The 57284-nt window shown below is 54.9% G+C and carries 54 protein-coding genes and 1 riboswitch (1 of these 55 running past the window's edge); of the genes, 35 read left to right on the plus strand and 19 right to left on the minus strand.

The window, feature by feature from the left end; translation table 11 throughout:
* The first annotated feature begins 204 nt into the window (after window positions 1-204).
* From JT718_RS17040 to JT718_RS17070, 7 genes are all read left to right on the plus strand, one after another.
* Window positions 205-582 (plus strand): hypothetical protein, encoded by a 378-nt coding sequence (locus JT718_RS17040; protein WP_205503995.1) that lies wholly within the window; start codon window positions 205-207, stop codon window positions 580-582.
* A 225-nt stretch (window positions 583-807) separates the two neighbouring features.
* Window positions 808-2145, plus strand: coding sequence for an alpha/beta fold hydrolase (locus tag JT718_RS17045; RefSeq protein WP_205503996.1), 1338 nt, complete (start codon window positions 808-810; stop codon window positions 2143-2145).
* 127 nt (window positions 2146-2272) lie between these two features.
* Window positions 2273-2644, plus strand: a complete 372-nt coding sequence (crcB, locus tag JT718_RS17050; RefSeq protein ID WP_205503997.1) for a fluoride efflux transporter CrcB — start codon at window positions 2273-2275, stop codon at window positions 2642-2644.
* Between the two features lie 216 nt (window positions 2645-2860).
* The gene (locus JT718_RS17055; protein WP_205503998.1) at window positions 2861-3442 is read left to right on the plus strand and encodes a succinate dehydrogenase/fumarate reductase transmembrane subunit; all 582 of its coding nucleotides are present in this window, start codon (window positions 2861-2863) and stop codon (window positions 3440-3442) included.
* A gap of 20 nt (window positions 3443-3462) precedes the next feature.
* Window positions 3463-3774: a S41 family peptidase gene (locus JT718_RS17060; RefSeq protein WP_205503999.1), complete on the plus strand. Its 312-nt coding sequence runs from the start codon at window positions 3463-3465 to the stop codon at window positions 3772-3774.
* 70 nt (window positions 3775-3844) lie between these two features.
* Window positions 3845-4228: a hypothetical protein gene (locus JT718_RS17065; RefSeq protein WP_205504000.1), complete on the plus strand. Its 384-nt coding sequence runs from the start codon at window positions 3845-3847 to the stop codon at window positions 4226-4228.
* Window positions 4229-4485: 257 nt separating this feature from the next.
* Window positions 4486-5559 (plus strand): TQO small subunit DoxD, encoded by a 1074-nt coding sequence (locus JT718_RS17070; RefSeq protein WP_205504001.1) that lies wholly within the window; start codon window positions 4486-4488, stop codon window positions 5557-5559.
* A gap of 163 nt (window positions 5560-5722) precedes the next feature.
* Here the strand turns inward: JT718_RS17070 and JT718_RS17075 are convergent, their stop codons facing one another.
* Both JT718_RS17075 and JT718_RS17080 read right to left on the minus strand, forming a co-directional pair.
* Window positions 5723-6040 (minus strand): DMT family transporter, encoded by a 318-nt coding sequence (locus JT718_RS17075; RefSeq protein WP_205504002.1) that lies wholly within the window; start codon window positions 6038-6040, stop codon window positions 5723-5725.
* A gap of 75 nt (window positions 6041-6115) precedes the next feature.
* The gene (locus JT718_RS17080; RefSeq protein ID WP_205504003.1) at window positions 6116-6676 is read right to left on the minus strand and encodes a Crp/Fnr family transcriptional regulator; all 561 of its coding nucleotides are present in this window, start codon (window positions 6674-6676) and stop codon (window positions 6116-6118) included.
* Between the two features lie 253 nt (window positions 6677-6929).
* Between JT718_RS17080 and JT718_RS17085 the strand changes: the two genes are divergently transcribed.
* From JT718_RS17085 to JT718_RS17100, 4 genes are all read left to right on the plus strand, one after another.
* Complete coding sequence (locus JT718_RS17085) at window positions 6930-7973, plus strand: alpha/beta fold hydrolase (RefSeq protein WP_205504004.1); 1044 nt, start codon at window positions 6930-6932, stop codon at window positions 7971-7973.
* Window positions 7974-8124: 151 nt separating this feature from the next.
* A complete protein-coding gene (locus JT718_RS17090; RefSeq protein WP_205504005.1) occupies window positions 8125-9426 on the plus strand; it encodes an acetylxylan esterase in 1302 nt (433 codons plus the stop codon).
* A gap of 125 nt (window positions 9427-9551) precedes the next feature.
* Entirely contained in the window at window positions 9552-10556 is a 1005-nt protein-coding gene (locus tag JT718_RS17095; protein WP_205504006.1) for a S41 family peptidase, read from the plus strand.
* A gap of 120 nt (window positions 10557-10676) precedes the next feature.
* A complete protein-coding gene (locus JT718_RS17100) occupies window positions 10677-11054 on the plus strand; it encodes a nuclear transport factor 2 family protein (protein ID WP_205504007.1) in 378 nt (125 codons plus the stop codon).
* Between the two features lie 128 nt (window positions 11055-11182).
* Here JT718_RS17100 and JT718_RS17105 read toward each other — a convergent pair whose 3' ends face one another.
* Complete coding sequence (locus JT718_RS17105) at window positions 11183-11410, minus strand: hypothetical protein (RefSeq protein WP_205504008.1); 228 nt, start codon at window positions 11408-11410, stop codon at window positions 11183-11185.
* A 159-nt stretch (window positions 11411-11569) separates the two neighbouring features.
* Window positions 11570-11666: riboswitch (TPP riboswitch) on the plus strand.
* A 61-nt stretch (window positions 11667-11727) separates the two neighbouring features.
* Between JT718_RS17105 and JT718_RS17110 the strand changes: the two genes are divergently transcribed.
* The 5 genes from JT718_RS17110 to ruvB all read left to right on the plus strand — a co-directional run bounded on the left by JT718_RS17110 (window position 11728) and on the right by ruvB (window position 18390).
* Window positions 11728-14169, plus strand: coding sequence for a TonB-dependent receptor (locus tag JT718_RS17110; protein WP_205504009.1), 2442 nt, complete (start codon window positions 11728-11730; stop codon window positions 14167-14169).
* 184 nt (window positions 14170-14353) lie between these two features.
* Window positions 14354-15217: a transglutaminase-like domain-containing protein gene (locus JT718_RS17115; protein WP_205504010.1), complete on the plus strand. Its 864-nt coding sequence runs from the start codon at window positions 14354-14356 to the stop codon at window positions 15215-15217.
* Window positions 15218-15368: 151 nt separating this feature from the next.
* Window positions 15369-16547, plus strand: a complete 1179-nt coding sequence (locus tag JT718_RS17120) for an acyl-CoA dehydrogenase family protein (protein WP_205504011.1) — start codon at window positions 15369-15371, stop codon at window positions 16545-16547.
* Between the two features lie 25 nt (window positions 16548-16572).
* Window positions 16573-17046 (plus strand): hypothetical protein, encoded by a 474-nt coding sequence (locus tag JT718_RS17125; RefSeq protein ID WP_205504012.1) that lies wholly within the window; start codon window positions 16573-16575, stop codon window positions 17044-17046.
* A gap of 300 nt (window positions 17047-17346) precedes the next feature.
* Window positions 17347-18390, plus strand: coding sequence for a Holliday junction branch migration DNA helicase RuvB (gene ruvB, locus JT718_RS17130; RefSeq protein WP_205504013.1), 1044 nt, complete (start codon window positions 17347-17349; stop codon window positions 18388-18390).
* A 114-nt stretch (window positions 18391-18504) separates the two neighbouring features.
* On the opposite strand, the gene JT718_RS17135 is transcribed toward ruvB, so the two are convergent.
* Window positions 18505-18945, minus strand: coding sequence for a RidA family protein (locus tag JT718_RS17135; protein ID WP_205504014.1), 441 nt, complete (start codon window positions 18943-18945; stop codon window positions 18505-18507).
* 936 nt (window positions 18946-19881) lie between these two features.
* On the opposite strand from JT718_RS17135, the gene queG reads away from it, so the two are divergent.
* Complete coding sequence (gene queG / locus JT718_RS17140; RefSeq protein WP_205504117.1) at window positions 19882-20853, plus strand: tRNA epoxyqueuosine(34) reductase QueG; 972 nt, start codon at window positions 19882-19884, stop codon at window positions 20851-20853.
* On the opposite strand, the gene JT718_RS17145 is transcribed toward queG, so the two are convergent.
* The 3 genes from JT718_RS17145 to JT718_RS17155 form a co-directional block, all read right to left on the minus strand.
* Window positions 20818-21012: a hypothetical protein gene (locus tag JT718_RS17145; RefSeq protein ID WP_205504015.1), complete on the minus strand. Its 195-nt coding sequence runs from the start codon at window positions 21010-21012 to the stop codon at window positions 20818-20820. The two genes, queG and JT718_RS17145, sit on opposite strands and share 36 nt — an antisense overlap.
* Window positions 21013-21169: 157 nt before the next feature.
* Window positions 21170-22012, minus strand: coding sequence for a ferritin-like domain-containing protein (locus JT718_RS17150; protein ID WP_205504016.1), 843 nt, complete (start codon window positions 22010-22012; stop codon window positions 21170-21172).
* Window positions 22013-22024: 12 nt separating this feature from the next.
* Window positions 22025-22783: a ferritin-like domain-containing protein gene (locus tag JT718_RS17155; RefSeq protein ID WP_205504017.1), complete on the minus strand. Its 759-nt coding sequence runs from the start codon at window positions 22781-22783 to the stop codon at window positions 22025-22027.
* Window positions 22784-23053: 270 nt separating this feature from the next.
* Between JT718_RS17155 and JT718_RS17160 the strand changes: the two genes are divergently transcribed.
* Both JT718_RS17160 and aroC read left to right on the plus strand, forming a co-directional pair.
* Entirely contained in the window at window positions 23054-24490 is a 1437-nt protein-coding gene (locus tag JT718_RS17160) for a BatD family protein (protein ID WP_205504018.1), read from the plus strand.
* Window positions 24487-25569: a chorismate synthase gene (gene aroC / locus JT718_RS17165; protein WP_205504019.1), complete on the plus strand. Its 1083-nt coding sequence runs from the start codon at window positions 24487-24489 to the stop codon at window positions 25567-25569. The genes JT718_RS17160 and aroC overlap by 4 nt, the downstream gene beginning before the upstream one ends.
* A gap of 671 nt (window positions 25570-26240) precedes the next feature.
* Here aroC and JT718_RS17170 read toward each other — a convergent pair.
* Window positions 26241-27617: a sodium:proton antiporter gene (locus JT718_RS17170; protein ID WP_205504020.1), complete on the minus strand. Its 1377-nt coding sequence runs from the start codon at window positions 27615-27617 to the stop codon at window positions 26241-26243.
* 211 nt (window positions 27618-27828) lie between these two features.
* Between JT718_RS17170 and JT718_RS17175 the strand changes: the two genes are divergently transcribed.
* Entirely contained in the window at window positions 27829-28446 is a 618-nt protein-coding gene (locus JT718_RS17175; protein WP_205504021.1) for a NifU family protein, read from the plus strand.
* 20 nt (window positions 28447-28466) lie between these two features.
* Here the strand turns inward: JT718_RS17175 and JT718_RS17180 are convergent, their stop codons facing one another.
* Window positions 28467-28760, minus strand: coding sequence for a hypothetical protein (locus tag JT718_RS17180; RefSeq protein ID WP_205504022.1), 294 nt, complete (start codon window positions 28758-28760; stop codon window positions 28467-28469).
* Between the two features lie 20 nt (window positions 28761-28780).
* Here JT718_RS17180 and JT718_RS17185 point away from each other — a divergent pair, with 20 nt between their 5' ends.
* Window positions 28781-30427: a peptide MFS transporter gene (locus JT718_RS17185; protein WP_205504023.1), complete on the plus strand. Its 1647-nt coding sequence runs from the start codon at window positions 28781-28783 to the stop codon at window positions 30425-30427.
* Window positions 30428-30598: 171 nt separating this feature from the next.
* Here the strand turns inward: JT718_RS17185 and JT718_RS17190 are convergent, their stop codons facing one another.
* The 4 genes from JT718_RS17190 to JT718_RS17205 form a co-directional block, all read right to left on the minus strand.
* Window positions 30599-31873, minus strand: a complete 1275-nt coding sequence (locus JT718_RS17190) for a NupC/NupG family nucleoside CNT transporter (RefSeq protein ID WP_205504024.1) — start codon at window positions 31871-31873, stop codon at window positions 30599-30601.
* Between the two features lie 28 nt (window positions 31874-31901).
* Window positions 31902-32300, minus strand: a complete 399-nt coding sequence (locus JT718_RS17195; protein WP_205504025.1) for an ExbD/TolR family protein — start codon at window positions 32298-32300, stop codon at window positions 31902-31904.
* On the minus strand, window positions 32281-32970 hold the full coding sequence (locus tag JT718_RS17200) for a MotA/TolQ/ExbB proton channel family protein (protein ID WP_205504026.1): 690 nt from the start codon (window positions 32968-32970) through the stop codon (window positions 32281-32283). The genes JT718_RS17195 and JT718_RS17200 overlap by 20 nt, the downstream gene beginning before the upstream one ends.
* Window positions 32971-33253: 283 nt before the next feature.
* Window positions 33254-33619, minus strand: coding sequence for a hypothetical protein (locus JT718_RS17205; protein WP_205504027.1), 366 nt, complete (start codon window positions 33617-33619; stop codon window positions 33254-33256).
* Window positions 33620-33998: 379 nt separating this feature from the next.
* On the opposite strand from JT718_RS17205, the gene JT718_RS17210 reads away from it, so the two are divergent.
* On the plus strand, window positions 33999-35426 hold the full coding sequence (locus tag JT718_RS17210) for an APC family permease (RefSeq protein WP_205504028.1): 1428 nt from the start codon (window positions 33999-34001) through the stop codon (window positions 35424-35426).
* Between the two features lie 149 nt (window positions 35427-35575).
* Here the strand turns inward: JT718_RS17210 and JT718_RS17215 are convergent, their stop codons facing one another.
* Complete coding sequence (locus tag JT718_RS17215; protein WP_205504029.1) at window positions 35576-36460, minus strand: YitT family protein; 885 nt, start codon at window positions 36458-36460, stop codon at window positions 35576-35578.
* A gap of 177 nt (window positions 36461-36637) precedes the next feature.
* On the opposite strand from JT718_RS17215, the gene JT718_RS17220 reads away from it, so the two are divergent.
* A complete protein-coding gene (locus JT718_RS17220) occupies window positions 36638-36967 on the plus strand; it encodes a hypothetical protein (protein ID WP_205504030.1) in 330 nt (109 codons plus the stop codon).
* A 387-nt stretch (window positions 36968-37354) separates the two neighbouring features.
* On the plus strand, window positions 37355-39604 hold the full coding sequence (locus tag JT718_RS17225) for a cation:proton antiporter (protein WP_205504031.1): 2250 nt from the start codon (window positions 37355-37357) through the stop codon (window positions 39602-39604).
* A gap of 303 nt (window positions 39605-39907) precedes the next feature.
* Here JT718_RS17225 and secDF read toward each other — a convergent pair whose 3' ends face one another.
* The 4 genes from secDF to JT718_RS17245 all read right to left on the minus strand — a co-directional run bounded on the left by secDF (window position 39908) and on the right by JT718_RS17245 (window position 44831).
* Window positions 39908-42895, minus strand: a complete 2988-nt coding sequence (gene secDF, locus JT718_RS17230; RefSeq protein WP_205504032.1) for a protein translocase subunit SecDF — start codon at window positions 42893-42895, stop codon at window positions 39908-39910.
* A gap of 172 nt (window positions 42896-43067) precedes the next feature.
* Window positions 43068-43358, minus strand: a complete 291-nt coding sequence (locus tag JT718_RS17235) for a hypothetical protein (RefSeq protein ID WP_205504033.1) — start codon at window positions 43356-43358, stop codon at window positions 43068-43070.
* 176 nt (window positions 43359-43534) lie between these two features.
* Complete coding sequence (locus JT718_RS17240; protein ID WP_205504034.1) at window positions 43535-44158, minus strand: uridine kinase family protein; 624 nt, start codon at window positions 44156-44158, stop codon at window positions 43535-43537.
* Window positions 44159-44234: 76 nt separating this feature from the next.
* Window positions 44235-44831, minus strand: coding sequence for a non-canonical purine NTP diphosphatase (locus tag JT718_RS17245; RefSeq protein WP_205504035.1), 597 nt, complete (start codon window positions 44829-44831; stop codon window positions 44235-44237).
* Window positions 44832-45411: 580 nt separating this feature from the next.
* Between JT718_RS17245 and JT718_RS17250 the strand changes: the two genes are divergently transcribed.
* From JT718_RS17250 to JT718_RS17260, 3 genes are read left to right on the plus strand one after another with little or no spacing between them, the layout of a single operon-like run.
* Entirely contained in the window at window positions 45412-46149 is a 738-nt protein-coding gene (locus JT718_RS17250; protein WP_374729173.1) for an MlaE family ABC transporter permease, read from the plus strand.
* Between the two features lie 11 nt (window positions 46150-46160).
* Window positions 46161-46934 (plus strand): ABC transporter ATP-binding protein, encoded by a 774-nt coding sequence (locus tag JT718_RS17255; protein ID WP_205504037.1) that lies wholly within the window; start codon window positions 46161-46163, stop codon window positions 46932-46934.
* Window positions 46935-48035, plus strand: coding sequence for an MlaD family protein (locus JT718_RS17260; protein ID WP_205504038.1), 1101 nt, complete (start codon window positions 46935-46937; stop codon window positions 48033-48035).
* 686 nt (window positions 48036-48721) lie between these two features.
* Here the strand turns inward: JT718_RS17260 and JT718_RS17265 are convergent.
* Window positions 48722-49231 (minus strand): phosphoribosyltransferase family protein, encoded by a 510-nt coding sequence (locus tag JT718_RS17265; RefSeq protein ID WP_205504039.1) that lies wholly within the window; start codon window positions 49229-49231, stop codon window positions 48722-48724.
* A gap of 169 nt (window positions 49232-49400) precedes the next feature.
* Between JT718_RS17265 and JT718_RS17270 the strand changes: the two genes are divergently transcribed.
* The 8 genes from JT718_RS17270 to JT718_RS17305 all read left to right on the plus strand — a co-directional run.
* A complete protein-coding gene (locus JT718_RS17270) occupies window positions 49401-49643 on the plus strand; it encodes a type B 50S ribosomal protein L31 (protein ID WP_205504040.1) in 243 nt (80 codons plus the stop codon).
* A 71-nt stretch (window positions 49644-49714) separates the two neighbouring features.
* The gene (locus JT718_RS17275) at window positions 49715-50944 is read left to right on the plus strand and encodes a GlmU family protein (protein ID WP_205504041.1); all 1230 of its coding nucleotides are present in this window, start codon (window positions 49715-49717) and stop codon (window positions 50942-50944) included.
* Window positions 50945-51093: 149 nt separating this feature from the next.
* The gene (gene holB / locus JT718_RS17280; RefSeq protein WP_205504042.1) at window positions 51094-52215 is read left to right on the plus strand and encodes a DNA polymerase III subunit delta'; all 1122 of its coding nucleotides are present in this window, start codon (window positions 51094-51096) and stop codon (window positions 52213-52215) included.
* Between the two features lie 11 nt (window positions 52216-52226).
* Window positions 52227-53171, plus strand: a complete 945-nt coding sequence (hemC, locus tag JT718_RS17285) for a hydroxymethylbilane synthase (RefSeq protein WP_205504043.1) — start codon at window positions 52227-52229, stop codon at window positions 53169-53171.
* 32 nt (window positions 53172-53203) lie between these two features.
* The gene (locus tag JT718_RS17290) at window positions 53204-53827 is read left to right on the plus strand and encodes a peptidylprolyl isomerase (protein WP_205504044.1); all 624 of its coding nucleotides are present in this window, start codon (window positions 53204-53206) and stop codon (window positions 53825-53827) included.
* Between the two features lie 10 nt (window positions 53828-53837).
* A complete protein-coding gene (locus JT718_RS17295) occupies window positions 53838-54740 on the plus strand; it encodes an SDR family oxidoreductase (protein WP_205504045.1) in 903 nt (300 codons plus the stop codon).
* A 695-nt stretch (window positions 54741-55435) separates the two neighbouring features.
* On the plus strand, window positions 55436-56392 hold the full coding sequence (locus JT718_RS17300; protein ID WP_205504046.1) for a ComEA family DNA-binding protein: 957 nt from the start codon (window positions 55436-55438) through the stop codon (window positions 56390-56392).
* A gap of 289 nt (window positions 56393-56681) precedes the next feature.
* Window positions 56682-57284, plus strand: the 5' end (the start) of a protein-coding gene (locus tag JT718_RS17305) for a PAS domain-containing sensor histidine kinase (RefSeq protein ID WP_205504047.1). The gene runs 2040 nt beyond the window's last position; the window shows 603 of its 2643 coding nt (coding positions 1-603); the start codon lies at window positions 56682-56684; the stop codon falls past the right edge of the window.

The raw sequence follows: 57284 nt of genomic DNA on the forward strand, positions 1-57284 counted from the left end.
ACGTGCGCCGAGAGCGAGAAACGCAGCTCCCGCTCGTCCTCAAAATGCTTCCTGCCCTGCATCACGTTAAGGATTTGGTACTACCTCCTTAAACGGCTATCTTCAGCCAGTTGTGCAACAGGCACAAGGTATAAACATCATGCGTCGGCCGACGGCCTCGCCGCCACTTATACTATTCCGTTGGCAATCATTTAAATTATTAAAATGGTAATTGGGCCTTTCGAAATTAAAAACAATATCGGATTATTGGCATTAACAGAATCATCGATATTTGTTATCACCCTAGATTTCTGGACTTCTTTGAAGTATAACATTAGTCTTCAAATCCCATTTATCTTCGACAACACGATTGATGAACTTAAAAACAAGCCTATAAATTATCTCTTAGAAAAGTTTAAATCAGAAAGAATAGACTATTTAGATGGCCTTCAAGCTGACATTGTTAAGAGTAAGTTGTGGAAGAACCAAATTATTGTTCAACACAGAGGAATTACTACAAAATTAGGAATCTTGGACAGAGGAAGAACTGATGATTATGGAAATATAATAAGTGCAAAGGTTGAAAATTATTCAAAGGTTTAATTATTGCAGTTTAAGAGCCTAAAGAAAAAAGAAAAACGTTTGCTAAGGGACTAGCATAACACATCCTATTGCACTTCCTTTCGCATAGCTGGCACCGCCTCTTCATAAAAATCCCTGTCAGGCAACCAATTTCTTATATATAGCATCTGTAAGATGTAAGCCTGCTGCAGTAGCTTCTGTTCCAGATCCGGTTGGCCTACATCTAATCTGTAGAACCAATACGTCATGATCAAAAGAACCTTGTTGCTGCTGTTTTTCTTCGGGACTATGGCACTTGCCCAGGCACAGCACGCCCAAATGGTGAAGGTGGGAGATCACTCCCTTGAAATGATCCAGGCCGGTACCGGGGAGTACACCGTCCTCTTCGAATCAGGCTTTGGAACGGGTTATAAGGTATGGGGGAATGTCGCATCTGAAGTGATGAAAACAAACCAGGTCATGCTTTACTCCAGGGCCGGAACAGGCAATTCAGAAGCCAACCCTAATCCGCATACCTTGGAGCAGGCGGTGCAGGACCTGGAAACCCTTATGGAAGAGGCCGGTCTGAAGGGCCCTTTCATTTTAGTGGGGCACTCATATGGAGCCTTCCTCATCCGCGCCTATGCAGCAAAGCATCCGGATAACGTGAAGGGGTTCGTGTTTGTGGACCCGGCACATGAGAAAATGTTGCAGGAACTAAAGAAGGTAGACCCTGCCAAAGCGGTGAAAGACATGGAACTCCAGAACCGCAGTGTGCCCGCCAGATTCAAACAGGAGAACGAAGCCATCAACAGGATATTTGAGAAAGCCGAACTGCCCGATTTTGGGAAGCTGCCCCAGGTACCAACGGTGGTACTGACCTCGGTGCAGAAGCGGGCTACCCCAGAGTTGTTTCTGCAGGAACCGAAGGGCGTTGACGTATGGCGAAACCTGCACCATGCGTTCTTCAGTCAGTTTACCAACGGGGCGCATGTTGTAACCGCCCGGAGCGGCCACAACATACACCGCGAAGAGCCCGAATTAGTGGTGAACGCGATCCACCAGGTGGTGCAGGCCGCCACCAAGGAACAGCAACGGAAGGTACACGAAGCGAAACTAGCAGCCCTGGAAGCGAAAATGTTACAGGCGGCAACCTACCTGAAACAACGCAAAGAGCCCAAGGCCGAAGCTGTGGTGTTTGATGCGCTGAAGAGCTCTGGTCTTGACGAACGCACAATCAACACCATTGCCTATCAGCAACTCAATGATCAAGACCATATGGGGCTGGCACTGCTCACTTTCAAATATAACACGCTCCAGTACTCGCAGTCGGCTAATGCGTTTGACAGTTATGGAGAAGCCTTGCTGAAGCAGGGGAAACTCAAGCTGGCAGAGCAACAGTTTCAGCGGGCCGTTGAATTGGCTTCGGCGGCCAACGACACTGCTACGCTTAAGAACAGCAAAACCCATCTGGAGAAAATCAACCAGTTAAAAAAAAGCCAAATAAGAAAGGTGGTAGGTGCCCCTGGGCTGCTGAAGCTTATGGTGAGGGGTAGGTACATGAAAGCGGTTGTAAAAAGGGGTAGCGCCTTCAGCCGTAGATAGAATGAACCATTTTAATGAGAGCAACCAGAAAAGCAAAGTCCGCTCACAACACCAAGGGGCGTGAAAATGCCTTTTGGCCTAACCCGGTAGCTGCCACCTCAAAACAACCTAAAGCCAAAACTGAAGAATGATAAAGCAAATATTACTTGTGGGGCTGGGAGGTGGAGTTGGCAGCATTTTACGCTTTCTAACCTCGGCGCTAACGGCAAAGTATTACGCGGGCGCTTTCCCGCTGTCAACTTTTGGCGTGAATGTCATGGGTTGTTTCTTAATCGGGCTTTTGCTTGGAGTACTCGGGCAGAATATGCAAACCAACCAAGATCTTAGACTTTTATTTGTCACAGGGTTCTGCGGCGGGTATACAACATTTTCAGCATTTGCCGCCGAGAATATTGCGCTATGGCAAAATAACCATTACTGGACGGTTATGGCCTATACCGGGTTGAGTGTTCTTACCGGGCTACTTGCTGTTGGGCTCGGCTTGACTGTAGCCAAATAAAAGAATTACCCGAATGAAGGGCAGCCTCTCGCAAGGAGAATGGCCCACATGATTGAACCGGTAAGAAGTAGGAGTCTGCATTTTTATGTACATTCAGCGCGGTAGACAAAGACCCGGTTGCAAGCCCGCGCCGGGGGAGCCGTGCCTGTTCTATTTCAAGCCACCAAGCCCACCATTAACGTGACTGTTTCAAGACTTCATTACCTATCTGGCCTTATGCTAACGGTTTTTGTAGGGCTCCACCTGTTCAATCACCTCTACAGTGTTGCAGGGGCAGCTCAGCACATAGAAGTGATGAAAGGCCTTCGGCTTTTTTACCGCAACCCGCTTGTGGAGGCTGTGTTACTCCTGGCCGTGCTGGTGCAGATAGGGTCGGGGATCAACCTCTTTCAGAAGAACCGGAAGGCCGCTGTCGGCCGCTTTGATCGGTTGCACCTCTGGACCGGGCTTTACCTGGCAGTGTTCTTTGTCATTCACGTAGGCGCTGTTTTGGTGGGGCGTACGGTGCTACACCTGGACACTAACTTTTATTACGGCGTGGCGGGGCTGAACACCTTCCCGCTGAACCTGTTCTTTATTCCCTACTACGGGTTGGCCACCGTTTCCTTTTTTGGGCATACGGCAGCCATTCACAACAAGAAAATGAAACGGGCTGTCTTGGGCTGCTCGCCCCAAAGCCAGGCCCTGGCCATTCTGGCCCTGGGGGTTATGGTAACGGCCTTTATGTTCTACGGCCTGACCAACCGTTTCAGAGGGGTGGAAATCCCCGCCGAATACAGGGTCCTTATTGGAAAATAGAGTAAAAGCGCTATACTGTATTGGCGCCGGGCAGAGGGGGCACCAGCCAGATCACCGCCAGTGCCGGTGAAATGCTGGCTGTCGCTTTCAAGGGGCGGGATCAGACGCTGATCATGGGCGAAAAAACGGCGGGCTACAGTACCATGGTGAGCGAATTCAGGCTGGGCAATAGCTACCTTGGCCTTTCCTCCAGCTTTATCGCCGACCGGAACGGGACGGTGTACGAGGAGTACGTGCAGCCAGACGTAGAAATAGTAGAGGGAGATAACTTTGAGCAATTGCAGGCAGATGCAAAAGTGCAGGCGGCGCTGCACTGGTTAAAAAAGCAATAACAGACGCTATCACGGTGGCAGGGGGCACCCTTTTGGGCAATAACCCTCATCCTTAAACGTTGGAGAAGGAATGAACAGCAAGCGACAAAACAGACAGAAAAGCAATCTGCCCCTGTTGGTGGTACTGGCCGTACTGGCTGTGCTCTCGTCCTGTTCCGTGCGGAAATCCATGCAGGCCTCCCTGGAGCTCCCGGTTACCAGGCTGCTGGTTCCTGCTAAAACAATCCTCACCGGCGAGCAGCAGTGTGCCTCTCCAGACACGGTGGCTCTCACTGAAGCAAGCAAAAAGACTGGGTTTGAGCTTCCCATCGCCTTTTTACCTTTCTTTTCTTCCCTTTACCCGACGGCTTCAGCAAAAGAAGAGCAGCCCTCCGTGCGCATTGTGGAGGGTCCGCGGGGCACCGGGAAAGTTCCCATCTATATTTTATACAAAAAGATGAAGCTTTGGGCCTAAGGCTTGCGGAGTTCTAAACTTTACACCTGGCAAGGGCGCTTTTTAGGCGGGGTAAGCACTTTACCTGGCGCAGGCAATTGCTGTGCCCCTGTTTCTGGGCTAATTCCTGGAAAACAGGCCTGAAACAGGGTGCCATTCCTGGAGGCGCGCCAGCAGAGACCGCCCCTGAAAGCTGCAGAACTGCAACCGGGCCCTTGCCCTAAGGCTTATCGTTTCACCGCCTGTTCCAGACAGGCTTCCTCTTTTTGTATAAAATAATGAAAAACACTGTAATTCACGCAGACGCGCCGGCCTATTCCCAGGCGGGTCTGTTCACGCTGTCCCTTCGGTTAGTAGTAGGCTGGACCTACTTTTCCGCCTTCTGGCGCAGGCTGGTCCTGGAGAATAAGCTAGACCCCGAAACGGCGGGGTATATAGGCGAGAAGTTCAACCATTTCCTCCCGAACGCCCTGGGCATAAAACCCCTTATTGAATACCTGGTGTCTACCCCCGAAAGCCTCTGGGTGGCCATGGCCAGTTTCACCATCATAGAGGGCGTGGTAGGCCTCCTTTTTATGCTGGGTTTTCTAACCCGGCTCATGAGCCTGGGGGTTTTGGGGCTGGCCATGGGCATTCTGCTGGGCGCAGGATGGCTGGGCACCACTTGCCTGGATGAATGGCAGATTGGCGTGCTGGGCATTGCCGCCGGTTTCACCATTTATCTCACCGGTAGCGGCCCCTACTCGCTGGACCACTGGCTGGCCCGTAGAACTCCTCGCCTCACAGACTGGAAATGGTTCAGAGGCCTGGGGTCTGGGGTGTTGCCGGTGGCCCCGCACCGCCTCCCCAGGGTAGTGCTGGTGGGCTCCCTGGGCGTCTTGTTCATGACCCTGTTCACCAACCAGTACTTCCACGGGGGCGTCTGGGGCGATCTGCACAACAAATCGGTGAAGCCCAAAATAGAGATTGCCGGGACAACGCTCAGCGGCGGACAGCTGTCTTTTGAGGTGTACAGGGTAGAAGGGGCTGATGTGTACGGCTCTTTCCTGATTGGGGTACGGCTGGAGAACGAAGCTGGCGCCGCGGTGCTGGACCTGGCAGGGCAAGACCTGGCAAATTTCCCCACCACCCAGATCAGGAACGCCTACGTGGCAAAGGTGAAGCCCGGAGCCCACAGCCTGGTTATTCCCCTGGGGGCAAAAGCCACCCTTACCGTGCCTGACGCTTCCCTGGGCCTGCTGCCCGCCGGAACCTACAAGCTCACCTTAACTGACATCAGCGGTGCCCAGTGGACCAGTGAGGTGGTGAAGGAAGCCTCGGCACGGCCCCAGGGAGAAGAAAGCAGCCGTTGAAAAGGGGCGCTTATGCTGGCTGTGCCCAGGGCTGTTGGTTGCTGCAACCACAAACAGGGTGAGTGCTAACACAAGCGCCCGCACCCAACTTATAATGGCTGGTAGGGGAGAGGAACCGTGCCGGTAATCTTGCAACTTTTGGGACCCGGGCCGTGCGCCGGTGTCAAAAAACCTTTAACCCAATGATTCCTGCAACAATAAGGCTGGCCAATACCAACCGGAGAAGGCGTGCCGAATCATTGAAAAAGAAGATGCCAACCTGCAGGGTACCAACGGCGCCCAATCCTGTCCAGACCGCATAGGCCGTGCCAAGGGGGATGGATTTCTGCGCGAAAAACAGCAAGCCGCCGCTGATGCCCATAGCTACAATTGCCAGCAACACCCAACCTGTTTTATTGCTGTCGGGTTGTTGGGCCATCTTTAACCCCAGGGGCCAGCCTATCTCAAACAGGCCGCCCAAAATCAAGGCAATCCAATGCATGGTGATGTTTTTTTTAAGTACATCACAAACGTAGAGGCCCTGGCCCTGACCGATTTTGAGGTACCTCAAAATCGGTCAGGGCTTTCTTTTCCGGCCCAAGGTCTCCTGGGGAATGCCCGGGTAAGGGGCGATGTACCCCAGGTTTATTCTACTCAATACATGGGGCTGCCCCTTGAGGAGGGAATGGTACCGCTCCGCCGCCGACTCTGTCTGCAGGGAAAAAATCCGTTCCTCACGCAGAACGCACAGTTCCCCGGCGGTCTTTCGGCCAATGAGGTTCATCTCCGGATAAGTAAGATACAGCTCGTGCAGGTCTTCAGTGGAGATGGTGCACACTTCTGAGCCTTCCAGAAACTGGATGTTTTCCAACGAGGGTTGGTTGGGGTAGATGGGTAGAATAGAGCCGAAAATCTGATGCTCTTCCCCAAACCAGGTGTTCATTTCTTTGCCGTTTCTGTAAAAATAGGCCCTAATCAAGCCTTTGCTCAGCATGAAATAGCTGGAAATAAGCTGCCCCTCTTTCAGAAAATGTTCGTTTTTCCGTTTCTGGAAGTATCTTAGCCTGCGGAGTATCGCATGTTCGGCCTCCTCGCTCAGCGGCCCATACTTCTTGAGTTGTAGGAGGAACGGGTTCATTCTTTTGGGTGCAGCCTTCAGGCAGTTAGTGGATTGACGTGCCGTCTCATGTCCCGGGCGGGCAAGGTCGGCTGCCTGGCACAGCGGCTCACCGCCAGGGCTGCGGTTGGGCAGTCTGCAAAGGTATTGTGCTCAGGAAATACTCTATTGGGGTGGGGCAGATTTCTTCGGGGGCAGCCTCGGCAAGCCTTCACCCGTTCAGTCCGTTTAAGTAACGCATTTTAAACCTAGTTATACCCGTCTGTACCACCGCATGAAGCCTCGCTACTTTTTACTCCTGTTTCTTTTATTGCTCACAGGCCGGTTAGCCGCCCAGACCAAAGCCATTCATGAGGAACGGTTTATTCCCCTGGGCGGGATAGAGCAGTGGGTGACCATTAGCGGGGAAGACAAGTCTAAGCCCGTAATCTTGTTTCTGCACGGCGGGCCGGGCAGTACCATGAGCCAGTACGATGACGCCATTTACGGACCCTGGAAAAAAGACTTTGTTCTGGTGTACTGGGACCAGCGCGGGGCCGGCAGAACCTTCGGCAAGAATGCCCCCCAACCGGTCACCGAAGCGTACTGGACAGAGAACCCCCTCACCCTGGTGCGGATGACCGCCGACGGGGTTGAGCTGGCTGAGTATCTGATCAAGCACTTGTCAACCAAAAAAATCACCCTGGTGGGAACCTCCTGGGGCTCGGTGTTGGGCGCCAGCATGGCCTTGAAGCGGCCAGACCTTTTCGCGGCCTACGTGGGTCACTCGCAGATGGTCAATGAGCAGGAAGGATTCCGGCAGGCGTTCCAGACGGTTTCCAGGCTGGCGCAGGCGGCCCAGGACCAGGAATCCCTGGCGAAACTGCAGACCCTGGGTCCGCCGCCCTATGAAGATGCCCGAAAGGCGGGCCAGCTCATGCGCGTCATCAAAAAGTATGAGCGGCAGAACTCCATTCCCGCCCCGGCCACGTGGTGGAAGGTGGCCCCCGGCTATGACAATGAAAAAGACGCACAGGACAGAGAGAACGGCGATGATTATTCTTTCCTCTACTTTGCCGGCCACAAAGCTATGGGCATCAAATCTATGGGGGCCGGGGTGAACTTCATGAAAGACGGTCTGCGCTACAAGGTTCCGGTGTACTTTATCCAGGGCGAGCAAGACATTTTAACCCCCAAAGAGCTGACCCAGGCCTACTTTGACAAACTGAAAGCCCCCCGCAAAGAGTTTGTGCTGGTGCCGGGCGCCGCCCACGGGCACAACCAGGCAGTGGTAGATGCGCAGTATACAGCGGTGAAAAAGGCCCTGCGCCTCCAGTAGCGAGCCCGCCGCCACCCAGCAACTTGAAAGTGCTTTGTGAAGCGCATCTGCCCGGCCCGCCGCTGAGAAATAAAAATCAATCTGCCCGCTTTCAGCAGAGAATTGGCCAACGCCCTTGCCTTGCTTGTAGCTGCTTATTCCCCCGTTACTGATGAAGAAAGTTTTAGTACTCGTTTTCTGTTTTCTGGCTGTTTTCACCGCATCTGCCCAAAACTACCCCCACCAGAGCGATGTGTTATGGGTAACAACGCCCAGTACTACCAACTGGCTCTACCAACTGAAGGAAGAGGCCCGGGTCACCGTTGCCCTCTATGAGTACGGCATGCTGCAAAACGGCGTGAACATCCACTTCAGCATTGGCCCCGAGTTGATGCCCCCCGAAAAAACCGGAACCGTTACCCTGAAGAACGGCAAAGCCGAGATCTCTCTGGGCACCATGGCTACGCCCGGCTTTAAAGACTGCCAGTTGAGGGTCACACTGCACGGCCAGGAGTACAGGCACCACATTAAAGTAGGGTTTGCGCCGGAGCAGCTAACGCCCTATACCCCGTTTCCTGCCGATTTTGTCTCTTTCTGGCAAAAAGCCAAAGAAGAGGCGGCCCAATGCCCCCAGGAAGTGACCAAGGTGTTCGTGCCCGAGTATTCCACCAGTGAGGTAGACTGTTATCTGGTGAAGCTGCAGGCTTACAAAAAGGGCAACTATGTGTACGGCTACCTGACGGTGCCCAAGAAAGAAGGCAAATACCCCGTGGTGGTAGCACCGCCCGGCGCGGGCATCAAGCCCATGAATCCCCTGAAAGACCGGTTCTACGCCGAGAACGGCTTCATTCGGTTCGACATGGAGATCCACGGCATCAGGCCCGACCTGGACGAGGCCGCGTATGAGGAGATCAGCCGGGCCTTCGGCCGGGGGAACAACAGCTATCTGGTCAATGGCCTGGACCACCGCGACTCCTATTACCTGAAGAAAGTGTACCTGGCCTGCGTGCGCGCCGTGGATTACCTCACCTCACTGCCCCAGTGGGACGGGAAAAACGTGATCGCGCAGGGTGGCAGCCAGGGTGGGGCCCTGGCCCTGGTTACCGCCGCGCTGGATTCCCGGGTGACGGCCTGCGCCGCCAGTCACCCGGCCCTCAGCGACATGGCCGGCTTCAAGGCTAACCGGGCCGGCGGGTACCCGCACCTGTTCACCAACTTCTCCGGCATGGACACTCCCCAGAAACTGAAAACCCTGGAATACTATGATGTGGTCAACTTCGCGAAGCTGATCAAGGTGCCGGTGTTCATGACCTGGGGCTATAATGATAATGTGTGTCCGCCTACCACCAGTTACATTGTGTACAATGCCCTCAAAACCAAAAAAGAGGCCCTGATCACGCCCGTAAACGAGCACTGGATCTCGCTCAGCACCCGTCACCAGATCCTGAACTGGATCAGGCAGCACCTGCGGTAGTCTTCTTTTTGTAAATTGACCTTTTAGATAAAACATATTGCCGCCCTGGTTCCGGTAGCCTGTCCGCGCCTGACCTTGCCAGTGCCGCTCCGTTCCTTCTCTATAACCCTTATCCTTACCCGTTCATGAAAAAGCCCTTGCTGGTCATTGCCGCCCTGTTTTTCAGCCATCTTTCTGAAAGTTACGCCCAAACAGACTCCCTGAAAGCCTACGTCACGGAAGCGCTGAACCTGATGAAGGAGCGCTCGGTGAACAAGAAAAAGGTGGACTGGGAGAGCCTCTACGCCAGCGCGTTGGCCAAAACAGATACTGCCAGAAGCCTCAGGGGCACTTACCCCATCATTGAGGAAGCATTGGGCCAGCTTCAGGACAAACATTCCAAGTTCTTCCCGCCCGAGGTGATAGCAGCCTACAACAAAGGCTACCGGGCCCTGGGCATGCCTTTCCCGAAGCCCGAGGCCAGGATGATTGAAGGAAAATATGCGTACATCTCGGTGCCGGCTTTCTACGTGAACCATCTGGAGGAGCAGCGGGAATACGCCACTTCCATACAAGCGGCCCTCCAGCAACTAGATGCGCAGAAGCCCCAAGGCTGGATCATTGACTTGCGCAGGAATGATGGCGGCATGTCTAACCCCATGCTGGCGGGCATTGGTTCTTTCATAGAAAACGAGAAAAGCGCCGGGTGGAAGAACGCCGATGGCAAAGCCACCTTCTGGGTGTACAGGAAAGGAAAAGTGTACGAGGGCGGCAATCTAGTCTTTGACCTGGCCTCCAAACCGTACGTGGTGAAGAGCCGAAAAAAACCGGTGAGTGTGCTGGTAAGCCGGAACTCAGCCAGCGCCGCCGAAGTGGTGGCCATGGCCTTTGTGGGCCGCAAAAATACCAGACTCATCGGCACCAACACCAACGGCCTGACCTCGGCCAATGACGCGCACAAACTCTCAGACGGGGCTTATCTTGTTCTAACCGAGGGCAACTACATAGATAGAACCCAGAAAGAGTACGCCAAAGTGGGAGAGGGCATCGCCGCTGACATTCCGGTGGGGAAACTCAGCAAAGACAAAGAGGAGAATGACAGGGTGTACCTGCAAAAAGCCGTGGAATACCTGAGCGCCGGAAGCAAGTGAGACAGTTTACATTGCCTGCCGCCCGTGGGGACCAATAGTTTGGTATGCTGTACGTCAAGCCCCGCAGAGCAAAGCAGCTACCCCCAGACTCCTGAACCATCATCAGCAAGGCCTTTTTCTATGAAAGCAAGAGAAGAAATCATCCATCGGTACGTAGCCGCCTACAACGCGTTCCAGGTGGACGGGATGCTCGCGGATTTAGACGAGAACATCCGGTTTGAGAACATCACAAACGGGGTAACCAACCTGAGCCTGCAGGGGTTGGCGGCCTTCAGGGAGCAGGCGGAGCAGGCCAAAAGCCTGTTCTCCGCAAGAACGCAGACCATCCAGTCCTTTCTGCACCGGGAGCAGGAGACCGAGGTAGAAATTGCCTACCATGCCGTTTTGGCCCAGGATCTGCCAAACGGTCTCAAAACCGGCCATGAGCTACACTTGCGGGGTAAATCCATCTTCAGGTTCTCCGGTGACAAGATTACCCAGATCACAGACATCAGTTAGCCCGGGCGGCTTGGCCCTCAGGGGGGCCTGTTTTCTGACCGTTTTCCTGAAAAGCCCTAAAAAACAGAACCCGGAAGCTCAGCCCTCTTGACTGTGCTTCCGGGTTCTGGCGTTTCAACACACACCCGTTACACCATGGGGGATGACTTTACCCTGGGTTGGTTGTAATCGGGTTCCCAGTCGTTAATAGGCAGGCAAATGCCTGGGGGAAGGTCCAGGTCGGGCAAACCGTCATTGAGCGGCTCGCCTCCGTCATCGTCGTTGTCGTCTTGGGGGGGTACGCTTAATCTTTTACGCGGGGCCAGCGCAAGAAAGGCTATCAAGGCAAACATGGCCAAAGAGTATACGATCATCATAACAGTTGATGAATTAAAAGTCTCACATCACATCCACTGCCGCGCGGGCGTCTCTATCCTGTTCAACGTATGGCAGCGGTGCTATGTTGACCGTTGGGGCAAAAAAATCTCAGAAGCCGGCCACAGAGTTGGTTTCTAAAAATAGGGGGCGTAGCTTTGCTTCAGTTTTAGGGGTGCCTTAATACAACGGGCTGAGATCATACCCATTGAACCTGATCCGGGTAGTGCCGGCGAAGGGAAAAACAAGGGAAACAAAACATGTGGGAGCACTGGCCCCTGGTGGCTTCTGTTTGTTTTACTTTATCTATTTCTTTCAAATGAAAAGAGTTTTGGCCCTGCTTTGGGGCTTCCTGCTGCCGTGGTTAGCCATGGCGCAGAACACGCTGTCTGGTCGCGTCATTGATGCTGCCACGCAGAATCCGCTTATCAGTAGTACCGTTTCTATTACGCCTGGTAACCGCTCCACCCTCACAGATGCCACCGGGCATTATACTTTCCCCAACCTGCCGGCCGGCGAGTACACCGTGCAAGTATCGTATCTGGGGTACGCCTCAGGCTCCCGAACCGTGACCGTGCCTACCTCCGGAGGCCAGGACATTCCACTTACCCGCACCAGCGTGGCCACCAAAGAAGTATTGGTGACCGCCACCCGCGCCAACGAGAAAACCGGAACCACCTATTCCAATGTGAGCAAGCAGGAACTGGAGAGCCGCAATTTTGGCCAGGATTTGCCCTATCTGCTGGAAAACACACCTTCTCTGGTGACCAACTCAGACGCCGGCGCCGGCGTGGGCTACACCAGCATGCGCATCAGGGGCTCAGACATCACCCGCATCAACGTAACCGTGAACGGAATTCCGGTGAATGATGCCGAAAGCCATGGCGTTTTCTTCGTGAACATGCCAGATTTCGCTTCTTCCCTGCAGGATGTGCAGATTCAGCGCGGGGTGGGAACTTCGTCTAACGGACCAGGAGCTTTCGGTGCCAGCCTGAACCTGCAAACGCAGGACGCCAGCCCCGAAGCCTACGCCCGCACCGACAATGCCTACGGTTCTTACAACACCTGGAAAAACAACGTGCAGTTTGGCACCGGCCTGCTGGGCGGCAAGTTTGCCGTAGACGGCCGTTTGTCCCGCATTACCTCAGATGGCTACATTGAGCGCGCCAGCTCTAACCTGAAATCGTTTTACCTGTCGGGTGGGTATTACGGGGCGAAGGACCTGCTCAAAGTGGTGGTGTTTGGGGGCCATGAGAAAACCTACCAGGCCTGGAACGGCGTGGACGAGGAGACTCTGAAAACCAACCGTCGCTACAACTCCTCTGGAACGGAGATGGGCGATGACACCCCCTATGAGAATGAGGTAGACGATTACCAGCAGTACCACTACCAACTGCATTATGGCCACGAGTTCAACTCGCTGCTGTCTCTGAACGCGGCGCTGCATTACACCCGTGGCTTCGGGTTTTATGAGAACTACAAGGCGGGGGAAAGTTTGGCAGCCTACAGCATTCCGCCGGTAACAGTTGGAGGCACCGCCGTGGAGGAAACCGATCTGGTGCGCCAGAAATGGCTGGACAATCACTTCTACGGCACCACGTTCGCGTTGCAGTACCGCGGCACCGGCAAGCTTTCGGCGGTAGTGGGCGGAGGCTGGAACCGCTACACCGGCGATCACTTCGGGGAAGTGATTTGGGCACAATATGCGCCTACCATCAGGCCCGGTCACCGCTACTATGACGGCAATGCCCGCAAAGCCGATTTCAACCTGTACGGCAAAGCCACCTGGCAGGCCACGGAGCAGTTGAGCTTCTTCGGGGATCTGCAGTACCGCACCGTGAACTACAAAATCAATGGCACCGACGATGACCACCGCGACGTAACCGCCCGCGCCAACTACGAGTTCTTCAACCCCAAAGCCGGCGCTACCTTTACCCTCTCAGAGGCGCATCAGCTGTACGCTTCCGTAGCGGTAGGGCACCGCGAGCCTACCCGCTCAGACTTCACTGACCGTCCGGTAGGGGATAAGGCCAAAGCCGAACGCATGGTAGACTGGGAAGCCGGTTACCGCCTACATCAGCCTTTAGGCGAACTGAACGGCCTGCCGTTGCGCCTCACCGCCGACCTCACCTACTTCTACATGGACTACAAAGACCAACTGGTGCTTACCGGCCAGGTGAACAACGTAGGTACCCCGCTCAGAACCAATATCCCTGAAAGCTACAGAACCGGGGTAGAACTGGCCGCCGGGGTAGGACTAGGCGAGTTAGCCCGCTTCACCACCAACCTGTCCCTGAGCCGCAACCGCATCAAGAACTTCGGGGAGACGCTGTATCGCTTTGACGAGGACTACAACCCGGTAGAAGAGCTGCGCACCACCTACGGGGAGACTACTATTTCTTACTCGCCCAGCGTGGTAACCTCGCACCAGATAGAGGTGCAACCGGTATCTGGGCTGCGGTTCCAATTCCAGTTCAAAACGGTGAGTGAGCAGTTCCTGGACAATTCTGCCAGCCAGGAGCGCCGCCTGAAGCCGTATGAGGTAGGAGACGTGCGGGTGTTTTACCGTTTCAGACCTGTGAACTGGATGAAGGAAGTGGAACTGGGCTTACTGGTGAACAACGTGTTCAATGAAGAGTACGAGACCAACGGCTTTACCTTCTCTGAGTACTACGTAGGCGACAACACCCGCTACCATTACAACTACTACTTCCCGCAAGCGCCTCGCAACTACATGGCCCAGATAAGCCTACGTTTCTAAGCCCTTTTCATAGAAACAGGCCTAAAATGGAAGGCAGCTTGTTCCTTTAGGTTTTCACCTTTACTAAAAACAAAAATCGCCGGAGTTGCTCAGCAGATGCAACTCCGGCGATTTTTTTCGGGTCTATGGCCTACAAGCGGTCTCTTATCAAATCCAATACCCGACCCCGAATACTAAACCATCTATGAAAAAAGTTTACCAATTACTTCTCCTGGCGGCACTCTTCTGTGTTGTTTCTCCGGCTGCAGCCCAGCATAAAACAGACGCAGAGTGGCTGCAACTAATCAAGAAAGACTACCGGCAGTTTGCCCGGGAATTCACCGCCGATTCACCCACCGATTTTGCCAAGACCCAGAAAGTGGTGCATTGGCTGGTGCAGCATTTTGAGTGGAAAGCCACCGATTACCAGAAACGCACAGTGGAACAGATCATCGCCCGGGGCGGAGGGAACTGCGCTGAACTGGCTTCCATCACCAAAGCCATGCTGAAAGAACTGCAGGTGCAGCAACGTACGGTGCAGGAAATCAACCTCCACAAAGAAAGTGAGCAACGGCAGGAGAATGCCCGCCAGTTGGTGCAGGAAAAAGGAAACAGAGGGTCAGTCTTCGGTCGGCAGCACAATGACCATGTCTGGCTGGAGGTCTACGATGTCACCACCAAACAGTGGCAACCGGTAGATCCCTCGCTGGGCCTTGTGGGGCTGCAGGATTGGCTCAAGAGCCGCGTCCTTTTTGAGGAACGTCAGTTACTGGACCCCACCGGCCATGACATGATCGTGCCCATGGCCATCTTTGTGCTGGGTCCCGGCGGAGAGCTGCTGGAAGACCGCACCCAGCACTACCTGGTGCAGGCCTTCAATCAATACTACGGCCAGCGCCTGCAAACTTTGCCGGAGTGGGAAACCTGGCAATCTAGCCTTGCTTCCCTGGGCCCGAAATGCTACCAAGCGTTTGCCGGAAAGACCAACCTGCACCAGTACGGTCAGGAGATTGCCCAACTAGGGCAGGTCTACCAAAAGCTGAAAGTCAGCTATAACTCCAAGAAGTAGGTGGCCGGGTTTGTTTTTGCCCTGATTTCCTGAAAAGAGCCTTAAAACGTAGAGCCAAACCAACCCCGTAAAAGGTTTTGCTAACAACTGTTGGCGGGTGTTGGGTTTCTTGTTATGTTTGGCCGAAGACATTGAAGAAAACCTTACCTCTATGGCTGCAGACAACTCCGGCGCTCCAGATTATTTCAACGTAGATGACCTGCTCACCGACGAGCACAAGCTCATCCGCCAGACCATGCGCGACTTTGTGAAGCGCGAAATCTCCCCCAACATTGAGAAATGGGCCCAGGACGCTCACTTCCCGAAGGAGATCGTGCCCAAGTTCGGTGAGATTGGCGCGTTCGGTCCCACCATTCCAACCGAGTACGGCGGCGGCGGGCTGGACTACATCAGCTACGGCATCATCATGCAGGAAATAGAGCGCGGCGACTCTGGCATGCGGTCTACAGCCTCGGTTCAGGGGTCTTTAGTGATGTACCCCATTTACGCCTACGGATCGGAGGAACAGCGCCGGAAATACCTGCCCAAACTGGCCTCCGGCGAATGGCTGGGCTGCTTTGGCTTGACAGAGCCTGACTTTGGTTCCAATCCCGGCGGCATGGTGACTACCATCAAAGACCAGGGTGATCATTATCTGCTCAACGGCGCCAAACTATGGATCTCCAACTCACCGGAATGTCAGGTAGCCGTGGTGTGGGCCAAGAATGAGCAGGGCCGCATCAAAGGCCTCATTGTGGAGCGCGGCATGGAAGGCTTCACCACTCCTGAGATCCACAACAAATGGAGCTTGCGGGCCTCTACCACCGGCGAGCTGGTGTTTGACAACGTGAAAGTGCCCAAAGAGAACCTGCTGCCCAACATTGACGGTCTCAAAGGTCCGCTAGGCTGTTTGGACTCGGCGCGGTACGGCATTTCCTGGGGAGCCATCGGGGCGGCCATTGACTGCTACGAAAGCGCCTTGAACTATGCCAAGCAGCGCATCCAGTTTGATAAACCCATTGCCAGCTTCCAGTTGGTGCAGAAGAAATTAGCCGAGATGGTGACCGAAATCACCAAAGCCCAGCTCATGGTGTGGCGTTTGGGCGTGCTCAAGAACGAAGGCAAAGCCACCACCCAGCAGATCTCCATGGCCAAGCGCAACAGCGTGGAGATGGCCTTGAACGTAGCCCGCGAGGCGCGTCAAATCCACGGCGGCATGGGCATCACCGGCGAGTATCCCATCATGCGCCACATGATGAACCTGGAAAGCGTGATCACCTACGAGGGTACCCATGACATCCACCTGCTCATCACCGGCGCAGACATCACGGGCATTCAGGCGTTCAAATAGTTGCTTGTAGCGGCATTTACAGTAAATGGAAGAAAGTAAAAACGACGTCTATCTGTCATTTGAAGAGTTAGAGGACAACAAAACCAGAAGGCGTGAATTGTTGCCTTGGTGGATGAAGGCCTTTATCTGGATTTTCCTAATAATGGGGGCCATAGTTCCAATTGGATTGATAATGGGCCTGATGGGGTTTAGCTTTTCTATCTCTTTGTATGGATTTGAGACCACTACCCCCATATCAGCCACAGGTATCACTTTATCGGTACTGATTTTGGTAAAAGGGGTAACCGCTTTTGGATTGTGGACCGAAAAAGATTGGGCTGTGAGGCTAGGGATTTTTGATGCAGTAATCGGCCTTGTAGCGTGTGTGCTAGCCATGTTTGTGGTCCCTTTTGTTGATAGATCAGAGGGGTTTGTTCTAAACTTCAGGTTAGAACCTATTTTGTTAGTTCTGTATCTGTTGAAACTTCAAAAAATAAAATCCTCTTGGGAGGCAGAATAATTAGAGCAAAAGGGAAAGCCTGGTCTAGCCCCCGGTCTGCTCTGCTTTGCAGTTTTTATTCCAACCCCTTAATAATCATAAGAAAGGCAGCTGCGGAGACGTGGCTGCTTTTTCTGTTTTGGGTCTGTTTTTCAGGAACCAAGCTCAAAACAACTTATGCTAATTAGGTTGGTTGAAGTGCCTGATGTTGGTAAAAATACTAGCAAAAAGTAGAGTTTTTGTGCCGCCCAGGGACCGTTTTTAGCCCCTGAAGTGTTACCTTTACAGAGAATTCTTTGCCGTATCGCTGAGAGATTTACCATGAGAGAAGATTATTTAAAAGGCTCCGCCGAAAGCCTTACCCCTGCCGAGAAGGAGTTTGACAAGGCGCTCCGCCCCCTGGACTTCGGGGACTTTACCGGCCAGGAGAAGGTGGTGGAAAACCTGAAGGTGTTTGTGGGAGCCGCCATCATGCGGGGCGAGGCCTTGGACCACGTGCTCCTGCACGGACCTCCCGGCCTGGGGAAAACCACGCTGTCGCACATCATCGCTAATGCCCTGGGTTCCAATATCAAGATTACGTCTGGTCCGGTGCTGGACAAACCCAGTGATCTGGCCGGTCTGTTGACCAATCTGGAGCGCAACGACGTGCTGTTCATTGACGAGATTCACCGCCTGAACCCTATTGTGGAGGAGTACCTGTACTCGGCCATGGAGGATTATAAGATAGATATCATGCTGGACTCAGGCCCCAATGCCCGTTCCGTGCAGATCTCGTTGAACCCGTTTACGCTCATTGGGGCTACTACGCGCTCGGGTCTGCTGACTTCGCCGCTACGGGCCCGCTTCGGGATCAATGCCCGTCTGGAGTACTATGATTCCAAGTTGTTGACCACCATTGTGCAGCGCTCTTCTGAGATTCTGGGCGCGCCCATCCACGAGGATGCCGCCTTTGAGATTGCCCGGCGGAGCCGCGGGACGCCGCGTATCGCCAATAACCTGTTGCGCCGTACCCGGGACTTCGCGCAGATCAAAGGAGACGGAACCATTACCGTGGAGATTGCCAAATTCGCTCTGAATGCCCTGGACGTTGACCAAAGCGGCCTGGACGAGATGGATAAACGTATTCTGAGCACCATCATTGACAAGTTCAAAGGTGGTCCGGTGGGTATCTCTACCATCGCTACCGCCTGCGGCGAAGAGGCCGAAACCATTGAAGAGGTGTACGAGCCGTTCCTGATCCAGGAAGGATACATCAAGCGTACCAGCCGGGGGCGCGAGGCTACTGAGGCTGCTTACCGTCACTTGGGCAAGATAGCCCCCAACCATGTGCGCAGCGGCACCTTGTTTGATCAGGCAGAATAAGGATAAGACACCCGTAGGAGCTTCGCACACTACGAGGTCACAGTTCTAAAAATGTATGTTCAAACCTCACAGGTTTTTAAAACCTGTGAGGTTTTTTGTTTCTCGGGCCTGTTTTTATTCTGTTTTCTTGATCTCGGCGATTAACTCCACTTCCAGCACCGTGTTGGGTTCCAGGAGGCGCACCACCTGTACCCACGTAGCCGCCGGGGTATGCGTGCCGTAAAACTTCTTCCGGACCAGGTGGTGCTTAGAGGTCTCCTCCATGTTGGTGGTGTACAGGTTCTCTTTCACCACGTGGGTAAAGTCAAGGTTGTACTGCTTCAGCGTCATCTGCAGCGTACGGTACACCTGGTCAATAGCTTTGTCCATGGGGCCGCTAGCTACCGTGCCGGAGATATACAGAAGATTGCCGCTTCGGTAGGCCTGGGCATAGTTCCATTCCTGGTTGGGGCGTAACATCTTGGGGGTACTCTCCTTAGAAGTAGTGCCCATTTCCTGCGCCTGCGTGCCCATGGCTAATAAAATGAATAGAAGCGTAAGAAGTGTCTTGCTCATGGTTAAGGCTTTTTTAAGGAACAGACAAGCAAAAGCATCAACAACCCCATTGCTCTTGTAAAATAGTTAGAGTGTAGCCGAATGGCACAGATCAATCCCCCTCTTGTAAGTCACTAATTTAAAGCAGCGCCCTTGGTGGGTAGTTACAAACTGCCAGCCATGATAGGTTCAAGTCATAGACTTGAACCATACTATATTGAAACATGCGCCATAGTGGGATAACTTGAAAAAGATCATCTACTGAAGGCACGAGCTGCAAGCTCGCGCCAGCGGCCGGCAATGTAGATCATGGCAGTTGCAAACTGCCGGTCATGGTAGGTCCAAGTCACAGACTTGAACCATGTGTACCTATCTTGAAAGGCGGAAGGAACGAACGGATGCTTGTGCTAAGTCCCACCCTATGGCGCGGATTTACTTCCGTGACTTACATTAAAAGGCACGGAAGTAAATCCGCGCCATAGAGTGGCAAGGCCTAAGGTTGGGGCAGCGAGTCAAAGCGGAGAGACCTCTCAGGTTTTGAAAACCTGTGAGGTCTTTCGTCTGTTGCCGCACTGCTGCTAAACCGCAGCTATGCAAGTCCACAGCTGGAAGATCCCGATTCCAGTCTTTGGCTCGAGCGCCTCGCTTGTGGCCCCTGAGGAACAGAAACTAAGCACAGATTACAAGCGTGGGCCGCAAGGGCAGTGCGAGGGGCAAAGACGGGGCCCCGCGGCCGTGAGCGCACTAGGTTAACCATGCAGCAACACAGCTCATAAGTCCATAGACAAGCCGCCCCGCCAAGCAAACTACGCAACATAGCGTGCACCAACAATACCCTCAAGCACGATGCTGTTTCAAGCTTATTTCCCCAAAAACAGCCTTAAAACAGAAAAAATACGCCACTTGAAATTCTTTTCCCCCAATTTTGTTCCCGAAGTACAACCCTCCATTCGCCCCATGTTCAACCTGGCCCCCAAACATACACAGCTCATCAAGCAGAAAGCGCAGGAACTGGGCTTTCTCTACTGCGGGGTGTCCAAGGCGGATTTCCTGGAAGAAGAGGCGCCCCGGCTGGAAAGTTGGCTCAACCAGAACATGCACGGCCAGATGCATTACATGGCCAACCACTTTGACAAGCGCCTGGACCCACGGTTGCTGGTAGACGGAGCTAAATCAGTGGTGAGTCTGCTGCTGAATTATTACCCCGAGGAAAAGCAGCGGGACGACACGTTTCAGATCTCCAAGTACGCGTACGGGCAGGACTACCACTTCGTGATCAAAGACAAGCTCAAAACGCTGTTCAATTACATTCAGGAGGAGATTGGCGAAGTAGGCGGGCGCGTGTTCGTGGACTCGGCCCCGGTCATGGATAAGGTGTGGGCCAAGAAAAGCGGAGCCGGTTGGGTAGGTAAGAACAGCAATCTCATCAGGCCTGGCGTGGGTAGTTTCTTTTTCATCGCGGAGCTGATTCTGGACCTGGAACTGGAGCCCGACGGCCCAATTAAAGACTACTGCGGTACCTGTACCAAGTGCATGGATGCCTGCCCTACAGACGCTATCTCAGCGCCGTACGTGGTAGACGGCAGCAAGTGTATCTCTTATTTCACCATTGAGTTGAAAGACCAGATTCCGCAGGAGGTAGAGGGGAAATTTGGGAACTGGGTGTTTGGCTGTGATATCTGCCAGGATGTGTGCCCGTGGAACCGGTTCAGCAAACCGCACCAGGAGCCGGCGTTCCATCCACATCCGGAGTTGCTCCACCTCTCAACCAGTGATTGGGTGGAGCTTACTCAGGAAGTGTTTAGTGATATTTTCAGGAAATCGGCTGTGAAACGCACCGGCTTTGCGGGGCTTACCCGCAACCTGCGCTTCGTGGCCCGGGAGACGCCCGCGTTAGGCGACCATCACGTTTCCGAAGACCTTGTCTAGGATGTTGGCGTATGAGCCCGAAAAGCGCTTGTAGCACCACTCCCGAAGGGTTTCCAACTCATTTCTCACCAACATGCGCATGCTCTTGCGTAACTCTTTCTCAAATAGGTTAGAGTCAAAGCTTACTTTATCTAAAATCAATTTAACATACTCTAACATGGCTGTGTAAGGATATAGGTAAGTGTATTAACTAAAAGGATTAACATATACGCAAATATCGTCTTTTTGATGCGGGTTTTTATACTGATTTTATAATATCATTGCACAAAAAAAGGCAATCTGTTAAAGATTGCCTTTTTGGTTCAGGATGAAGAAGTTAGGCCAGAAACGGAGCCACAATGGAGGTGACCTGCGCCACGGTGAGCGGCTCGTCAAAGGCCTCAGAGGCCGCGTTGGCGTCAATGGTGATGCCGCCGAAGGTGCCCGTGATGTTTACTCCCGCCTGCGTGGTCACTTCCTCGCCGTCGTAGATGCCCTGGAACTCGGGGGGCAGCCCGCCGCTGTCTTTCATAGTGATCCAGGGTTTCAGGGCAGCCATGCCGTTGGCCATGTCGCGGCGCATGCGACGTAAGTGGGCGGCGTGGCGCGCCTCCACCGAATGGATCTGCAAGGCGGCCTGCAGCACGGCGTCATTGCTGATGAGGGCCGGGGCCGCGCCCTTGTAGGCCCGCACGCCGGTATCCTCAAACGCCTGGGCTACGGCCAGCATGGTGCCGTAGTTGGTAAAGGTGGCGTTGCCCAGCAAGCCTTTGGCGGTCCAGTCAAAGTTGGCGTCGGTATAGGTGGTGGGGGCGGCTCCGCCCAGCCCCGTGATGGCTTGGCGCAGGAAGTTCACGTGGTCTTCCTCATGGTCCCTGATCACGCCAAAAGCCGTTTTGCCGGCCGCCGAAGGGAAAATATTGGTGTCGGCGGCGCGTTTGTAGAAATAGTACTCCAGGTTCTCCAGCTTAAGGGCAAACTCCAGCACCTCCCGCACCGAGGTGGTATTTTGCCCATAGGCTTTGTTCAGCATAGACCCGAAGGCCAACGGAATGGCAGCAGCCACCAGTTTTTTGCCGAAGCCCCCAAAATGCTTGAAAACCTCGCGGCGGGGATCCAGGCGGTCAAACACTTCGGGGTCTACTTTCTCTACTTCTTTGAGTATGTTGAAGATATTCATGGCTGTTGTGGGTTAGGTGGTGGGCAGGTTGCTTCCGTTCAGGGTTTCTTTGACAAAGGGCTGGGCCGCCATCAGGACCTGGGTTGGCGTGAGGGCAACATCCAGGCCGTTGGCGTCTACTATATTGCCGCCGGTAATGCCGGCCGGGCCGCTGGCGAAGGTGCCGTTCTCAATCATGTCCCTGATCTCGGCGGCATGGCGCGCCTCCACCGAAACAATTTTGCCGGCAATGCCCAGGAAGGCGGCACTGGTGAGCAGTTTGCCGGCCCCGTTGTAGGCGGCCACGCCCAAGTCCTCAAAGGTCTTGGCGGTAGCCAGGATAGAGGCCCGGCTGACCAGGGCGCTGGCGGGCAGGTTGGGAGTTAAGCCCGGGATGATCTGGGTAGGGGCGGCGGCGGTGATGGCGGCCTTGAAGAACTCGCGGTGGGCCACCTCGTGGTTCCGGATGTCGGTGAGGACCTGGCGTTCCGTGGCACTGGTGAATAGGGTAGAAAAATTGGGCAGGGCTACCACCGCGGTGTAAAAGGCGGCTTCCAGCTGTTCCAGGGCATAGGCGTAGTTCAGGATGCCCACGTCGCCGGACCCCAGGTTCACGCCCTCGGTCATGTTGTTGCCCACAGTAGAGTCATCGTCATCGTCGCAGCCGGCCAGCAGAATAGCCGAGGCGGCCAGGCCTGCGCCGGTGTAGCGGAGAAAGGAGCGGCGGTTCAAGGGATTCTTCAGTCCCTGCAGTACCTCTTGCTCAGGGACTGAAGTTGGTAGTTTGGCCATCGTTTTAGGTTTAAAGGTGAAACATGTGCTTCTTTTGGCGCGCAGTGCACCCGGTACTCCGTGTTCCGCCAGCCGGTGGGGGAGCGGAATCAGCGAGACCTACGACGGCCCCCGGCCGACTGGATTTCGGGCCGGTGAAAAAAAGAGAAATTTGTATTTCTTTTGCCCCAATCTGGCTTTGGTTGCCGGGGCAGTAGGGGGCTTGGCAGGTTATTCGTACTTTTGAAGAAAAACAGAAAGGCGGTTTTAGGGCCTTTTTTAAGAAAATAGATGAAAAAAGCGGTTGTTCTCTTGCTGTGGATGCTGGGCTGGGCTGTTCTGGGCCACGCGCAGGAACACTCCATAGAGTATGGGGCCACCGCCATCCCTATTGACCAGTATTTCACTATTTCGTTAAAGTCGCCCAACACTCGTCCGGCCAAGGTAGAGGGATTTCCGGAGATAGAGGGCCTGCAGAAAAGCACCCAGAAGTCGTTTACCACCACCATAACCCGGGGCAAGAAAGTGTCTAAGGTGTACACGCTTACCCAGCAGTACGCGCCCCTGCGCGAAGGTGAGATCACCGTAAAGCCCTTCACGCTCACTGTAGACGGCAAACCTGTGCAGGGCCCCGGCGTGAAAGTGCGGGTGGGCGCCACCGCACCTCCGGGGCAAGCCACCCCGGCCGATAGTGTTCCGGTGCCGGCCACCGGTCCGCCCGCGGCCCCCGAGTTTGTGGAGGTGAAGGAAAATGCCTTTCTCACGCTGCACGTGCCTAAAACCCGGGTGTATGCCGGCGAGGCCGTACCCGTTTCGCTCTGGTTCTACGTAGCCGACACCGACCTGGGCCTGCTGGACTTTTATGAGTTCAACGGCCAGATAGTGACCATTGTACGGCAGCTCAAACAGCGGAGCACGCTGGAAGAAGTGGTGCAGCAAGAAGAGATCCTGCCTGAGAAAATCATGATCGGGGAGAAGGCTTTTACCCGGTACAAGCTCTACTCGGCGGTGTTGTTCCCCATCACCGCGCAGCCGCTCCGCTTTCCGGCAGTGGGGCTAAAAATGATCAAATACAAGATCGCCAAGAATCCCTCTATGGTTGCCCAGAACCGCCTGCCGGAGTACAAGACCTACACCACCCAAGCCAGGGAGGTGACCGTGCGCAGTCTGCCGCCGCACCCCCTGCGCGACCAGGTGGCCGTGGGGCAGTTCAGGCTGGAGGAGCAGTTGTCGCGCAGCAGCATTACCCTGAACCAGAACCTGGTGTACCTGCTCAGGATTGTGGGCGAGGGAAACATCAGGACCCTGCCCACGCCGCAGAACCTTGGGGTATCCAGTGAGATGGAGATTTATTCCCCCGAGATCAGGCAGACGCTGGAGGTGACCGAAGGCCGCATGACCGGCAGCAAGACGTTCCGGTACTTCATTGTGGGCCGTCAGGTTGGTTCGTTCCCGCTGGGCGAGCTGTTTCAGTGGGTGTACTTTAACCCGGTGACCGCCCGCTATGACACCCTGCGGCCCCGTTTTACCGTGCGCGTGCGGGGGCAGGAAGACCAAAATAGTTTCATCAGGGCGCAAGATGTGGGCGAATTTTACAATATTGCCGAAACAGAAAGCAATGAGCTCATCAGCCTGGACCAGTTCAGGGAGATTCGCCTCTACACTAACGTGGTGCTGGGCGTGCTGCTGGGCGGTGCTTTGGTTATTTTCATACTAAGAAGGAAATGAGTAACACATACGGATCCATTTTCCGGATCACCACCTTTGGGGAATCGCACGGTACGGCCGTTGGCGTAATCATTGACGGCTGCCCCGCCGGACTGCCCATCACCGTAGAGGAAATTCAGGCCGCCCTGGACCGCCGCCGCCCCGGCCAATCCAAGATCACCACACCCCGCGACGAGAAAGACCAGGTGCAGATCCTGTCTGGCATCTTTAACGGCCACACACAGGGCACGCCCATCGCCTTGGCGGTCTTCAACAAGGACCAGGCCAGCCATGACTACTCACACATAGAGAACGCTTACCGCCCCTCACACGCAGACTACACCTATACCGCCAAATACGGCTCCCGCGACCATAGAGGCGGAGGCAGAAGTTCGGCCCGCGAGACCCTGGCCCGCGTGGCGGCCGGCGTTTTGGCCCAGAAGTTTTTGGCCCTGCAGGGCATCAAAATCACAGCCTACGTGTCGCAGGTGGGGCCCATTCATGCACCAGCCGATTACAGCCAGCTGGACCTGGAGCAGGTAGACAACACCATTGTGCGCTGTCCGCACCCCGAGACCGCCCAGGCCATGATCCAGCTCATTGAAGAAACCCGCGACAAGCTGGATACCATTGGCGGCGTGGTTTCCTGCGTGATCAAAGGCGTGCCCGCCGGCTTAGGCGAGCCGGTTTTTGACAAACTGCACGCCGAGTTGGGCAAGGCCATGCTGAGCATCAACGCCGTGAAAGGCTTTGAGTACGGCAGTGGCTTTGAGGGGGTGAGCATGTACGGCTCGCAGCACAATGATGTCTTTTACACCGATGAGGCCGGCCAGGTGAAAACCCGCACCAACCACTCTGGCGGTATCCAGGGCGGCATTTCCAACGGGCAGGATATTTACTTTAAGGTAGCCTTTAAACCAGTGGCTACCATTCTGCAGCCGCAGACCAGCATTGACCAAAGCGGCCAGGAAATCACGCTGCAGGGCAAGGGCCGGCATGATCCCTGCGTGCTGCCGAGGGCGGTGCCTATTGTGGATGCCATGGCGGCCTTGGTGCTCGCTGATTTTGTGTTGCGGCAACGCACGAATAGAGTAGATTAGAAGTGTGTTTCGGGCCTGTTTTCTGGAAAACAGGCCCGAAATGTATTAGGGCAATCTTCCTGTTCTCTTCTGGTTTGCCGTTGTTGATTTGGGGTTTTTGCTGGCGGGGTGCCGCTGGTCTATGGGCTTATAGGCTGGGCTGTTGCATAGGTTGCTTGGTGCGCTCACGGCCGCGGGGCCTCGTCTTTGCCCCTCGCACTGCCCTTGCGGCCCATGCTTGCTGTCTGCTCTTTGTTTCTGGTCTTCTAGGGCCACAAGCGAGGCGCTCGAGCCAAAGACTGGAATCGGGATCTTCCAGCTGTTGCGTTGTATAGCAGCTGAGTTGCTAATCAATCTGTAATTGACCCCTACATTATTCTCTATGGCGCGGATTTACTTCCGTGCCTAACCTGCTCCTCTTGGAAGTAGAAAGGCACGGAAGTAAATCCGCGCCATTGGTAATATTAAAGATATTTCCTATGGTTCAAGTATGTGACTTGGACCTACTAGGTGGGCAGTTTGTAACTGCCGTGTCAAAATCCTTGGCAAGAAGAGGCAGAAACCAGCGCTAACCTGTACCAAAGGATTAGGAGCTTTTACATAGAACTATCACCAAAAACGCAGAAGGTGTTTAGGAGCCGTTTTCTGAAAAACAGCCCCTAAACACCTTCTGCGTTCTCTGGAAAATTACCTTACAGGATCACCAGGGCCCAGACCAGCGCTAAGACCGGGAGCAGGTACACCAGGGAGTATTTGAAGACATACTGGAAGAACGGTGGCATTTTAATGCCGGCCTGCTCGGCAATGGCCTTTACCATGAAGTTAGGGCCGTTGCCAATGTAGGTCATCGCCCCGAAGAGCACGGCGCCAATGGAGATGGCCTCTAGCACCAGCAGGGTTTCTGGCGATTGGCCCAGGCCGTAGGCGAACTGCTGCACCTGGGCGGTGTCGGCGTAGTTCATGTGGTATTTGGCCATGCCCAGCGACAGGAAGTTGGCGTAGGTAGGCGCGTTGTCCAGCACACCCGAGAGGGAGCCGGTTACCCAGTAAAACACCGTGGGGGTAAGCTTGGCCGCGAACTCAGGGGAAGAGGCCAGTTCGGCGGACAGTTGCAGGGCAGGCATCATGGTGAAGAAAATTCCGAAGAACAGGAACACCACTTCTAGGATGGGGTCAAACGAAAAGTGGTTTCCGTTGAGGGCCGTGCGGCTGGCAAACTTAAAGCAAAGCAAAGCGGCCGTTAACTGCACCAACTCCCGCACAAATGACACCTTAATGCCGCCTTCCATAGGAATATAAGGCAGCCATTCATAGGTGGCAGGGTTCAGGAACGTGGCGCCAATGATCACCACCAGCCAAAGGAGGTTGCGCTTGCCGGTGAAGAAGAACTCGGTTTTGGCCTCAATCTTGGCTTGTACCTCGGCCTTAGGGGTAAAGCTCGGTTTGTTGCGGCTATCCAGAATGTAGAAGATAAGGCACAGCAGGCTCACCGCGATCGCCCAAGGGGTGAACAGGTGCTGCAGGGTCCAGAAGAACGGCACTCCCTTCAGGAACCCGATGAACAGGGGAGGGTCGCCCAAGGGCGTCAGCAAACCGCCGGCATTGCTCACAATGAAAATAAAGAAGACAATCTGGTAAGGCTTGATGCGGTGGTTGTTCAGCCTGATAAAGGGCCTGATGAGTAGGAGCGAGGCCCCGGTGGTTCCAATCACGTTGGCAATCACGGCCCCAAACAGCATAATGCCCACGTTGATAAGGGGCGTAGCGTTGGCATTGGCGTTGATGTAGATGCCCCCGGCAGCAATGTAGAGCGAGCTCAGCAAAATGGCGAACGAGGCGTACTCCGCCAGGGTCTCGGCGGGCAGGTGGTGGTCATGCAGCACAAAAAGGTAGTAGGCCAGCACCAGCAGCCCCAGACTCACGGCAATGGTTTTGTAGTGTTTGTGCCAGAAGTGGGGGAAGAAAATAGGTCCGGTGGCAATCAAGCCAATGAGCAGGGCAAAAGGAGTAATCAGGAAACCAGGCACGTCTGGCGGGGTGGCAGCCAGGAGCAGGGTGGCGTTGAGCATAGGGGCGTGGTTAAGTGAACAATCTGGATAGAGGGGTAAAGTTACGGTTTCTGCTGAAAAGCGGGGGCGTTTTAGGGCCGGTTTTGGCAAACCAGGCCCAAAACGCAGAAAGGCGGTAGCAATAAAGTAACTATCAGGTATGAGAATTTCTCGCTAATTTTGGAAACTTAAACTCCTGACCGTAAGTTTTTACTATAAATAGAAGAGAACCATGACTGATAATACAACCAAGCCGGTATCTGTGTACGCCGAGGCCAACCCTAACCCGGAGTCAATGAAGTTTGTCCTGAACTCAACCCTGTTGGGCGAAGGCGGAAGTGTGGATTACCCAACCGTGGAAAGTGCGGTGGACTCTCCGTTCGCCCAGGAACTGTTCAATTTTGACTATGTGTCAAGGGTGTTCATCGCGAGCAACTTTGTGACCATCACCAAGAACTCTCCGGTGCAGTGGGCGCACCTTATCCCAGAGCTCAGAACCTTTATCAAATCGTACGTGGAAGCAGGTGGGCCTATTTTCATAGGCAATCCGGTAACCAACAGCGCCGCATCGGCCGCTGCCGAGGTTCCCGCTGATCTTTCTGCCGAAGACTCAGAGATCTCACAGAAAGTGATTGACCTGCTGGAGAACTACGTGCGCCCGGCGGTAGAGCAAGACGGCGGAAACATTACCTTCCGCTCGTACAAAGAAGGCGTGGTAACCGTGAACCTGCAGGGCTCGTGCAGCGGCTGCCCCTCTGCCACCGTTACCCTGAAAGCCGGTATTGAGAACCTGCTCAAGCGCATGGTGCCTGAAGTACAAGAAGTAGTGGCCGAGGGAGTAGTCCTGTAAGCCCTTAAACATACGCAACCTTAAAGCCCCGGCAAGCCCTCTTGCCGGGGCTTTTTTGTCTCTAAGGAGCGGGACCAGGTTGGCACCAGCGGCACCAGGCCAGCTACATACAGTACCTGCTCTGCGATGAGGGCTGTTTCTGGCCCAAATTCCTGAAAACAGGCCTGAAACAGAGATTTGTCGACAACTGGCGGCATCCGGAGCGGCAGGATTTGCGCCCGTTGCGGGGCTCGCTTCTTTGTAGAACTATGGCAAGCTTTTATTACAAACTTTTCAGCTGTTTCAACTTTATCGTCAGTTTTTCTTACTTTCAAAGCTGACTAAATCTTCTACAATGTCAGCATCTGGTTCCAAGCACCCTAAAGGGTTGTATTACCTCTTTTTAGCCGAAATGTGGGAACGCTTCGGCTATTACCTCATGATTGGGATATTCTTTCTGTACATGATTGATACCCAAAGCGGCGGGTTGGCCATGCCCAAAGACCAAGCCTCTGATATCTACGGCACCTTCATTGCCCTTGTGTTCTTAACCCCTTTCATTGGGGGCCTGTTGGCCGATAGGTTACTGGGTTACCGTCTGTCCATCACCATTGGCGGCGTGCTGATGGGGCTGGGCTACTGCGGCCTGGCGGTGCCCGGCGAGACGTTCTTCTTCCTGTCCATGGCACTCATCATCATCGGGAACGGTTTCTTCAAGGCCAACATCTCCACCCTGCTGGGCAACCTGTACTCAGAGCCGCAGTACCTTCCGCAGAAAGATGCCGGGTACAACATCTTCTACATGGGCATTAACGTGGGGGCCTTTATCTGCAACTTTGTGGCCGCCTACCTGCGCAACACCTACGGCTGGGGCTTCGCGTTCCTGGCGGCGGGCGTGGGCATGTTCATTGGCCTCATCATCTTCTGGGCCGGTAACAAAACCCACAAAGCGTATGACATCCGCAAGCCGGCCCAACCGCACGACATGCCGCTCTGGAGGGTGTTTGGCCTGGTGATTGTGCCCGCCGTGGTGGTGGGTATCCTGAGCTGGGTGCTCATTCCCGGCGACGTGTTCGGGTCTGACTCTACCGATGCCTTTATTTTTGGTTCTATTCCCATCCTGCTGTTCTACGTAAGCCTTTGGGCCCGGGCCTCGGCCGAGGACAAGAAGCCCATTGCCGCCCTGCTTTCCATCTTTGCGGTGGTAATTGTGTTCTGGGGCGTGTTCAAGCAGAATGGCACCGCCCTTACCACCTGGGCCGAGTACTACACCGACCGCGGCTTGCCTGAGTGGCTGGAAAAACCGGCCGAATCCCTGGGCATGGTGCAGAAGGTAGACGCCACCCCAACTACCGTCCCTGACTTTGACGCCGCTTTCCGCACCCGCACCGATGCCGAGGGCAAAGTCATCACCAAAGAAGGCGTAGAGCCCTACTTGAACAACCTGGACCGCGAAGAGTGGCCCCAGGAAGGCGACTCTCTCTCCCTCATCTCCACCGAGCTCTTCCAGTCCATCAACCCGTTCTTCGTGATTACTCTTACGCCCTTGGTGGTGGCCTTCTGGGGCTTTATGCGCCGGCGTGGCAAGGAACCCAGCACCCCGGGCAAGATGGCCCTGGGGCTCTTTATCACGGGCCTTTCCACCCTGGTGATGGTGGGAGCTGTTTGGGCAGGCGGTAACGGCCAGGACAAGGTTTCCAGCATGTGGCTGGTGGGTACCTATTTTGTGGTCACCCTGGGCGAGCTTTGCCTGAGCCCCATGGGCTTGTCTCTGGTGTCAAAAGTGAGCCCGCCGCGCCTTACTGCTCTCCTAATGGGAGGCTGGTTCATTGCAACCTCCATCGGGAACAAGTTATCGGGTATCCTGGCCAGCCTGTGGGACAAGTACGATGACAAGTCTTACTTCTTCTGGGTGAACTTCGCGGTAACCGTGTCCGCCGCCCTGGTGCTGTTGCTCATGCTGAAGTGGCTACGCCGCATCATGGAGAAGCCGGCAGCTTAGCGGGCCGGTATCCCAAAACAAAGTCGCCTCTTTGGTTTTCACCTTGTTGACCTGCAGTTGCTGGTACAGACAAGAAAGAAACCAAAGAGGCGATTTAGTTTACGGCCATCCCAAAGGGTGCCGTGGTAGAAAGAACGTAAGGAAAAAGGGCAGGTCCTTACCAATTCCCTGCTACAGCAGAATACCCGCCAGTGAGGCCGATAAATAAGAGGCCAGAGTGCCGCAGATCAGGGCTTTTACGCCCAGGGCGGCCAGGTCTTTCCGGCGCTCGGGGACCAGCTGGCCAATGCCGCCCACCTGAATGGCAATAGAGCTGAAATTAGCGAAGCCGCACAGCGCAAAGGAGGTAATTACCAGGGTTTTAGGGTGCAGGTTGGCTTTCATGGCGGTCAGGTCCAGGTAGGCCACAAACTCATTGATCACCATCTTGGTGCCCATGAGCGAGCCCGCCGCGAAGATGTCCTTGGCCGGTACGCCCATGGCCCAGGCAAACAGGGAAAATACGCTGCCCAGAATGCTTTTCAGGCTCAGGTGCTCCAGCGGAATGCCAATGGCGTCCAATGACAGGCCCAAACCGGCCAGGAACGTGCCCACAAAGCCCAGGAAATAGTCGGCCAGGGCCACCAGCGCAATAAAGCCTACCAGCATGGCCACCACGTTCAGGCCCACTCGCAGTCCGTCTGAGGCGCCGTGTGAGATGGCGTCTACCAGGTTGGCGTCCTGCTTCTTCACCTCAATGCCCACTTTGCCCTTGGTTTCAGACACCTCGGTCTCGGGGAACACAATCTTGGAGATCACCAGAGCCCCTGGGGCCGCCATGAGGCTGGCCGCGATCAGGTACTCGGCGGGCACGCCCAAGGCAATGTACACGGCCATCACGCCCCCGGCAATACAGGCCATGCTGCCCGCCATGGAGGCCAGCAACTCTGAGTTGGTCATGGTGCCCAGGTAGGGCTTGATCATGATTTGGGCCTCTACCTGGCCCACAAACACGCTGGCCACGTTTGACACCGCCTCACTACCGCTCACGCCCATGAGTTTGTGCACGCCCCGGGCCACCACCGACACAACGCGCTGCATGAGGCCCACATGGTAGGCAATGCTCACCAGCACGGCTACAAAGATGATGGTGGGCACAATCTTGAAGAAGAAAATCACGTCATTGCCCACGCCAAAGGCGCGGTCCATTTTCTCTTTGTTCACCAGCGCGCCAAATACAAACTCGGCGCCCCGGTCTGAGAAGTTCAGGATTTTGGTGATAAAATAACCCAGTCGCTCAAAGATCATCTGGCCAAAGGGCACTTTCAGGATAAAGAACGCAAGCCCCACCTGTAGCAGAAGCCCTACGGAGACCAGGCGCAGGTTAATGGCCTTGCGGTTGTTGGAAAGCAGGAAAGCAATGCCCAGGATCAGCGCAATGCCAATCAGGCCGGTAAAACGGTTCATAAAAGAAATAAAGGGTATAGAAAGAGATTTAGTTGGTTTTCTCTGTGGCGATGACCATCTGGAGTTTGTTCTTGTTGACAATATCCACCACCTTGACCAGGTCGTTCACCTGAATGGTGCGGTCTATCCGCAGCACGACCGATGGCTTGTTGACCTCGCTGCCCACCCGGGCCAGGTGGCGCTCCAGCCCCTCAAAAGAGACCGGCTCTTTCTCAATGAAGTAGTTGAGGTGGGCGTTCACGGTCACGTTCAGGATCTGCTTGGGTATGTTCTGGGTGTGCCGGGCCTGGGGCAGCAGCAGTTTAATGGCTGTGGGGCTGGCCAGGGTGGAGATGATCAGAAAGAACAGCATCAGGAAGAACAGGATGTCTGACAGGGAGGCTGCTTCCACCACGGCGCCGTGGCGCTTAGTTTTCCTGAAGTTCATACTGCGGTACTTTAAAGAGTAAATCCATGAAATGAATGGACACCACCTCCAGCTTGTTCACGGTTTTCTCCACCTGGGCGTGCAGCAGCGTATAGAACACGTAGGCCAGCATGCCCACCACCAGACCGGCGGCAGAGGTAATCATCTTCTCGTAGATACCCCCGGCAATAATGCCAATGCTGATGTTGTCTGCCAGCGAAATGTGGTAGAAGGCCTTGATCATGCCGGTAACGGTGCCCAGTAAGCCCATCATGGGGGCAATGGCGGCAATGACCGAGAGGTAGCCCATGTTCTTTTCCATGCCGTACACTTCTACGTGGGCGGTGTTTTCAATAGCGCTTTCAATGTCTCGGGTGGAAGAGCCAATGCGGCTCAGGCCTTTTTCCAGCAGGCGCGCCACGGGCGTGCCCGCCACCTGGCAAAGCGCCATGGCCTCCTGAACGCGGCCCTGCTGCACGTGGTGCTCAATGTTCCGCAGAAAGGCCTGGTCGGTTTTGCCGGCCGTTCTGAGGTAGAGCAGGCGTTCCACAAAAAAATAGAAGGCCGCCAGCGAGAGCAGCAGGATGGGAGCCATTACAAAGCCCCCTTTCAGCAATAAGTCAAACAGGGAGAGGCCGGCAGCTACCGGCTCAGTGGCGGGTACCTGGGCTAAGGGTGATAAAAGGAACATACAGGTTCTTAATGTTTTAAGAGAATGGCTAGATCTGGGGCAGCATGAGCCGCCCGGTTTAAGAAAGCGGGGGAACGCACGGGGGGGGCTGGAACACACCGTTTAGTGCCGTACCAGGAAAAAGGAGGTGTATCACAGATGGCGCCACACACGCGGGCGCGCAGGCAAAGAGCGTTTTGGGCCTGTTTCTGGCAAAACGGCTCAAAAGCGCAGCAGCTTGTCTGGGGCGGCGCAAGCGAGAGCAGGCACCATCCGGGAACGAGAGAAGAAGGGGGATGAAAGGCTAGGGAGCGTTGGGGATAATCCTGAAAAGGTCAAAAACCTTATAGGGCAAAAAGCCAAGGCGCGGCCACTTTACCCGCACCGGCGGGTACAACAGCAGGGCCATACAGGCAAAGACAAACGGCAGCAGCGAGAAATCTGCCTCATGCACAATACTGGCAGGGTTCTCCAGAGGCCCACTGGCCGTGAGCGTGAAGGGAATGGCCCCTGTTTCCTCCGCTACCGAAGCCTGCTCCGGGTGTAGGGGTTTGGCCGAGGGAGCCTTCAAGGAAGGGGAGAAACCAACCGAAAAAGCCAGCAGCAACGCCATCGCCAACATGGTGGCCCATGCGGCAAGCGACGAGTTGGTGGCTTTGCGGAGTTTCATGCTACAAAAATACTAATAATTCCTTCCGCCAAAGAAGCCTCCCGGCATTTATGTTTCTTTAAGAACGAGGAAGTTACGAGCCCATAACCGGACCCCAAGGGCGGGGCGCCGCTTACACCTGTATGTCCCGGCTTGCCCGCATAAAAGCAAAGCGGTTTTTAGGGAGTTTTGCCTGAAACAGCCCCAAAACAGACCAGATGAGCAGCCTCTGCTGAGGTTGCGCGGGAGAGGGAACGGCCGGGCCCAGGTGCCAACCATACAAAACGGACCAGGCCGCCAAGGGTACCTGCCGGCGGCAGTTCGGCTGGAAAACTACGCTACCAGCAGTAGGAATTCTCCCTGATTTTTACCAGATTAATCCATATTTCATAAGAACAAAATGGGCGAAACAAAGCAACTGCACCGCTCCCTAGGCCTACGCCTGGTGGTGGTAATGGTGATAGGAAACATCATTGGGTCTGGTGTGTACAAGAAAGTGGCCCCCATGGCTGCCGAGCTGCATTCGCCCGGGTGGGTGTTGGTGTGCTGGCTCCTGGGCGGTATCATTACCCTGTTCGGGGCCCTGAGCAACGCCGAGGTGGCCGGCCTGCTGGCCGATACCGGGGGCGAGTACGCGTACTACAAGCGCATCTACAACCGCTTCTTTGCCTTTATCTACGGGTGGTCGCTTTTCACCGTCATTCAAACGGCGGCCATCTCCTCGCTGGCGTACGTGTTCGCTCAGTCGTTGCACAGCCTGGCAGAGGTGCCGCCGCTGCTCAGTGCCTGGGCCGATGTGAGCCTGGCGGGCGTTTTCTACCCGTTTGCCGATTTTAACGTGAAACTGACGGCCATTCTGCTCATTATCTTTCTTACCTGGCTCAACAGCCGGGGCATGCGGGCCGGGGCCGGCCTGAGCAGTGCGATCCTCCTGCTGGTGTTCATCGGGATTGGGCTGATTGTGGTTTTCGGGCTGGGCAGCGGTCAGGCAGACCTGGGCCGGAGCTTTGACCTGCAAACCGCCCCCAATACACCGGTCACGTTCAGCGCCATTTTTGCCGCCATGCTATCGGCGTTCTGGGCCTACCAGGGCTGGGCGTCCGTGGGGTTTGTGGGCGGCGAGATCAAAGATGCCAAGCGCAACATTCCAAAGGGCATTACCATTGGGGTGTTCACGGTCATTGCCATTTACCTGCTGGTGAATGCCACCTACCTGGCGCTGCTGCCCATCCAGGACCTGGAAGCCGTTTACCAGGCCGGGAACCAGATTGCGGCCATTGAGGCCGTGAAAAGCTTCTGGGGCGCCGGTGGCGGATTCTTCATCTCGGTCCTGATCCTGGTGACCACCCTGGGCTGTACCAACGCCACCATCCTGGCCAGCTGCCGCACCTACTTTGCCATGGCGCGCGAAGGACTCTTCTTCCGCAGGGCCGCGGACCTGAACCAGGCGCAGGTGCCCGGCCAATCGTTGCGGTTCCAATGCGTGTGGGCCTGCGTGCTGGTGCTGTCGGGCACCTTTGACCAGCTCACCGACATGATCATTTTTGCGGTGTTCATTTACTATGGGGCCACCACGCTGGGCGTTTTTATCCTGCGGCGCAAGATGCCCGATGCCCACCGACCGTACAAAGCCTGGGGCTACCCGGTGGTGCCCGCCATTATGGTGCTTTTCTGCGTGGCCCTGTTCTTCAATACCATCATAGTACGGCCCCGCGAAGCGGGCATAGGCATGGTGCTCATGCTCACGGGGGTACCCATGTACTGGTGGTTCCTGAAAAAGAACACCCCCGTAAAAGCCCCCGAAGAGGAAGAAGCGGTAAAGGCGTAACAGGCGGGCAAAGCCTTGGAGGCAACAGAAAACGCACAGGCTAATACTAAGAAAACTTCCCTCAAAAGCCGGCACCCTGTTTCGGGCCTGTTTCTGTGAAAACAGGCCCGAAACAGGGCACTGGTTTGATGTACTTCTGGTGGTTTATATTAATGCAATGATCTTCTTTTCACCATGCCGCCGTCTGTGTCGTCAATGCTCTGCTGGATCAGGAAGGCGTCTGGGTCAATCATTTTTACCTCTTTCCGGAGCGCCGGAATCTCCAGCCGGGTTACTACGGTGAACACAATGTCAATTTCCAGGTTGTTGTGGCCCCGTTTGCCAAAGCCCCGCTTGCCCTGGTAAATGGTGACTCCCCGGCCCAGCTTCTCAGTGATGGCCACCCTGATTTCCTCGCTTTGGGAGGAGACAATGGTCACGCCGGTGTACTGCTCAATCCCGTGCAAGAGGAAGTCAATCATCTTGGAGGCCGAGAAATAGGTGAGGATGGAGTACAGCGCCACATCAATGCCCAGGAAGAGGGTAGCGGAGCTGAAAATAATGATGTTCAGGATCAGGATCACGTCGCTCACCTTGAGCACCGGGTAGGCCTTGCTCACCAGTACGGCGGCAATCTCGGTGCCATCCAGCACCGAGCCACCCCGCATGGCCAGGCCTATGCCCAGGCCAATGAACACGCCCCCAAAAATGGCGGTGAGCATTTTGTCTGAGGTAATCTCGGGGAAGGAGAAAAACACCAGCGACAGCGAAAGTCCTATAATGGCCAGGGCGCTCTTGAGGGCAAACAAGTGTCCCACGTACCGATAGCCCATAAAAATAAAGGGCAGGTTAATGAGCACCAGCAACAGCGGCAGCGGAATCCCGAAAATATGGGTCAGCAACATGGAAATACCCGTCACGCCCCCGTCAATAAAGTGGCTGGGCAGCAGGAAGCCCTTCAGGCCCATGCTGGCAGAAAGAATTCCAAGGCAGATCAGGGTGATGTTTTTAGACTCAGACCGCCACTGAAAGGCGGGGGTAACCGCAGAAGACATAAAAAAATGGTGGGTTTAGGGGAGTTTCTGAAAGCGTTTACCAGACAAGTTAAATAAAAAAGCTGGTTTGCTTTAAGCTGGGGCTTGGTTTGCCATTTTAAGCATTAAATTTTTATTTTGCAGGTAATGTCCTGCTCCCTCCATAGAATTGTTAAACACTACCTGAAATTTCCGCTCATGTGGGTGATGTTGCTTTGGGCGCTCACCATGCCCGGGCAGGAAGTAGAAGTGTACAAGTTTCTGTTTTTTGGCCCTTCGGCCGAGGAGACCACGGAACGCGAGCCAACCAACCAGCCCGTGCTGCGGCAAGTGGGCATACAGGCCTTTGTTGACGCCAAGGCCGCTTCTACGCTGGTGTTAGACCTGCCGGCGGCCCTCCACCTTTCTTCGGTAGAGGTACCCCGGCCGCCGGTTTGTGAGGCAGAGGGGCACCTGCGCCCGGGCTTTTCCCTTGGGGTACTCTTTCTTTCCAGGCTCTTGCCTGCTCTGCAGCCCAACGCCCCCTAGCTTTCTCTTTTTCTTGTGCGGAGGTTCAGCCTGGCCCTGGGGGCTTTTCGGCCGCCCACCCACCACAAAAGCATGCCTGCTTCTGCAGCCATGGCTGGTAACCGGCAGGGTGCCCTTTTGTGGTGCTTTTTCCTCGCGCCCGGGCCGGTCCGCACAGTGCGTTGGTCCTATCCTTGGCCTTGTTCCGCCTTCGTTTATGCAGGAGCAGCGCCAGGCTACGCGGGAAAACCAAAGCATTACCCAAAATTTACAAGAACAACAGGTGGAGTAGCCGTACAAATTAGTGGCTAGTTCCCTTTTCAATTCATTTTTCCCAAAAGACCGCCAAACGGGCTTTGCGCCCTGCGCGGCGGTACTGGGTTTTCACAAGATGACAGATTAATTTATATGACGCATTTACCGCATTTGGTAACAGATTTGGGGCTTATTCTAGGAGCGGCCGGTATAACCACGCTCCTCTTCAAAAAGCTCAAGCAGCCGCTGGTGTTAGGATACATCATTGCCGGTTTATTGGTGGGGCCCCACGTTGCCCTGTTCCCCACCATCATGGAGACGGAGAACATCAGCATCTGGGCCGAGATTGGGGTTATTTTCCTGTTGTTCAGCCTGGGGCTGGAGTTTAGTTTTAAAAAGCTGGTGAAGGTAGGCGGAGCCTCCTCCGTGATGGCCCTGATAGAGGTGGTGGTCATGCTGGTGTTGGGCTACCTGGCCGGTAAAATCCTGGGTTGGTCTACCATGGACAGTATCTTCCTGGGCGGAATTCTCTCTATTTCCTCCACCACCATCATCATCAGGGCTTTTGAGGAACTGGGGGTAAAGTCGCAGCGGTTTGCGGGCCTGGTGTTTGGGGTCCTGATTGTGGAAGACCTGGTGGCCATCTTGCTCCTGGTCTTGCTTTCTACCCTGGCCGTGAGCCAGCAATTTGCCGGTGCCGAGATGCTGGCCGCCGTGCTGAAACTGGCGTTTTTCCTGGCGCTCTGGTTCCTGGGCGGTATTTTCCTCATACCCACGTTTCTCAGGAAAGCCAGTAAACTCATGAACAATGAGACCTTGCTCATTGTCTCGCTGGCGCTTTGTTTCTTAATGGTGATCCTGGCGGCGCAGGCTGGTTTCTCCCCGGCGCTGGGGGCCTTCATCATGGGGTCCATTCTGGCGGAGACCACCAAGGCCGAAAAGATTGAGCACCTGATCGCGTCGGTAAAAGACCTGTTTGGGGCTATTTTCTTTGTGTCGGTGGGTATTCTGATTGACCCGGCCACCATTGTGGAGTACGCCGGACCCATTGCCCTGATCACGGTGGTAACCCTGGTGGGGAAAGCGGTGAGTATTACCGGCGGCGGGCTCATCTCGGGCCAGGGCCTGAAGACCTCTATCCAATCAGGCATGAGCGTTTCCCAGATTGGGGAGTTTTCCTTCATCATTGCCACCCTGGGGCTAACCCTGAATGTGACCAGCGATTTCCTGTACCCCGTGGCGGTGGCCGTTTCTGCCATCACCACTTTCACCACGCCCTACATGATCAAGCTGTCAGACCCGCTGTACCGGTCCATGGAGCGGGTGCTGCCCGATAAGTGGCTGAAGTCCCTGAACGAGTACAGTTCCGGCACCCAGACCATTTCCACCACCAGCGACTGGAAACTGGTGCTACGGTCTTACCTGATTAACCTGGGCGTCTATTCGGTGGTGATTGTCAGCATTGTGTTGCTTTCGGCCCGGTACCTGAACCCGTTCATCACCCAAAACTTGGTAGACGGCAACGCCGGCGACATTGTGACCACGGCCATCACCTTTATTTTCATGGCGCCGTTCCTGTGGGCCCTGGCCGTGCACCATCCGCAGAAAGAAGCCCAGGGCCGAATCTGGGCCAATAAAAATTACCGCAGCCTGATCATTGTGCTGGAGTTTGGCCGGGTGGCGATTGCCATTCTGTTTATTGGGTTCCTGCTCAACCAGTTCTTCTCTGCCGAACTGGCGTTTGTGGTGGGCTTGGTGATCACGGGCCTTATGTTTGTGTTCTCCAAGAACATCCAGCGGTTCTACATCAGGATAGAGAACCGGTTTGTCAGAAACCTCAACGCGCGGGAGCTGCATGAGGCGGCCAGGATGCACCATTCGCTCACGCCCTGGGACGTGCACCTGACCAGCTTTGAGGTAGCCGCGGAGTCAGTAGTCGTGGGCCGGAGCTTGCTGGAACTACAGGTTAGGGAGAAATACGGCGTGAACGTGGCCGTGATTGAGCGGGGCGACCGCACCATTATGGCCCCCACCCGCAACGAGCTGCTGTTTCCGGGAGACAAGCTGTACGTGTTCGGGGCCGATGAGCAGATAGAGGCGTTCCGGCAGTTTATCCATTCTACCATTACGCCGGACCTGGACCGGAACGGGGAGAAAGAAGAGATCAGGCTGCAAAAGCTTCAGATTAAATCAGACTCTGTGTTACTGCACAAATCCATCAGGAACTCTGGCGTGCGGGAGAAAACCAAGGGCCTGATTGTGGGCATTGAGCGAAGAGGCAACCGAATCCTTAACCCTGACTCTGAACTGATGTTTGAGGAAGGCGATATTGTCTGGATTGTGGGCGAGCCAAGACGCATCCGGCAACTGGAGGAAGGGGTGGCAACGGCCCTGAGCGCCTGATAAACCGCTTTCAGGCAGCAGGCTACCACAGAGATCCTGGTTTTAGATCCTGGTGAATAGGGGCTAAAGTTACTCCTTGACAAGTGATTGGGCTTTTCAGGAGCTAGTATGCCCGTGGTTACGCCGGATTTGCATAGAGTAAGGGTACTTACAAAGTGTTGGAAAGATTTCTCAATAGCCGCCCCCTTCTCAATAGGGGCATTGACCACAAAGTCTTCCGTTTGAAGTTTAGCCATTTACCTTAAAGGCAATAAAAAAGGCCGGACGCAAGTCCGGCCTTTTTGGTGTTATGGGAAGCAGCGCTTAGCTGGCGGCTACTACTGGTTTGGCAGTTACTGGTTTTTCTTTGTCTACGTTGGTAGTGTCCACTACAATTGGAGCGGCAATGAACAGAGTTGAGTAAGTACCGGTCAAGGAACCAACCAACATCGCAAAAGAGAAGCCTCTCAGGGTTTCGCCACCAAACACGAACAAGATGATCACTACCAGCAATACCGTTAAGTTGGTGATGATGGTACGGCTGAACGTGCTGTTCAAGGCTGGGTTCACCAGGTCTTGAAACTTCAGGCGTGGGTTTTCTCTGGTGTATTCCCGGATACGGTCAAACACTACCACGGTGTCGTTGATGGAGTAACCAATGATGGTGAGGACAGAGGCGATGAACACCTGGTCCATTTCAAAGGAGATCCCGAACAGGTTAGCGATGGTAAAGGCAGAGAACACGATCAGTACGTCGTGAATCAAGGCCACAACCCCGCCCAAGCTGTACTGCCAGCGGCTGAAACGCACGGCCAGGTACAGGAAGATACCGGCAAAAGCAAGCAACACCGCAATAAGGGCTGTCTTCTGAATGTCGTCGGCCATGGTAGCCCCAACTTTAGAAGAGCTTACAATCTGTGGGTTCAGGTTCTGGTATTCCTGCAAGCCTTGCACCAGGGCAGTTCTTACCGTCTCATCGGCCTGGGTAGACTCGTCCTCGGCAATGTAGCTGGTGGTGATTTTCAGGCGGTTGTTGGCTCCGTAGGTTTTTACCTCGGTACCAGCGCCTTTGAACTCGTCGTCCAGCGCAGACCTTACCTCAGAGGCCGCAACCGCGCTGTTGAAGTCTACCACGTAAGAACGACCGCCTTTGAAGTCAACGCCCAGAGGCAGTTCGCCTTTGATGAACACGGCCACAATACCAAACAGAATGAACGCAATAGAGAACAGGTACGCTTTCTTGCGGTTGCCCAGAATGTCAAACTTAATGTTCTTGAACCAGTTTCTGGAAAGCGCAGTCTCCATAGAGATTTTGTTGGTGTCTTTGCCTTTGGTCATCCACTCAATCAGCAAACGAGACACGTACACCGCAGTGAAGAAGGAAGTGGCAATACCAATCATCAGGGTGATGGCAAAACCTTTCACCGGACCAGACCCGAAGAAGTACAGGATAGTACCGGCCAGCAAGGTAGTCACGTTGGAGTCAAAGATAGAGCTGAATGCCTTGCTATAGCCTTTCTTGATGGCCTCGCCCATGCTCATGCCGCCGTGTAGCTCTTCCTTGATACGCTCAAAGATCAGTACGTTCGCATCCACAGACATACCCATGGTCAGTACCATACCGGCAATACCTGGCAGGGTAAGGGCGGTGCCAAACTGCGCCAGAATACCAATGATGAAGAAGATGTTGAAGAACAGAGCGATGTTTGCGATCAGGCCGCCTTTGTTGTAGTACGCTAACATGAACAATACCACCAGACCCATACCAGCCAGAGAAGAAAGCAAGCCTTGGTTGATGGCTTCCTGACCCAGAGACGGACCTACAATGGCCTCTTCCACAATGCGGGTAGGAGCAGGCATTTTACCGGCTTTCAGGATGTTGGCTAAGTCCTGGGCTTCCTCAATGGTGAAAGAACCAGAGATAGAAGAGTTACCGCCGGCAATTTCGCTTTGTACCACTGGGGCAGAGTACACATAGTCATCCAGCACAATGGCTACCTGACGACCAATGTTGTCGCCGGTCAAACGCTGCCATTTCTTAGAACCGGCCGCGTTCATGCTCATGGTAATCTCCGGACGGCCAGACTGGTCGTAATCCTGGCGGGCATCGGCAATGTACTCACCGGTTAGAGGAGCCTTTCCTTCACGGCCTTTTTTCACAGCGTACAGTTCCAGGAACTCAGCGCCGTCGTTGGCTACAATGGGCTTCACGCCCCACAGGAACTTAAGGTTCTGCGGGAAGATGGCTTTTACTTCTGGTCTGGCAAACAGGGCGTTTACTTTGGCGGTATCACGCACGTTGGTTCCTAAGCCGTTAGGCAGGGTGGTGAACAACCGGGCCAGTAAAGAGCTTTGGTTGGGGTTGATGGAGTCATTCTTGGCGGCAGCGCTGTCGGCGGGTTTGCTCAACTGGGCAGCCAGGGCAGAAGTATCAGCACCGGCAGCCGTAGCCAACGCTTTAGAAGTGTCAGTAGCGGCCGTAAGGGCCGAAGCACCGGCGGCATTGCCTTTCAGTTTGTTGGCGGCTTCCTGTTTTACCAGGTAGTCATTCAGCTGCGTGAAATAAGTGCCGTATTCCTGAATGTTCCATACTTCCCAGAACTCCAGGTTAGCGGTACCCTGTAACAGTTTGCGCACGCGCTCTGGGTTATCCACGCCGGGCAGCTCAATCTGGATCCGGTTAGTGCCTTTCAGGTGCTGGATGTTGGGCTGGTTTACCCCAAACTTGTCAATACGGGTGCGCAGGATGTTGAAGGAACGGGCTACCGCGTCGTCCACCTCTTTGTTGATCACGTCCAGCACTTCCTGGTCGGTTGAGTTGTAGCTCAGGTTGCGGGTAGTGCTGTTGGCGAAGATAGAGGCCAGCTTGGCGTTGGGGTTCAGCTCACGGTAAGAGCGGTAGAACAGGTCTACAAAGTTCTGCTGGCTGGTGGCCTGCAGTTTTTGGGCACGGGCCAGGGCTTGCTCAAAGGCCGCATCTCTGCGGCTGCCGGCCATGGCCCGGATAATTTCCACCGGAGAAACCTCCAGGGTTACGTGCATCCCGCCTTTCAGGTCAAGACCCAGGCCCAGTTCGCTTTCTTTTACTTCCTGGTAGGTATACTCAGCGCCCAGGAAGTTGAACACCGGCGCTTTCCAGACCGAGTCAAGGTAAGACTGTTTTTTGTAGTGGTCTACGGTGCCCTTGGCGTCGGTGGCGAAGGCCGTGGCGTCTTTCTCAACGCCTCTGGAGACCAGCGAGAACGACAGATAGTACAAGCACAGCGCTGATACTACTATCGTCAATACTAGGATAAAACCTTTGTTACGCATTGGTGATAAATAGATGAATAAAAATGAAAGTGGATGATACTAGAAATAAACGCGAACCTATAGCCTCCCCGGCCCAACCAAAAAGGCCGACCAGGAACCAAGGTCAACAGAATGAAATGCAGGAGTTTTCCAGAAAACAGGCCGAAAACGCGGTTTTTACTGGAGAAAGGCCCTAAGGGGCGTTAGGGGAGATGGGCAGGGTGGCCACCTGCTGCAGCAGGAAAGCCCAGTAAGGGGTGTCCAGAGAGGCTTTTACCACCTGTTGCACCGGCGCCGCAAACGTGAGGCGCAGGAACGTGGCCGGTTCAGCCAACTGCAGGGCAACAAAGGAAGTGGTGGCCTCAAAGGAGACTTTCTGCTTCACCACCGACGAATTTGTATCGCGGCCCTGCTTGCTTACCGCCGTTTGTTCAGCCGGGGAGACTGCGACGTGGGCATAGGCCGGCAAGGCCCTGTGGTTCACAGTAAGCACCAACAGCAAGGCAATGCTTGTGCATAGCAGCCGCCAATTACGTTGTATGTAGTGCCCGGGTTTCATCTCTGTAAGCAAAGGTAGAAGATTCTTGAAATAAAACAAAAGCCTCTGCTGTGTGCTGAACAGCAGAGGCTTTTGATAAGTGCCCTCTCTGGGTAAAAAGGTTATTTTTTGATCTTGGAGTTAAGGTAGGTCACCAGCACCTCCAGCCCCCGGTCAAAGTGCCGGTTGTTGGGGATGATGACATCCGCGTCGTTCTTAAAGGGCTTGATGTACTTCTCATAAGTAGGCGCCACGTGGTTGGTGTAGCGGTACAGCACATCGTCCAGGTCATAGCCGCGCTCCACTTTGTCCCTGATGATGCGGCGCTGCAGTTTGATGTATTCCTTGGCGTCTATGTACACTTTCAGGTCCAGCAGTTTGGCCACTTCCTCATAGTAAAAGACAAAGATGCCCTCCACTACCACAATAGGGGCCGGCTTGAACTCCAGCTGGCGCGGGATCACGTTGGGGTTGTTGAAGGTGTACTCTTTGCGGTACACGGTTTCGCCCTTGCTCAGTTGATAGATGTCATGGGCGTAGGCCGCGCTGTCAATGGAAGAAGGCAGGTCAAAGTTCAGGATGCCGTTCTCGTCCTTGAGCTGTTTGTCGCGGTCATGGTAGTAGTTGTCCTGAGAGATAAGGCAGATTTCCTCAGGTGCATACGAAGCCAGTAGTCTGCTCAGAAAAGTGGTTTTTCCTGAGGCGCTCCCTCCCGTAATTCCTACAATAAATGGCTTTTGATGCATAAATGCGTATGGTTTACGGGGTGCAAAATTAGCCAATTCTACGCTCTATGCCTAACGCATGTTTAAAAGAATTTGCTCAGGTACCGGTTTGCACGTAGCGGTGCCGCAAAAAAGAAACCAGTTGCTGCACGGCCCGGCCGCGGTGGCTGATCTGGTTCTTCTCCTGGCTGTCCATCTCGGCGAAGGTGCGGTCCTGGCCCTCGGGCACGAAGATGGGATCGTAGCCAAAGCCTTTCTGGCCGCGCGGGGCGTCTATGATGTGGCCTTCCACAATGCCGTCAAAAAGGTGCTGTTCGCCTTCTTCCAGCATAAGGGCGATGGACGTTCTGAAGCGGGCCTTGCGGTTGGACTGGCCTTGCAGGTTCTCCAGGACTTTCTGCAGGTTGGCCTGGTTGTCGCGCTGCGGGCCGGCGTACCGGGCCGAAAAAACCCCGGGTTCGTTGTTCAGGGCTTCTACTTCTAGGCCGGTATCATCGGCGAAGCACATGACCCGGTACTTCTCCCACACGTAAGTGGCCTTCTGCAGGGCATTGCCTTCCAGGGTGTCCTGGTCTTCGGCCAGTTCATCGGTGCAGCCCAGGGCTTCCAGGCTCACCACCTCAAACGGGGGGCCAAGGAGCTGCTGTATTTCCTGTAGTTTGTGCGCGTTGTTAGAGGCAAAGCAGATTTTCATGGTATCTGGTAAGAAAGTTGGGTGCGGCAATGATACTACGGTCCGGCGGCAGTTCAAAGCGCCCTTTGCTGAAAAACACACCTAAAACAACATAAATAGACCGGTGGCCGCCTTGTGGCCCAAGCGAAAAGGCCGCCAGGGCAAAGACCCGGGCGGAACTCTGCTGCGTTTTTTAATAGGTGGTCAGGCTTTTTGATGTAATTTTGCCCAGCTTTTACGGCCAGCCTGGTCCTTGCCCGCGCAGGGACCAGGCTGGTTTGCCCTGTTTTTACGGTTTTGGGCCTGTTTTCAGAAAAACCGGCCCAGAACAGCAGAAAGGCGGGCAACATCGGCCTCAGGGTCCGTCGGCTAAAATAGACCGGCGCCTGAGGCGTTCTTCCGCAGGGGCTCCTTTTGTATCCTGAGCAGGAAGTGCAGCGTAGTAGGGGTTTAGGCTACGCTGGGGTAGGCAACTTGAACAATAAGCGTTTGAGCGCCCATGAAGAAAACAAGACAGTAGATGAAATTTCACAATGGTGACGAACCGCCGGTAAGAAGGCCCCGTGCGCAGGTGATCTCTAAACGATTTGACCGCATCTTCATGGAGCTGGCCAATATTGCCTCGTTTGTAGGTCGTTTTTTCAGGGAGGTGTTCCTGCCGCCCTATGAGTTCAAGGAGATTATCAGGCAGTGCTTTGAGATTGGCGTAAAATCGCTTCCGCTTATTTCCCTCACCGGATTTATCATCGGGATTGTGTTCATGAACCAGTCCCGGCCTTCGCTGGCCGAGTTTGGGGCCACGTCCTGGCTGCCGTCGCTGGTGTCCATTGCCATTGTGCGGGCCCTGGCCCCACTGGTAACGGCGCTGATTGGCGCGGGGCGTATTGGCTCCATGATTGGCGCGGAGCTGGGCTCTATGAAGGTAACTGAGCAGATTGAGGCCATGGAAGTGTCGGCCACCAACCCGTTCAAGTTTCTGGTGGTGAGTCGCATTCTGGCCACCACGTTCATGATTCCGGCGCTCATGATGTACACCTCGCTGCTGGCGCTCCTGGGGGCCTTCCTGAACGTGAACGCCAACGAGGGCACCTCGTTCACCACGTACTTTACCCAGGTATTTGACGCCATCACGTTCCTGGACATTTTCTCCTCGGTGACCAAGTCGGCCTTGTTTGGGTTTACCATTGGCGTGGTGGGCTGTTACAAGGGCTATCATTCTTCTAAGGGAACTGAGGGCGTGGGCAAGGCAGCCAATTCCTCGGTAGTAACGGCCATGTTCCTGGTGTTCATTGAAGAGCTGCTCTCATTGCAGGTGATTACGGCGCTAAGGGCCCTTTAACAACTTAAGCCATGAAGGAAACCCAACCGGTTATAGACAGAAGCAACTGCGTCATCAACATCAGAGGCCTGGAGAAATCCTTCGGCGACCTGGACGTGTTGCGCGGCGTGGACTTGGATTTGTATAAAGGCGAAAACCTGGTGGTGCTGGGCAAGTCGGGTACCGGGAAATCGGTGCTGATTAAGATCATCTCGGGTTTACTGAAGCCCGACGCCGGCACCGTGAACGTGCTGGGGCAGGAGGTGCCCAAGCTGAAAGGCCGCACGCTGGACCAGCTGCGGCTCAAGATTGGCTTCTCCTTCCAGAACAGCGCCCTCTACGACAGCATGACCATCCGGAAGAACCTGGAGTTTCCGCTGGTGCGCAACCGCCGCGACATGACCCGGGCCGAGGTGGACCGCATGGTGGAGATTGTGCTGGACGCCGTAGGCCTTTCCCAGACCATTAACCAGATGCCGTCTGAGCTGTCGGGTGGGCAGCGCAAGCGCATCGGCATTGCCCGTACGCTCATTCTGCAGCCCGAGATCATGCTGTACGATGAGCCTACCGCCGGGCTGGACCCCATTACCTGCATTGACATCAACAACCTGATCAATGAGGTGCAGGCCCGTTTCCATACGTCCTCCATTATCATTACCCATGACCTTACCTGTGCCAAAACCGTGGGCGACCGCGTGGTGATGCTGCTGGACGGCCAGTTCCAGCGCCAGGGCACCTTTGAGGAGGTGTTCCGCACAGATGATGAGCGGGTAAAATTATTTCATGATTACAATTTCATAGACTAAATGAGTGCAGCAGAAAACAAACGAGCCGTAGTGGTGGGCATCTTCGTGTTCCTGGCGCTGGTGATCCTGGTGGTGGGCGTCTTCGTACTGGGCGGCCAGCAGAAGCGGTTCACCAAGACCATCCAGATCACCGCCGTGTTTGATGACGTAACCGGCCTCAAAACGGGCAACCAGGTGCTCTTCTCGGGCGTGCGGGTGGGCGTGGTGAAAGGCATCACGTTTGAGGGTCCCTCGCAGGTGGCCGTGGCCATGGACATTACGGAGGAGTCGCAGAAATACATCCGCAAGGACGCCAAAGCCCGCATCGGCTCTGAGAGCTTCATCGGGAACAAGGCCATTGTGCTGTACGGCGGCAGCCCGCAGTTGCCCGTGGTGCAGGCCGGCGACCGCCTGGGCACCGAGGCGCAGCTGAGCACCGAGGAGATGATGGCGACCTTCCAGGAAAACAACAAGAACCTGGTGGCCATCACCACCGATTTCAAGAAGCTGAGCTCAGGGCTGGCCAGAGGCGAAGGCCTGGCCGGGGCCCTGCTCACCGACGACCAGCTGGCCCAGAACTTTCAGGCCATTCTGGCCAACCTGCAGAAAACCTCGGCCACCAGCATGCGGGTGAGCCAGGCCCTGGCGCAGTTCTCCAACAAACTCAACACCCAGGGCGGCCTGGCCGATGACCTGCTCACCGACACCGTGACGTTTAACAAGCTGCAAGCCACCATGACCCAGCTGGAGCAGGTGATGGCCACCACCTCAGAGATGACCAGCAAGCTCAACAACACCACCGACAAGCTCAACCGCAACGACAACGCCCTGGGCGTGCTGCTCAACGACCCCGAGTTTGCCCTGGACCTGCAACTGACCATGCAGAACCTGGAAGCCGGCACCGACAAGCTGGACGCCAACATGGAAAGCCTGCAGCACAGCATCCTGCTCAACGGGTTTTTCCGCCGCAAAGCCAAGCGCGAAGCCAAGCAAAAAGAACGCGAGCAACAAAAACAGGAACGCCTCCGCAAACTGGAGGAAAAGCAGAACCAGAAAAACGCCCCGGCCACCAAAGCAACCACCCCTAAAACGCCAGCAGACACAGCCAATTCGGCGGAGTAAAGTAAGCAGCCCCAAAACAAATCGCCTCAGGCAGACCAATCTGCCTGAGGCGATTTGTTTTGGAGCTCTTTTTGGTAATTCTAAGTAAAACTGAGGGTTTGTGCTCAGCAGCTTTACAGTTAGTAGGAAGCAAATCTAAATCAGCGGCTCACGGCAGTTACAAACTGCCGCTAATGGTAGGTCCACCTCACAGACTTGAACCATGAGGAATGTAAACCCACCCCTGCCCCTCCCAGGAGGGGAATCCGCCTTGCTGAAGGAATTGCAATGCTTATCAGAGACAAGGCAATGCCTTGTCTCTGCGGCTCCACCAGCACCGTCACTTAACCTTATTCCAGTCTTTCGGCTGAGCGCCTAGCGCTCGACCCGGTGCCGCGCATGCGGCAGGCCTGAGGGCCAGGCGAGAGAGCACAGCGCGAAGGCGGAAGACGGGGCCCCGCGGCCGTGAGCGCACGGAGGCCAACTATGCAATGAGCCGCCCACAAATCCATAGACAAGCGGAAGCTACGCCAGCAATAGCCAACAAATCCATAAGCCCTTAGGTAAGCGGCTCTTCGCCAGCGATAGCAAAGAAATCCATTAACCCATAGGAAAGCGGCACCACACCAGCAATAAGCCAACCGGCAAAAGCCCCCCTCAGCATAAAAACGAAAAGCTATTTGAAAGCCGTTTTCCCAAAAACAGCCCTAAATCAGATAGGCATTCCATTCATCCCCCACCCAGGAAACCCTGATGTGCTCCCGCAGGGTAGTAGCCAGCGAGTAGCCGGTGTACGTGGCGGAGATGGGATACAGCGTATGGTGGCGGTTAATGAGCGTGGCAATCTCCAGCTTCTTGCAGTCTTTGTCCAGGAACTCGCGCAGGGTGTAGGCCAGCGTCTTGCCGGTGTTCAGCACGTCATCTACCAGTACCACCGGCGTGTTAACCAAAGAGGATAGCGCCGGCTCAATCTGAATGGCGTGCGCCAGGGGCTGGGTCTTGTGCAGGGAAACGCCCACCAATTGAACGTCAAGTGGGGAGATGTCCCGCAGTTGCTGCGCCAGGGCCTGGGCCAGGTAATACCCGTTCTCGTGGATGCCGGCCAGCACCAGCTGCTTTTCCTCAAAGTTTTGCTCGTAGATCTCAAACGCCATGCGCTTGATCTTCTGAAGAATCTGGTGGTGGTCCAGGATGCGGTTCTCGGTTGTTAAGACCATGGGTGTTGCGGTTTCCGGGCCAATTTACCAAAATAATCAGCAAACCCGCTAGGCCCCGGCCTGGGAGTACGGGCCGGTAAAATATTTTCAGGCCAAAGGTTTTAATTCTGAAGCAAATGCCTTACTTTTGCAGTCCTATTCCAGAAATCCGTAGTTAAAATATAGAATAATGAAAAAGGACATCCATCCTGAATACAGAGAAGTAGTTTTCCAGGACACTTCCTCAGATTTCAAATTCATCACGCGTTCTACCATGAACTCTAGTGAGACCATCACCATGGAAGACGGCAAGACGTATCCAGTAATCAAGGTGGAGGTTTCTTCTGCTTCGCACCCCTTCTACACCGGCAAAAACATCTACGTGGATACTGCCGGACGTATTGACAAGTTCAAGCAGCGTTACAAGAAATAAGCTAATTTCACGGTTAGCCGTATAGAAGTCTTCCTGAGTTTTCAGGAAGACTTTTTTCATTATTTCGCTCTATGAACATCATCCTCTTTGACGACCCCGCCCTGCGGGCCAACCTGTTGCCGCTTACCTTTACCCGGCCGGTGGCCGAGATTAGGATTGGGATCATGACCATTGCCGAGAAATGGCGGTTCTTGTCCGGGGAATTGGTTTCTTTCCTGGCGGAAGGGTATCTGCAGGAAAAGTTCGGGCAGCACCTTGACGGCGGGCGTAACCTGTACATCAACGGGGCCATCTGCCCCACGCCCGAGCTGCTGGAGGCCATCCGGCAACTGCCCGTGGGCGAGCCCCTGTACTACGACAGCCTGCTGGTAGCCCTCAACGCCGATAGCCTGGAGTTCAGGACCGTGGCCGAGCTGTACCAGCACAATACCTCCAAGAAAGCCCGGGTAGAAGTGCCCGCGCACACCGTAGTCCGGCAGTTGTGGGATATTTTCAGGCAAAACGGTCCGCAGATCCGCGCTGATTTTAAGCTCATCACCCAGGGGCGCGTGAGCCAGCCGGTCTCAGACCCGCACACGGTGGTGTACAACGCGCAAGATGTTTTCATTGAGGAAGGAGCCTCGTTCAAAGCCGCTATTCTGAACGCCGAGAACGGACCCATCTACATCGGGAAGAACACCCAGGTGCAGGAAGGAACCGTGATCCGGGGACCGTTTGCGCTCTGCGAGGAAAGCATCATCAACATGGGCGGCAAAATGCGCGGCGACGTGACCATTGGCCCGTTCTGCAAAGTGGGCGGCGAGATCAGTAACTGCGTGTTCTTCGGGTACTCCAACAAAGGGCATGACGGGTTCATGGGCAACTCGGTGGTGGGAGAGTGGTGCAACTTCGGGGCCGATACCAATACCTCCAACCTCAAGAACAACTACGCCAACGTGAAACTCTGGAGCCACGCCCAGGAGAAAATGGTGGACACCGGGCTGCAATTCTGCGGCCTCATCATGGCCGACCACGCCAAGAGCGGCATCAACACCATGTTCAACACCGGCACGGTGGTGGGCGTGGGGGCCAACGTGTTCGGGGGAGGCTATCCGCCTAACTTTATTCCGTCCTTTACCTGGGGCGGCGTGAACGCGCAGGAAACCTTTAAGCTGAACAAGTTCTACGAGGTGGCCGAAGCGGTGTACAGCCGCCGGGGCTTGACCGTGACCGAGGTGGAGCGCCAGATCTACAACCATGTCTTTGCGGAGACGCAGCGAAACCGCGCGTGGGAAACCCCGGCGGAGACGGCTCTCAGTTAATAGAATCAACCACTATAGGCGGCGGCTTGCTGTTTTGCGGCTATTTTTCAGAAAATAGAGCAAAAACGGGGAGCCGCCGTTATCTTTACAGAGGAATTGGCCGGAAAACCCTGCCAAGCCTTCTAATCCCGAATCTTTTACCTTTACCCGTGCAGTTTTCCCAGATTTACGGACATCAGGAAACCAAGCAACTGCTGCTGAACTCAGTGAAGTCGCAGCACGTGGCCCACGCTCAATTATTTTTAGGCTCAGAGGGAAGCGCTAACCTGGCGCTGGCCTTGGCCTATGCCCAATATTTGAATTGCGAAGACCCGCAGCCCCAGGATTCCTGCGGGGTTTGCTCCAGTTGCAACAAGATCAGCAAGCGCATCCACCCAGATCTCAACTTTGTGATGCCCGTCACCAAAGTGAAAGACCAGGATGCCCTGAGCAAGAACTTCGTGGCCCAGTGGCGCGCTTTCCTCGCGGACAGCCCATACCAGAGCCTCAACGACTGGATGCAGTTCATTGGCGCCGAGAACAAGCAAGGCACCATTCCGGTAGGCGAGAGCCGCGAGCTGGTGCGCATGACGTCGCTCAAAGCCTTCGAGGCCAAGTACAAGGTGATCGTGATCTGGTTGCCCGAACTCATGAACGCCAGCGCCGCCAACGCCCTCCTCAAATTGCTGGAGGAGCCGCCTGCCGCCACGGTGTTTCTGTTGGTGAGCAACGCCTCAGACAAGATCATGCCTACCATTCTGTCGCGAACGCAGTTGGTGAAAGTACGCGCCTTCACCGAGGCCGAGGTAATCCAGTACCTGCGGGAGCAGTTCCAGGTAGATGAGGAGCGGGCGTACCAGGTGGCGCAGCTAGCCGAAGGAAACTTGCAACTGGCCCGTGTCCTGAGCCAGGAAATGACCTCAGACTATTTCACGTTCTTCCTGAGCTGGATGCGCCTGTGCTATAACCATAAGTTTGATGGGGTGCTGGAGCAGAGCGAAGACTTCCAGAAACTGGGCCGCGAGAACCAGAAGAACTTCCTGCAGTTTGCCCTGGGGTTGCTGCGCAAGGTATTGCTGTACGGGGTAGACCAGGAATTAATCACGTTTTTACCGGCGCCGGAGCTGGATTTTGTGCAGAAGTTCGCCAAGCTGATCCACCAGGGGAACGGGGCGCAGCTGGCGCAGGAACTGAACGAGGCGCATTACCATATTGAACGGAACGCGCACCCCAAAATCACGTTCCTGAATACCTCCATCCAGATTGCGCAGCTAATCCGGCCGGTTGCTTAACTTTAGAGAAAATGGAAACAACAGATACTACGTCTCCCATCCGCATAGGCACCCGCGGCAGCCGCCTGGCGCTGTGGCAAGCCCACCACGTAGCCGATACGCTGCGGGCCAACGGCATGGAAGTGGAGATCATCACCATTACTACCAAAGGCGACCTCGTCTTAGACAGATCTTTAGATAAAATTGGGGCCAAGGGCGTTTTCACCGAAGAATTGGAAGAAAGCCTCAGAAACGGCGCCATTGACATTGCCGTGCACAGCGCCAAAGACGTGCAGTCCACCATCCCCGATGATCTGGAACTGCTGGCCTTCATGGAGCGCGAGAAAGTGCATGACGTGGTCATCTCCTTTGATCCGCTGTTCAAACTGGGCGAAGGACAACAAGTGATTGGTACGTCTTCCACGCGTCGTCGGTCGTTGCTGAAGCGGTTTTACCCCAACTTGATCACGTCTGAGTGCCGAGGAAACCTGCAAACCCGCATCCAGAAACTCAAAGACGGGCAGTACGATGCCATTCTGCTCGCCTACGCCGGCGTGGCCCGCATGCAGTACGACCACATGATTGCGCAGCACCTGCCGCTGGATCACTTCGTGCCGGCCGCCGGGCAGGGCAGCGTGGCCATTGAGTGCGCCAAAAGCCTGCCGCTGGAACGCAAGCTCAACCTGAAACTTGCCCTGGACCACAAACCCACGCACCTTTGCCTCCTGGCCGAGCGCGCCTACCTGCGCACCATGGAAGGCGGTTGCAGCATTCCGTCCTTCGCGCTGGCGACTATCGACGGCGATAACCTTACCTTAAGAGCCGGTATTATCAGCTTAGACGGCGAAGACCTGATTGTGGAGGAAATGACTGCTCCTTCTGATCAGGCCGAAGCCATGGGCGAGCAACTGGCCCAAACGGTGCTGAGCAAAGGCGGCGACCGCATTTTAAAATCCATCAGAGAAGAAAGAGTGTAATGCCCATTTTGGGCCTGTTTTATAGAAACTACATGAAAAGAAGCCTGTTCCTGTTCGCGTTGTTGGTGCTGTTTAGCACGGCCGGTATGGCGCAAAAGAAAAGCAAGAAAGACTACTTAATCACCATCGCTACAGACCAGGGAACCATACGGTTGGTGCTGTTTGAAGACACGCCCAAGCACCGCCAGAACTTCCTGAAACTGGTGGAAGACAAGTTTTACGACGGAACCACCTTTCACCGGGTCATTGATGATTTCATGATCCAGGGCGGCGATCCCAACTCCAAAGACAACGACCCCACCAATGATGGGGCGGGTGGTCCTAGTTACACCATTCCGGCGGAGATTCTGCCTAACCACAAGCACATTTACGGAGCTTTGGCCGCGGCCCGTTTGGGTGGCCCCATGAATCCTGAAAAGGAATCCAGCGGCTCGCAGTTTTACCTGGTAGAGAACCACGAAGGCGTTCCGTTTCTGGACGGAGAGTATACCGTGTACGGACAGGTGATTGATGGATTGGCGGTGATAGACAAGATTGCGGAGCAGCCCAAAGATTACCGTGACCGGCCTACCACCGATGTGAAGATGACGGTAACGGCCAAAAAGATGAAGAAAAAGAAAATCACCGAATTATACGGTTACCGTTACGAAGACTAATCGCACCTCTATGAAGACCATCCTCATTACCGGCTCCAACGGCTTGCTGGGGCAGAAACTGATTGGCTTACTACACCAGGAACCCAACATCAAACTCATCGCCTCCTCTAGGGGCAGCAACAAACTGGCCGAGCTTTTCCCCCAAGTGGTCTTCGTGCCGATGGACGTGGCTAACGCCGAGCAGGTGGAGCAGGTGATTACAGAGACGCAACCTACGCACATCATCCACACCGCCGCCATGACCAACGTAGACGACTGCGAAAGCCAGCGCGAAGAATGCTGGAAGCAGAACGTGGACGCCGTGGAAAACCTGGTGAAAGCCAGCGAGCGCCACGGCGTGCATTTGATTCACGTCTCCACGGATTTCATCTTCGATGGCGAAAACGGCCCATATTCAGAAGATGCCGAGGGTAATCCGGTGAACTTCTACGGCCAAAGCAAACTGGCCGCCGAGGAACTGGTGAAGAACGCCGCCTGCAAATGGGCCATTCTGCGTACCGTACTGGTGTTTGGCATTGTGCATGACTACGGCCGCTCCAACATTGTGCTGTGGGTGAAAGGCAGCCTGGAGCAAGGCAAGCAAATCAAAGTAGTAAACGACCAGCTCCGCACCCCAACGCTGGCGGAGGACCTGGCCCAAGGCTGCTGGCTCGCCACCAAACACGATGCCCAGGGTATCTTCAACATCTCCGGCGAAGAACTCCTGACTCCCTACCAAATGGCGGTCCAAGTAGCAGACTACTTCAACCTGGACAAAAACCTGATTGAAGAAGTAGACGGCTCCATCTTCACTCAACCCGCCAAACGCCCACCCCGCACCGGCTTTGACATCACCAAAGCCAAAACGCAATTGGGCTATCAGCCGCACACGTTCAAAGAGAGCATCGCCATTGTGGCTGAGCAGATCGCTTAAAGAAAAGAGCCCTCATGCAGAAGCATGAGGGCTCTTTTTAGTTATATGAAAGTCCGTCCGCAGGACGATGAAGGCATTGCAACGGCACCAAAAGCAAAAAGCCGCTACTTGCCCCCAAGCCCCTGTTGGGCGCATGCGTAACCCAAAAGGGGCTTGGGGGCAAGTAGCGGCTTTTCAATTGGCAGTCGCCCACGCTCCCTATGGAACAAAGGACGGTGCCCGGTGGTACCGAAATGAAGCCCCGCCTGTTTGAGCGTCAGCGAGTTCGGGGCTTCTTGATTCTTTTGGTTACTTTTCTCATCAAGGAGAAAAGTGACAAACGCCCGCAGAGCGCAGTTGCACCCCGAAAGTTAGAAGCAAGGAAGTAGGAAGTAGTGGCCTGAGGAGCAGATTGGGTTGTTGGTGAGAACACCAACAACGGCGAGCGAAGCAGCAATAAAAAAAGAAAGGCACGGAAGTAACTTCCGCGCCATAGAAGAGCTCCAAAGAGTTTTTTAGGCTAGCGCCTCACTGATTTGCAAACTTCAGGTCATTTTAGGTCCAGGTCACAGACTTGAACCATGGAAGAAAGAGAAAGTTGCAGGTGTAAACATCCCCTTACCCCTTCAGAGGGGACTTTGTGGAGCAGATTACAATCAAAAGCAAGAAAGTAAATTAAGAAACATAAATATATAGGTTTAGCGTAGTACGAATCTATGTTGAACCGCCTGCTCCGCGCCATACAGGACTTCTTCTCTTTCTCCCAACGGGAGCTCAACCAGTTTTTCATTCTCATCTTATTGATGGTGGCGATAGGAGTAGCCCCCTTTCTATTTTTCCAGGAAGATGCTCCGTATGACCCCACTACCGACCGCCAGACCCTGGACAGTCTGGTAGTGCAACTGGAAGGGCAGGCAAAGGAGGCCGAGGAGCAGAGGGCCCTGACGTACCGGCGCAAACCCCTCAAGCTGTACCGCTTCAACCCCAATGACCTTACCCTGGAGCAGTGGCAGGAACTGGGCCTGAACAAGTACGTCGCGCAGCGTCTCCTCAACTACAAGGCCAAAGCCGGCGGTTTCAAAAGCAAGGCCCAGCTCCAGCGCATTTATGGCCTGCCCGATTCCCTGTTCCAGCTGTGGCACCCGTACATCGACCTGCCCGAGGAAAACCCCGGCTACGCCCGATCATCAGACCGAACTGGGCGGACGTTTAACGACAGATTTCCTGAAAACAGGCCTAAAACCGAGTATCCCCGCAAGCGCTGGGAGCTGCAGCCCTTTGACCTGAACACCGCCGATACCACCGAGCTGAAGCAGATCAGGGGAATTGGTAGCAAGCTGTCGGCCCGGATTGTGAATTTCAGGAACAAGGTGGGCGGTTTCCATTCGGTGGAGCAGGTGGCGGAGGTGTACGGCCTGGCCCCCGAGGTGGTGGACAGCGTGCGCAAATACGGCTTTGTGGCCAGGGCGTATCAGCCCAGAAAGCTGAACCTGAATGCCGCCACGTTTGATGAACTGCGCCAGCACCCCTACATTGGGTACAACCTGGCGCGCGCCATCGTGAACTACCGCACCCAACACGGGCCCTACCCAGCGGTGGAGGAGCTGCGCAAACTGAAGGTGCTGGATGAAACGCGGTTCCAGAAGATTGCCCCGTACCTCACGGTGCAGTAGGGAAAATCCCACCCCACAAGCGGCTTAGGAGTTTGAACGCCAGCCCAGGGCCACGCCGTCAGTACCGGTGTTTTCGGGCGGTTTTCAGGAAAATCGCCCTAAAACAAACGAACCTAACCTGCCGCCCTCCAAAACCATCGGCGACAGCCTGATCAGGCGCCTTGGGGCTATCTTCTGCACTTTGTAAAGGAATAATTTACTTATTTTTGAGCAGATTCGTAGATGCTAAGAAGAGCCCTTGCCCAGTACCTAACCTAGGGGCGTTCCCGCGCCTGTAAACACTCGTACCATGGCCATTCCTACTGCCGGCGTTGGCGACAAAAACCAGGATGAGTCTCCCGCAAGCCAGGAGGCCTTGTTCCGCGAGTTGCAGCAGCTCAGGCAAGAGATGGCCCAGGCGCGGGAAACGGAGCGGGAACTGCGGGAACAGCAGCGCCGGCTCAACGAGGCGCAGGTGATCGGGCGCTTCGGCAGTTTTGGGTCGGTGTTGCCCCAGGATGACCTGACCTGGTCAGATGAGCTGTTCCGCATCTTCGGGCTGGAGCCGCAGAGCGAGCCGGTAACCGTGCAAAAGTTCGCCTCCTTTGTGCACCCAGAAGACCGGGCCCGCTTTGACGAGGCCCTGCAACGCTTCCAGACCGGGCCAGACAAGTTTGACCTGGTCTACAGAATAAACCGGCAAGATGGCCAGACCCGCATTGTGCATACCCGGGCCGAGGTAGTGCCAGACCCGCAGACCAACCAGTTGCGCGTGTACGGCACCGTGCAGGACATCACCGAGCAGAGGCTGGCCCAGGAGCGGCTGGAGGCCAGTGAGGCCCTGCTCCGGCAGGCTGAGGCCGTGGGCAAGATTGGCAGCTACGAGGCAGACCCAACCACCTTGACCTTCCGT

It is taken from the genome of Rufibacter psychrotolerans, from assembly GCF_016924645.1.
GTDB classification, from domain to species: domain Bacteria; phylum Bacteroidota; class Bacteroidia; order Cytophagales; family Hymenobacteraceae; genus Nibribacter; species Nibribacter psychrotolerans.

Coding starts and splice junctions, on each gene's coding strand:
- JT718_RS17040 (WP_205503995.1), top strand. CDS start 205: ATGGTAATTGGGCCTTTCGAAATTAAAAACAATATCGGATTATTGGCA.
- JT718_RS17045 (WP_205503996.1), top strand. CDS start 808: ATGATCAAAAGAACCTTGTTGCTGCTGTTTTTCTTCGGGACTATGGCA.
- crcB (WP_205503997.1), top strand. CDS start 2,273: ATGATAAAGCAAATATTACTTGTGGGGCTGGGAGGTGGAGTTGGCAGC.
- JT718_RS17055 (WP_205503998.1), top strand. CDS start 2,861: ATGCTAACGGTTTTTGTAGGGCTCCACCTGTTCAATCACCTCTACAGT.
- JT718_RS17065 (WP_205504000.1), top strand. CDS start 3,845: ATGAACAGCAAGCGACAAAACAGACAGAAAAGCAATCTGCCCCTGTTG.
- JT718_RS17070 (WP_205504001.1), top strand. CDS start 4,486: ATGAAAAACACTGTAATTCACGCAGACGCGCCGGCCTATTCCCAGGCG.
- JT718_RS17075 (WP_205504002.1), bottom strand. CDS start 6,040: ATGCATTGGATTGCCTTGATTTTGGGCGGCCTGTTTGAGATAGGCTGG.
- JT718_RS17080 (WP_205504003.1), bottom strand. CDS start 6,676: ATGAACCCGTTCCTCCTACAACTCAAGAAGTATGGGCCGCTGAGCGAG.
- JT718_RS17085 (WP_205504004.1), top strand. CDS start 6,930: ATGAAGCCTCGCTACTTTTTACTCCTGTTTCTTTTATTGCTCACAGGC.
- JT718_RS17090 (WP_205504005.1), top strand. CDS start 8,125: ATGAAGAAAGTTTTAGTACTCGTTTTCTGTTTTCTGGCTGTTTTCACC.
- JT718_RS17095 (WP_205504006.1), top strand. CDS start 9,552: ATGAAAAAGCCCTTGCTGGTCATTGCCGCCCTGTTTTTCAGCCATCTT.
- JT718_RS17100 (WP_205504007.1), top strand. CDS start 10,677: ATGAAAGCAAGAGAAGAAATCATCCATCGGTACGTAGCCGCCTACAAC.
- JT718_RS17105 (WP_205504008.1), bottom strand. CDS start 11,410: ATGATGATCGTATACTCTTTGGCCATGTTTGCCTTGATAGCCTTTCTT.
- JT718_RS17110 (WP_205504009.1), top strand. CDS start 11,728: ATGAAAAGAGTTTTGGCCCTGCTTTGGGGCTTCCTGCTGCCGTGGTTA.
- JT718_RS17115 (WP_205504010.1), top strand. CDS start 14,354: ATGAAAAAAGTTTACCAATTACTTCTCCTGGCGGCACTCTTCTGTGTT.
- JT718_RS17120 (WP_205504011.1), top strand. CDS start 15,369: ATGGCTGCAGACAACTCCGGCGCTCCAGATTATTTCAACGTAGATGAC.
- JT718_RS17125 (WP_205504012.1), top strand. CDS start 16,573: ATGGAAGAAAGTAAAAACGACGTCTATCTGTCATTTGAAGAGTTAGAG.
- ruvB (WP_205504013.1), top strand. CDS start 17,347: ATGAGAGAAGATTATTTAAAAGGCTCCGCCGAAAGCCTTACCCCTGCC.
- JT718_RS17135 (WP_205504014.1), bottom strand. CDS start 18,945: ATGAGCAAGACACTTCTTACGCTTCTATTCATTTTATTAGCCATGGGC.
- queG (WP_205504117.1), top strand. CDS start 19,882: ATGTTCAACCTGGCCCCCAAACATACACAGCTCATCAAGCAGAAAGCG.
- JT718_RS17145 (WP_205504015.1), bottom strand. CDS start 21,012: ATGTTAGAGTATGTTAAATTGATTTTAGATAAAGTAAGCTTTGACTCT.
- JT718_RS17150 (WP_205504016.1), bottom strand. CDS start 22,012: ATGAATATCTTCAACATACTCAAAGAAGTAGAGAAAGTAGACCCCGAA.
- JT718_RS17155 (WP_205504017.1), bottom strand. CDS start 22,783: ATGGCCAAACTACCAACTTCAGTCCCTGAGCAAGAGGTACTGCAGGGA.
- JT718_RS17160 (WP_205504018.1), top strand. CDS start 23,054: ATGAAAAAAGCGGTTGTTCTCTTGCTGTGGATGCTGGGCTGGGCTGTT.
- aroC (WP_205504019.1), top strand. CDS start 24,487: ATGAGTAACACATACGGATCCATTTTCCGGATCACCACCTTTGGGGAA.
- JT718_RS17170 (WP_205504020.1), bottom strand. CDS start 27,617: ATGCTCAACGCCACCCTGCTCCTGGCTGCCACCCCGCCAGACGTGCCT.
- JT718_RS17175 (WP_205504021.1), top strand. CDS start 27,829: ATGACTGATAATACAACCAAGCCGGTATCTGTGTACGCCGAGGCCAAC.
- JT718_RS17185 (WP_205504023.1), top strand. CDS start 28,781: ATGTCAGCATCTGGTTCCAAGCACCCTAAAGGGTTGTATTACCTCTTT.
- JT718_RS17190 (WP_205504024.1), bottom strand. CDS start 31,873: ATGAACCGTTTTACCGGCCTGATTGGCATTGCGCTGATCCTGGGCATT.
- JT718_RS17195 (WP_205504025.1), bottom strand. CDS start 32,300: ATGAACTTCAGGAAAACTAAGCGCCACGGCGCCGTGGTGGAAGCAGCC.
- JT718_RS17200 (WP_205504026.1), bottom strand. CDS start 32,970: ATGTTCCTTTTATCACCCTTAGCCCAGGTACCCGCCACTGAGCCGGTA.
- JT718_RS17205 (WP_205504027.1), bottom strand. CDS start 33,619: ATGAAACTCCGCAAAGCCACCAACTCGTCGCTTGCCGCATGGGCCACC.
- JT718_RS17210 (WP_205504028.1), top strand. CDS start 33,999: ATGGGCGAAACAAAGCAACTGCACCGCTCCCTAGGCCTACGCCTGGTG.
- JT718_RS17215 (WP_205504029.1), bottom strand. CDS start 36,460: ATGTCTTCTGCGGTTACCCCCGCCTTTCAGTGGCGGTCTGAGTCTAAA.
- JT718_RS17220 (WP_205504030.1), top strand. CDS start 36,638: ATGTGGGTGATGTTGCTTTGGGCGCTCACCATGCCCGGGCAGGAAGTA.
- JT718_RS17225 (WP_205504031.1), top strand. CDS start 37,355: ATGACGCATTTACCGCATTTGGTAACAGATTTGGGGCTTATTCTAGGA.
- secDF (WP_205504032.1), bottom strand. CDS start 42,895: ATGCGTAACAAAGGTTTTATCCTAGTATTGACGATAGTAGTATCAGCG.
- JT718_RS17240 (WP_205504034.1), bottom strand. CDS start 44,158: ATGCATCAAAAGCCATTTATTGTAGGAATTACGGGAGGGAGCGCCTCA.
- JT718_RS17245 (WP_205504035.1), bottom strand. CDS start 44,831: ATGAAAATCTGCTTTGCCTCTAACAACGCGCACAAACTACAGGAAATA.
- JT718_RS17250 (WP_374729173.1), top strand. CDS start 45,412: ATGGAGCTGGCCAATATTGCCTCGTTTGTAGGTCGTTTTTTCAGGGAG.
- JT718_RS17255 (WP_205504037.1), top strand. CDS start 46,161: ATGAAGGAAACCCAACCGGTTATAGACAGAAGCAACTGCGTCATCAAC.
- JT718_RS17260 (WP_205504038.1), top strand. CDS start 46,935: ATGAGTGCAGCAGAAAACAAACGAGCCGTAGTGGTGGGCATCTTCGTG.
- JT718_RS17265 (WP_205504039.1), bottom strand. CDS start 49,231: ATGGTCTTAACAACCGAGAACCGCATCCTGGACCACCACCAGATTCTT.
- JT718_RS17270 (WP_205504040.1), top strand. CDS start 49,401: ATGAAAAAGGACATCCATCCTGAATACAGAGAAGTAGTTTTCCAGGAC.
- JT718_RS17275 (WP_205504041.1), top strand. CDS start 49,715: ATGAACATCATCCTCTTTGACGACCCCGCCCTGCGGGCCAACCTGTTG.
- hemC (WP_205504043.1), top strand. CDS start 52,227: ATGGAAACAACAGATACTACGTCTCCCATCCGCATAGGCACCCGCGGC.
- JT718_RS17290 (WP_205504044.1), top strand. CDS start 53,204: ATGAAAAGAAGCCTGTTCCTGTTCGCGTTGTTGGTGCTGTTTAGCACG.
- JT718_RS17295 (WP_205504045.1), top strand. CDS start 53,838: ATGAAGACCATCCTCATTACCGGCTCCAACGGCTTGCTGGGGCAGAAA.
- JT718_RS17300 (WP_205504046.1), top strand. CDS start 55,436: ATGTTGAACCGCCTGCTCCGCGCCATACAGGACTTCTTCTCTTTCTCC.